Below are 41,220 nucleotides of genomic sequence, written 5' to 3' on the forward strand. Positions count from 1 at the left end.
AGCGTATCGAGCATGACGTCGGTGTCGGGCGCGGCCATTGCCTCGGCGCCGGCCTTGGACAGCACGGCGTTCTTGAATGCGCGGCCCAGGTGATGCGTGAACCAGACCTCATGCAGCGCGGCTTGCGGGGAATCCGCCAGCATGGTCGCGTTCCAGCCCTTGAACAGGTTGAGCGCGGCTTGCGTGTCGGCGTCGTTGGACGACAGCGGCGCCAGCAGGGCCATCAGCCTGCGCGCCGGGATCGACACCATGTCGTTCTGCAGGCGCATCGAATCTTCGATCGACACCTTGTCCAGCCTAGCCAGCACTTCGTCAATGCGTGCGTGGCGCGAACCGTTGGTCCACTCAAAGCCGAGTTTGCGCTCGCGGTACGGATAATCCGCCGGCAGGTTCATCTCGTTGGACGAGGTGAAATAGCCCGACTTCGGGTTGTAGCTGCTGGGCAGTTGATCGCCGCGCCAGAAGCCGGCCCATTCGAAGCGGCCGTCGCCGGGCACGGGCAGCAGGCCGTCCCAGTTGGGGCGGATTGGGGCGAGGCCGCCCGGCACCCAGCCGATGTTGCCCTTCGTGTCGGCATAGACCTGGTTTTCGGTGGGCGCGCCCCAGTTCATCATCGACTGCTTGAACTGCGCGAACGTGCGTGCGCGCATGTAGCCGACCGAGCCGAAATACGGCGACATGCCCGGCGACAGCCACGCGGAGCGCACCGCATAGGCGCGATGTTTCTCCGCGTCGACGTAGATGACCGGGCCGTGGCGCGTGAAGGTGAGGTCGACGGGGCGGGAGTCACCGCCGCGCACGTTTACGGTTTCCTGCAGCACGGTGAAGGGCTCCCAGCCGCCGTTGTAGCGGTATTCGCTGTTGTTGGCCGGATTCAGTTCGTAGACGTAGAGGTCTTCCTGGTCGATGTTGAAGATGGTGAGGCCGAACGCGACGTGGCCGTTGTGCCCGATCGACACGGCCGGCAGCGAGGGCTCTCCGGCGCCGATGATGTCGAGCGTGGGTGTGCTGATGTGGGCGATGTAGCGCAGGCTCGGTGCGGAATAGGCGCGGTGGGGGTCGTTCGCCATCACGGCGCGGCCGGTGGTGGATTTGCCCGGCGCGATCACCCAGTTGTTGCTGCCTTCCATCGTCTCTTCGAGGTTGGCCGCGGCAGCGACGCGCGTGCTGTCGACGTCTACACCCTTGAGCGATTCCGGCGTGAGTTTCACGCCTTGCGTGGCCAAGGTGAACACCTTCAGCAGGTCCTTCGGCAGGCATGGGTCCAGGCCTTCAGGCAACTGGGTTTGCCAGGCGGGCTGCAGGCCGAAGCGGACGGTGTCGTCGGCGAGGTTGGCCTTGCAGGCCACGTTGGCGCGCGCAACTTCCGATTGCAGATTGCGCGTCAGGCCGTGGCTGCGGATGCGCACCACGTCTTCCGGCGCCCAATGCGCGGGCGCGTAGTTCAGCTTGCGGAATTCGAACGGCATCTGCTCCGGATGCCTGGCCAGCCAGTCGACATACGCATTGATGCCGGCTACGAAGCGCGTGGCAATGCGCTGAGCGTCGGGGCTGTAGCGGTTCCATTCGACCTGCATGTCACCGCGATAGAGAAACAGCCGCGTGGCGCGATCCTGCTCCACATACGCCGGCCCGAACACTTCCGACAACTGGCCCAGCCCCCGGCGGCGCCACAGGTCGATCTGGAAAAGGCGGTCTCGCGCGGCGTTGAAGCCTTGCGCGAAGAAGCCGTCGTCTTCGCTCTTCGCGTAGATGTGCGGCACGCCCCAGCGGTCGATCAGGATGTCGGCGGGCTTGGATAGGCCCGGTACGACGATGGTCTGCGCGGTGGCTTGGGGCGCGTCTTTGGCGAGGGCCTGCGCGGACATGCCGAGCGCGACGGCCGACAACAGAACAGGAAGCGAACGGATGGGCATGGCGATGCAGTCTCCTCTCTGAGCCCGGCATGCCAGCGCAGTCCACACGGACAGGGAAGGATTCGGGCGTTCTTATGGATACGGCAGACAACCGCGAGCGCGGCTGATGGGAAGGGCAAGCTGGCCGATCGGTTGAGCGGGTGCTGGCAACTGCTAGGGGAGAGATGCCCACCGATCGGCACAGGCTGTCGAGTATGCGGATGCGCAACGAACTGCGCCAATGACTTTTGTTCGGTCAACCATTCCGTCAAGGCATGGTTGCCGATGTGTCATGCCAGCGTTTCGGGCCCCGTCTTGCGATGCACATTGGCGGCCAGCACGTGGCCCAGTTCGCCCGGGAAGATCGGCTTGGTGATGACGGATTGGTAACCGGCTTCCTTCGCTGCCTTGAGCCGGATCGGGTCGGCAAATGCCGTCACGGCGATGGCGGGCAGGTCGGTGAAACCGCGTTCGCGCACGGCCCGCACGAGCTGCATGCCGTCCATGCCGGGCATGGCCAGGTCACTGACCAGCGCGTCGAAGGGGTAGGTGGTGGCAGCCGCTTCCTCCAGCGCATCGAGCGCTGCTGCCCCGCTGGATACGGTGACAACGTCGGCGCCATAGCGCTCCAGCATCAGTGCGATCACGCCGAGCGATTCGGGGTTGTCGTCCACCGCCAGCACGCGGATGCCGTCCAGCGTCGGCATGCCCGTGCCCGAGACGAGACCCGGCGTGCGGTTGGCCTGTTCGCCCGGTTGCGCGGCATGCAGGGGCAGCGACACGGCCATGGTGGTGCCACGGTCTGCGCCACTGCTCGCGGCGGTGATGCGGCCGTGATGCAGCTCGACGAGTTGCTTGGCAATCGCCAGCCCCAGGCCGAGCCCACCGTGGAGGCGCGTGCTGGACAGATCCGCCTGCTGGAAGCGGTCAAAGATATGCGGCAGGAAGGCCGGCTCGATGCCGATGCCCGTGTCGCGCACGGTGGCCACCACGCCTTCGGGCGCCGGATGCACCGAAAGCCGGATGTGTCCGCCTTCGGGCGTGAACTTGACGGCGTTGGCCAGCAGGTTCCAGAACACCTGCTTCAGGCGCCCGGCATCGCCTTGCAGCATCGGCACGGGTAGGAATTCGGTGTCGATGGTGATGTTCTTCTGGCGCGCCATGGGCTCGATGGTCTCGCGCGCGCGCTCCAGCACGTCGGCCAGGTCCACGGGGCCGATCTCCAGCGGAACCTTGCCCGAGAGGATGGCCGACATGTCGAGCAGATCGTCGATCAGGTGAACCTGCGTGCGCGCGCTGCGCTCGATGGCTTCAATGCCGCGCTTGAACATCGCTTCATCGTAGGCCCGCATGTTCAGCAGTTGGGCCCAGCCCAGCACCGCATTGAGCGGCGTGCGCAGTTCGTGGCTGACGGTTGCCAGGAAGTCGTCTTTCAGGCGGCTGGCGCGCTCGGCTTCTTCGCGTGCGCGGGATTCGGCTTCGAGCAACTGCGTGCGGCGGGCCTCGGCCTGGCGGCGCTCGCTGATGTCGATCACGGCGTTGGTCAGGCCGATGATCTCGCCGGTGTCGTCGCGCAGCGGCATGACCACCACGTCGTAGACCACGCGCTGCGTGTGGCGCCGGCGGAAGGCGAACTCCACGCGCGTCGGCGTGCCCGTTGCGATGACGCGCTGGCCGGCTTCGGTCAGGCGCGATGCGGCGCGGCGGCCGAACACTTCACGCACCGTCCGCCCCAGCAGCTGTTCGGGCTGCAGGCCGAACACGGGGTTGTGCACCCACGTGAAGTGCATCGTGTTGTCGACGTCGTAGAGCGAAATGGGCGAAGCCTGCAGCGCGGCCAGCAGGCGTTGCTGCGACAGGCGTTGCTGGGTTTCCGCCCGCGCGCGTCGCTCCGCCCCCGCGCGGGCGCGGCGCAACTGCTCGCATAGAGCGCAGATGAGCAACGCGCCCACCCCAAACACCGCCAGCTGGGCCGATGTCAGCGGCACCGCGGCAGGCCAGTTCTGCAGGGTGGCCAGGCCCATGAACAGTCCCGCGTAGCAGACGATGGCGAGGATGCCTGGCCAGAAACCGCCGTACCACGCGGCAATCGTCACCACCGGAAAGGCGAGGTAGAACGGCAGATGGATGCCCATCGCCGATTCGAGCAGCACCCGCCCGATCGTGCCGACCGCGGCTGCACCGATCGCCACCAGCCATGCCGATGGGCGAATGGCCGGTGCCGCGTTGAACCCGCTGGCGCTGAAGGGACCGGGGTCCGCCAGCCGGGCGGGGCCGGCAGCACGTGTATCCGACGGGCGGGACGAGGGGGGCGGAAAGGACGTCACAGTCGGTTGCAGCACCGGGCAGAGAGCAGAGCAGCCAAAGGTGACTCAGGATACGAACTGGTCGCCATCGGTGCCATCGGGGTTTCGCTGACACGCTTGCAAGACAGCGCCCGATTCTTGCTCAGGCCAGCAGTGGCGCGGCCTGGCGGGTTTATCCTCCTGAAGAGGGGTGTCCGGCGGGTTCCGGGTGCGGATCCCGCATGCGGTCGCGCTGCGTCAGCGCGGGGAACAGCCGCATCCAGGCGGCCACCACCAACAGCGTGCCCAGGCCGCCAATCACCACCGAGGCCACGGGCCCCAGCAACCCGGCCAGCATGCCCGACTCGAATTCGCCCAACTGGTTGGACGCGCCCACGAACACGGAATTGACCGCGCTCACGCGGCCGCGCATGGCATCGGGCGTATCGAGCTGCACCAGCGAAGTGCGAATCACCACACTGATCATGTCCGACGCGCCCAGCAGCACCAGCGCGAACATCGACAGCGGCAGCCAGCGCGACACCCCGAATACCAGCGTCGCCAGCCCGAACACGGCCACGGCGGCAAACATCACCCGGCCAACATGCCGATCGAGCGGACGGTGCGCCAGGAAGAGCGCCATGCCCAGCGCCCCCACCGCCGGCGCCGAGCGCAGCAGCCCCAGCCCCCAGGCGCCCGTGCCCAGGATGTCGCGCGCGTAGATCGGCAGCAGCGCCGTCGCACCGCCGAGCAGCACGGCAAACAGGTCGAGCGAGATGGCGCCCAGCACCACCGGCCGCCCCTTGATGAACGCGATGCCGGCAAACAGCGATGCGAGGCTCACCGGCGTGCTGACCGGCACGGCGCGCTCCATCCGCACCAGCGCCAGCAAGACGTGCGCGAGCATAAACAGCCCGGCTGCCGTGGCATACACCACGGGCGCGCCCGCCACGTACAGAAAGCCGCCCAGCGCCGGCCCAAGGATGACGCCGGTCTGCCCGGCCGAGCTGGACAGCGCCACGGCACGCGGCAATGCCTGCGGCGGCACCAGCGTCGGCAACAACGCTTGCAGCGTCGGCGTCTCGAACGCGCGCATTGCGCCAATCACAACCACGCACAGGAAGATGGGCTGCACGCCGGCATGCCCATTCGCTGCGCTGACGGCCAGCGCAAGCGCCACCAACGCCTCGATGGCCTGACAGGCGCGCACGACGTACCGCCGGTCGTAGCGGTCCGCAATATGGCCGGAGGCCAGCACCAGCACCACCGACGGCAGAAACTGCGCCAGCCCGACCAATCCCAGCACATAGGCGCTGCGTGTCAGGTCGTAGATCTGCCAGCCGACGGCCACCCCGAACATCTGATTCGCGAACGTGGTGGACAGCCTGGCGAACCAGAACAGCCGGAAGGCGGGGTAGGAGAACGGCGCATGCGACAGCGTTTGCGCAGATGTGGAAGAGGAAGCGGGGGAAAGACCGGCGTCGCCAGACACGTTGGATGTGCGCCGGAACCCGGCGATCAATGAAGGAAGCGGAAAGGAGGCGTGAAGCGACCGTCATCGTAACGGAAGTCCGCCTTCTGTAGCCGCCCGCACGGGTACGCGGCTTGCGGAATTGCCGGTACATCGTTACAGGAGATTTCATCATGGCTACGCATCGCACCCGGTCGAAGCCGTCGGGGGCCAAATCGGGGGCCAAGTCGGAGGCGAAGTCAAAGCCCCACCGCTGGTCGCACCATGTGATGGAAACCAGCGACGCGCTGGATATCGAGCCCGACATCTTCAAGTCACGCAGCCCCGCGCGGATTGCGGCCTCGCTCAAGGCATCCGCCGAGCACAGCCGGCGGCGCAAGGGGACGGCATTCCAGTCGGCCATGTCAATGCTGACGTTCTATATCAATCGGGCGGGGCACAACCTCAGCGCCGGGCGGCGCCGGATTCTCGAACGTGCCAAGGATGCACTGCGTGCCGACTTTGGCCGCCCGGCGCAGCGCGCGGCCAAGGCCCGGCATTGAGGCAGTGCGGCGCTGGTCAGATGGTCAGCATGACGCTGAGCAGCTGCCGGGCGACGGCCTTGTAGTTGGCTTCGTCGCCTTGTGGCGAATAGGTAGAGAGCGTCTTGCCCCGGTATTTGACGGTCACGATGCCGTTGCGGGTCGAATAGGTGGCCTCGATGCTGCGGCCGCCGCGTTCGATATGAAACGGGATGGTGTCGGCGATCAGGCGCGCGGTGTCGTGCGAGGCCGGCGGTGCCGGCGGCACGGCCGACAGCGGCGAGTATGAAGCGGATGCTTGTTGTTCGGGGTGGCGCATGGCGCCTCCTCTTTGGGGGACACGGGTATCCACGGCAACGCAGGTTCCGTACCAGCTTGGTTTGACGGGGGCCGCACCGTACGGCCGCCCGAAAAGTGGCACATCGGCAGCGGTCACAGCCCCGGGATCGGCGAGGGTTTGACGTCATGCGTCGGTCCGTTGACGGGAATTGTCAGATTTGTAAACGCAATTAACCGCCAGGAATTTTTGGCCCCGTGCAAATCCGGGCTATCAAGGCGCGGGGACAGGTGCCATTCTGGTAAGTGCCATGGCGCGCGCATCGAACCAACCGCATGCACATCGCGCCTCGCAGGCGCCCTGCCGACGTTCCAACCATGCCAACAAGGAGGCGATATGGGTTCCCATACCTACAAGATGATCGAGCTGGTCGGTTCTTCACCCGACTCAAGCGATGCCGCCATTCGCAACGCCATCGCGCGCGCGGGCGAAACGCTCAAGCATCTGGACTGGTTTGAAGTGCTGGAAACACGCGGCCACCTGGTCGACGGCAGGATCGCGCACTGGCAGGTGACGATCAAAGTGGGGATGCGCCTGGAGACGCTGGAGAGCGAAAAGCCCGCCGGCAAGAAGAAGGGCAAATAGCAGGCAAGGAAAAAGGCGGCCAGGATTGCTCCGGCCGCCTTTTTCTTGGGACTGCGCAGCAGCGTTATTGCGTCTGCGTGAAGTCCAGCGCGTTGGTCAGGTCGCCCATCGGCTTGTTGCCGTTGGAGATGAGCGCGGCGTCACGTTGCTTGATACCCGGCAGCGTCGGCAGGTCAAAGCGGTGCGTGATCAGGCGCAGGACCGAAGCCGTGTCGTACTGGGTGTGGTCAACGAAACCCTTCTTGGCGAACGGCGAGACGATGATCGCCGGGATACGCGTGCCCGGGCCCCAGCGGTCGGCCTTCGGCACCGTGGCGTGGTCGTAGAAGCCACCGTTTTCGTCATACGTCACGACGATCACCATGTTCTTCCACTGCGGGCTCTTCTGCAGCTGGGCGATCACGTTGGCGATGTGCGCGTCGCCGTCGGTCACGTTGGCGTAGCCCGGGTGCTGGTTCAGGTTGCCTTGCGGCTTGTAGAACGTGACGGCGGGCAGCTTGCCTGCGGCGGCGTCTTGCAGGAACGCAGCGTCGTAGTCGCGCAGGTGGGCGGCACGCTCAGCGGCGCCGGTGCTCGTGGCCGGGTCGAAGCGGCTGAAGTAGTTGAACGGCTGGTGGTGCGGCTGGAACTGGATCGAACCGCTGTAGATCACGCTGCGCGTAGCGTTCGGGGCGTCGGCGATGGCCGCGTTCCAGGCGCCGGCGTACCAGGCCCAGTCCACACCGCGGGCGGTCAGCAGGTCGCCGATGTTGGTGGTCGACTGCGTCGGCATCGTCGATGCCTTGGTCGGGTCGGCATAGGCTGCGTTGCCGCTGGCGACGGCGTTGCCCGACGGCTGGTACGGCGGCTGCATCGTGTTGACGGCGTACGCGTTGCCGCTGCTGTCGACCGGCGTCAGGCTGCCGTCCTTCGTGGCGTTGCCATCGTCGGCAGCGCCTGCGTATGAGGTCGGCGCGCCGGCCATCACCGAGCTTGCCGCCGGGATGAGCGTCGGGCTGCCGTCTGCATTCGTCTTGACGTTGGCGATGCTGCCCTTGGCCGGCGAGGTGGCGGCGTTCGGGTAGATCGGTGCGCACGCGCAGATCAGGTATTGGTGGTTCAGGAACGAACCGCCGAACGCGCCCATGAAGAAGTTGTCTGCCAGCGTGTATTGCTTGGCGATGTTCCACATGGCCATCTTGCTGCCGTCGTAGTAGCCCATCGTCAGGCCACCGGCATCGGCAAAGGCGGCGAACTTGTCGTTCTTGCCGCCGTTGATCTGCATCTGGTTCTGATAGAAGCGGTGCCACAGGTCACGCGTGATGACGTTCTGGCCGACCACCGTGCCCGTGCTGCCGAAGCCCGAGGCGCTGTCGATCTGGAACATCTGATTGGGCATGTTGGCGGTGGACGCCTGCGTGATCTGCACGCTTTGGCCGCCTGCGGTCACGCCACCCCAGGTGGGCGGCAGCGTCGGCAGCACGGAGCCGTCGAAATCCTTCTGCGCAACGGCAGTGCCCGTCGAAGTCGGGTTCACACCGGGGATGCCGTTTGCACCCGGGAACAGGCCGTACAGGTTGTCGAAGCCGCGGTTTTCTGCGTAGATCACCACGATCGTCTTGACGTTGTTGGTCAGCGCCATGCGCTTGGCCACGCCGTCGCGAATCGTCTTGCCGAAGTCGCCGCCGTTGGCCACGGCATCGGCGATCAGCGCGATCGCCTGCTCGATTTCAGCCTGCAGCGCCGCCTTGGTGCCGGCGTCGGTTTCCTTGTTGTGGTCTTCCAGCAGCTTGTCGATCGTCACGCCCAGGCGCGCGGCGAGTGCTGTCTTGGCAGCGTTGATGTCGCCGCCGTTGCTGTCCATCAGGGCAGCCAATTCAGTCGAGATTGCGCTGACAACGGCGTTGGCACCGGCCGGTGCGCGGAACACCAGCGGCTGCGTGATGGCCGTGCGGGCACCGGTGTCCGGGTCATTGCGGAACGCGTCCGTGCCGATTTCCACCGTGATCGCGCCCGTGCCCGGCAGCGTGTACGCGCCGTTTTTGTCGGTGCGCGTGCTGGCCTCACCGGCATCGCACTTGCCATTGTTGTTGGCGTCGATGCACACCTTGGCATTCTCGAAGTAGCTGCCCGTCACCACGCCCGAGGTGGACGCGGAGGCACTGCTGTTCGAGTCACTGCCACCACAGGCAGACATGCTGGCCGCGACCAACGCGGTCAGCGGCAGAAGACGAAGCGCTCGGCTCATGATTTCCCTGGATTGTTGTGTGGGGGACGAAAGCGAGCCGGAGTCTGTGCTTCGTGTGTGACAAGTTGATGATGAAAACGCAGGCGTGGAGCGCATTTCGCTCCAGTTCAGCGCGAGCACCATCGTCAGGATGAGCAGGGGCACCACCGAACGTTTGAAGACATTTGCCACCATGGGGCTTCTCCAAGGGCTGACGTGACACGCGTTTGACGACATCAAAGTGTCATGGGCGCCATGCTAAGTTGCAAGGCTCCCGAAATGTCGTCCGTCGAAAATGCCTCGTCTCCTCCCCGCTGCAACGTTTCGCATGATCGCTGTTTCGGCGCTTGCCGGGGCGGTCGTCGGGTTGAGCGGCTGCGGGCGAGGGGAGCCGGCGGCAGCCCATGCTGCGACCATGGCGGCGTCTGCATCGGCCGCTGCGGCGCCGGCAGCGGCACCCGCAGCAGCAACGGCCGGCAAGCCAGCGGCGGCGCCGGCCTACGAAAAAGCCTTCTACACGATGATGGCAACGCGCCGCCCGTCGGTGCCCGGGATGACGGCGCTGGGCAAGGCGTTGTTCTTCGATCCGGCCCTGTCGGCCTCGGGCAAGCAGGCCTGCGCGAGCTGCCATAGCCCGACGCACGCCTATGGCCCGCCGAACGATCTGTCGGTGCAGCTTGGTGGCACGGGCATGAACAAAACGGGCGTGCGTGCCGCGCCGTCATTGCGCTATCTCCAGAACGTTCCTGCATTCACCGAGCATTTCTACGAGAACGACGGCAACGATTCGGAAGACCAGGGCCCGACTGGCGGCTACACCTGGGACGGCCGTGTGTCGTCCACGCACGACCAGGCGCGCATCCCGCTGCTGTCGGGGCACGAGATGGCCAATGGCACGCAGGCCGCCGTGGTGGCCAAGCTGCGCAATGGCCGCCACGCGCAGACGTTCCGCCAGGTATTCGGCAACGACATCCTCGACAACGAAGACACGGCCTTCCGCGCGGCGCTGATGGCGCTCGAAGTCTTCCAGCAAACGCCCGCCGAGTTTTATCCGTACGACAGCAAGTACGACGCGTTTTTGCGCAAGCAGGTGAAGCTGTCGCCGCAGGAGATGCGCGGCCTGCAGGTGTTTGCCGATCCCGCCAAGGGCAACTGCGCCTCGTGCCACGTGAGCGCCATCAAGCAGGACGGGGCGTTCCCGGCCTTTACCGATTTCGGCCATATTGCCGTGGGCGTTCCACGCAATCGCACGCTGGCCGCCAATGCGGATCCCACGTTCTTCGACCTCGGCCTGTGCGGCCCCGACCGGACCGATCTGAAAGACCGCGCCGACTATTGCGGCCGTTTCCGCACGCCTTCGCTGCGCAACGTGGCACTGCGCAAGACGTTCTTCCACAACGGTGCCATCCATTCGCTGGAAGATGCGGTGCGCTTCTACGCCCAGCGCGACACGCAGCCGCAGAAGTGGTACCCGCGCAAGGCCGACGGCACGGTCGACAAGTTCGACGATCTGCCCGCCCAATACCGCGCCAACGTCAACATGGAACCGCCGTTCGGGGGCAAGCCCGGCGACAGGCCCGTGCTGTCCGAGGCCGACGTGCGCGATATCGTCGCCTTCCTCAAGACGCTCACCGACGGCTACCGCCCCGTGCGGACCTCGCAATCCGGCGCCCAAGGCGGCAGCCGCGTTGCGCAGCGCTAAGCGTCCGCAGCGGCCTTGTGCGGCCCGTTTGTTGCAACACCTTGCGGGGGATTCGCGCAAGGCCGCGCGTGCGCTGCGGTTATCATCGGCGGATCGTCTTTCTGCTGTCTTCCACTTCCCGCTATGACCTGGCTTGCTGACCCGTCCATCTGGATCGGGCTGTTTACCCTGGTGGTGCTCGAGATCGTTCTCGGCATCGACAACCTTGTTTTCATCGCCATCCTGGTCAACAAGCTGCCGCCAGCGCTGCGCGACCGTGCCCGGATGATCGGTCTTGGCCTGGCGTTGCTGATGCGCATGGTGCTGCTGGCGGCCATGTCGTGGCTGATCGGGCTGACCAAGCCGTTGCTCACGCTGGGGCCAGTCGACCTGTCGGGCCGATCGATCATCCTGCTGCTGGGTGGATTCTTCCTGCTGTTCAAGGCCACGTCCGAGCTGCATGAGCGTCTGGACGGCCAGCCGCAGGACGAAAGCCACGGCAGCGGTCACGGCAAGTTCTGGAACGTGATCGCGCAGGTGGTGATTCTCGATGCGGTGTTTTCCATCGACTCTGTCATCACCGCCGTGGGCATGGTCAACGATCTGCCGGTGATGATGGCCGCCGTGGTGATCGCCATGGGCGCCATGCTGTTTGCCTCGCGCCCGCTGACGGAGTTCGTCAACGCGCATCGCACGGTGGTGGTGCTGTGCCTGAGCTTCCTGCTGATGATCGGCTTTTCGCTCGTTGCGGAGGGCCTGGGCTTTCATATTCCGAAGGGCTATCTGTACGCCGCCATCGGCTTCTCGATCCTGATCGAGTTCTTCAACCAGGTGGCCCAGCGCAATACCGTGCGTTACGAGCGTCGCCGCCCGCTGCGCGAGCGCACCGCCGATGCCGTGCTCAGCCTGCTGGGCGAGCGTCGCGGCGCGCCGGCGGAGTCCGAATCGCACGAGGCGGTTTCGCACGAGGCCGGCCAGCCCGTGCCCGAAGCTGTGTTCCGCCCGGAAGAGCGCAGCATGGTCAGCGGCGTGCTCGACCTGGCCGAGCGTTCGGTGCGTTCGATCATGACGCCGCGCCACGATATTTCGTGGGTGGATCTGGACGCCGACGCGGCCGTCACGCGCAAGCTGCTGCTGGCCGTGCCGCACAACCAGTTTCCGGTGTGCCGCGGCGGGCTGGACGACCTGGTGGGCGTGGCCCGCGCCAAAGACCTGATGGGCGATCTCGACACGCGCGGCGCCATCGACGTAGACCGCAGCGTCAAGCCCGCACTCAAGGTGTCGGACAACATCGGCATCCTGCGCCTGATGGATCAGCTCAAGCGTGCGCGCGGGCGCATGCTGGTGGTGACGGATCCGCTGGACGTGGTGCAGGGCGTGGTGACACCCATTGACGTGCTCGAAGCCATTGCGGGCGAATTCCCCGATGAAGACGAACGCCCCGGCGTGGTGGAAGTCAACGATGGCTGTTGGGAGGTCGCTGGCGAGGCCGACCTGCGCCAGCTCGAAGATGTGCTGCACGTCGACTGGCTGCTCGACGAAGGCGGCGGCGCCACGAGCCTGGGCGGTTATCTCTTCAACCAGTGGGACCGGCTGCCCGAAGTGGGCGACACGCTGGTGCGGCACGACCTCCGTTTCCAGATTCTCGAAGCCGCCAGCCGCCGCATCGTGCGCGTGCGCATCGAGCGCATGGAAGACGTGACGGCACCCGAGGCGGAAGCCTAAGCCTCGGACGTCGTCGATGTGGCCGGCCTGGGCGCGCGCGCCAGACCCAGGCTGAGCACACCCGTCAGCACGCACGCAATGCCGCCGATCTGGCGCGTGCTGACGGCCTCGCCGAGCAGCGCGGCGGCAAACACCACGGCTGCCACGGGCGCCAGCGCGGTGAACAACGATGCTTCCGCACCGCTCACGCGCGCGGCCCCGGCGTACCACAGCACGAAACCGCCCACTGTCGGCACGATGGCGTAGTACGCCACTGCCATCAGCGCGTGCGTTGTCTGCGCCGATGCATGCAACTGCCACGGCGCTTCCCACAGCGCGGGCGCCAGCGCCGTCAGCAAACCGAACGCACTCATCAATGCCGACAACGCCAGCGGCGGTACCGGCGTGCGCAGCCGCTTGTTGAGCAGGATGAAGAGCCCCTCGCACACCACGGCGCCCATCACAAGCAGGTTGCCAAGCAGCGGATGTGCCGCGTCGCCGCGCGGTTGCAGGGCGATGGTCAGCACGCCGGCGGTGGCCAGCCCAATCGCCCCCAGCACCGCGCGGCCGGGCCGTTCGCCCAGCAGCACGATCGCAATGAGCGCCGACATGACCGGCAGCGTCCCGATGATGACGCCCGCGTCTGCGGCAGACGTGTGCCGCAGGCCCGAAATGAGCAGCGTCGTATAGCCCACGCTGCCGGCTGCCGCCTGCAGGAAGAGCAGCACCCAGTCGCGGCGTGCAAGCACGGGCCAGCGCGAACGGGTCATGCGCATGATGACGAGGAACATCGGCAGTGCCATCGCAAAGCGCAGCGCCGTCGCCGTAAAGGGCGGCAAGCCCGCCGCGATGATCTTGCTGGCCGCTACGGTGCTGCCCACCAGCACCATCGTGAGGGCAAGGTAGAGACAACCTTCAAGTCGTCCGGACAGTTTTGGCATATCGCATCCTGCGTGTGTGTGGAGGTCGCAGGATGGGCGCACGCGATGCGCGCGTCTTGAACGAAATTGCAGCGGGGCGGGAAGATGCGCCTAGCGCGCCGCCGCCACCATGCCCGGCGATACGCCGTACTTGCGCACGAACTGCCGCGTCATATGGCTTTGATCGGCAAAGCCGCAAGCGGCCGCCACGTCCGCCAACGGCTCGCCTTGGGCGATCAGCCGACGCGCCAGGGCCACGCGACGCTGCACCTGATAGGCGTGGGGCGTGAGGCCCGTGACGCGGGCAAAGCCGCGCAATACCTGGAAGCGGCTCAGGCCGGTCTCGCGCGCGAGGTCTAGCAGGGAGATGGGCGCGGCCGGGTCATCGTCGATGCGCGTGCGGGCGAGCCGGATGGCATCGGGGGCTGCGTCGCCGTGTTTGCTGGTCGCCCGGTTTGCGGGATGCAGCGCGTCCGCCAGTACGGACAGCAGCAACTGCTCGCGCAGCAGGGCGTCGTCTCGGGCGGCGGGCATCGTCATCTGCGCAAACAGCAGGCGCACGCGCGGTGCGAGAGTGGCGTCGCGGATGACAGGGCGGTCAAACTCGGCGTCGCCGTAGTGGCCGGGGTGCAGATCCGTCGCCATGTCGGCGACCACGCCGGGGTCAAGGTAAAGCATGCGCCACGCGCGCCCGCCATCACCGATAGGTGTTCCATCGTGCACTTCGAATGGATTGACGGTGATGACGTCGCCCGCGCCGGCTTCCACGGTGCCGCGTCCGCTGAACGACTTCTGCGCCCCGCGATCGACGATGCCGATGCCGAACTGGCCGTGCGTGTGGCGCGGAAAAGCGTGGCCGGAATCGGCGGCGACGGCTTCCACGCCGCGCATGGCGCAGCGGTGCATCGAGAACGCGAGGTTGGCCGGCCGGTTGGACAAGGGCGGTTCCTTGTGAGGGAATGCGCGAATCTGTGCTCTGTGGAGGTGCAGCGTGGCAGCAGCATACGCTTTCTTCGCATTTCGCTCATTTTTTGCGCACGGGCGGTTGGTATGCTGCGGTTTTCTGCGGCAATGCGCCCGGTAAGATGGCGCCGTGCCTGCCGCTGGCCAGGCCGGGAGCCGCGCCCGCCGGCGGCGCCCCGCAGCCCTGACTGATCCATGCGCCCGTCTTTCGGTATCACCTCCAAGCTGTTCGTTGCGTTGTTCATGCTGAGCATCGTCGTTGCGCTCGCCATGGGCGCGGCGGTGCGCTGGCGGTTCGACGCCAACTTTCTCGACTACGTGAACGCACGCGAGGCTGAGCGCATGGCCTCGCTCGCGCAAGGCGTGGAGGCGGGCTACGCGCAGCACGGCAGCTGGGATTTCCTGCGCGACGATCGCATGGCGTGGTTCCGCCTGCTGCGCCGCGAAGGCGCGCGGGCACGCGCCAACGGCATGGGCGGTGACCGCTTCGACCTGCCGCCAGGCCACCGCTTCGATCCGCTCCCGCCCGGCATGGACAAAGACGCGCCGCCGCCCGGGCCGCCCACTGCAGGCCGCATGCCGCCGCACCCGCCCGGCGAGCCGCCGATCCCACACTCGCCGGTCTGGCTGCTTGATGCCCAGCGCAACGTCATCATTGGCGACGGGCCGCCGCTGGGCCCCAATGCGCGCTGGCAGGAATTGCGCCGCAACGGCCAGACCGTCGGCTGGCTGGCGATGCCGCCGCGCGTGCACGTGCCCGAAGGCGCCGACCAGGCCTTCCAGGCGCAGCAGCTGCGCGCTACGTGGATCATCGCCGGGCTGTCGGTCCTGCTGGCGGCGCTGGTGGCGGTGCTGCTCGCACGGGGTCTGCTGGCCCCGATGCGTCGCCTGACGGATGCCGCGCGCCGCATGGCCGACGGCGACTACGCCACCCGCGTCGACGTCCATTCGCGCGATGAACTCGGCGAGCTGGCGGCGGATTTCAATCACCTTGCCGCGTCGCTGGAGGCCAACCAGAAGATGCGTCGTCAGCTCACGGCCGATATCTCGCATGAACTGCGCACGCCGCTGGCCGTGCTGCGCGGCGAACTCGAAGCCCTGGAAGACGGCGTGCGCCCATTGACCGCTACGTCGCTCGCGTCATTGCAGGCCGAGGTGTCGACGCTCAGCAAGCTCATCGACGACTTGTATGAGCTTTCGCTGGCCGACGTGGGTGCGCTCGCCTTTCACATGGAGCCGCTCGACCTGGCCGACACCGTGTGCAGCGCCGTGCAAGGCTTCACGCCGCGCCTGATGGAAAAGGGCATCGCGCTGCAGCTGGACGTGCCAGCCGCGCCGTCGCATGCCACGATGGTCAACGGCGACCCGCAGCGCCTGCGGCAGGTCATGCAGAACCTGCTGGAAAACACGCTGCGCTATACCGACGCGGGCGGCACGCTGCGCGTGCACGTCCATCAGGAGGGCGGCTGGCAGCAGATCGACGTGCAGGACAGCGCGCCGGGCGTGCCCGAGGCAATGCTGCCGCGCATCTTCGACCGACTGTTCCGTGTGGATGCGTCTCGCAGCCGGGCGCAGGGCGGGGCCGGCCTGGGCCTGAGCCTGTGCCAGACCATCGTCGCCGCGCATGGCGGCACCATTGAAGCCAGACATTCGCCGTTGGGCGGGCTGTGGATCGCCATTCGCCTGCCTGTTCTTGATGTGCTTGATCCGCTAGCCGACCATGATTCTGATCATTGAAGACGAACCCAAGCTGGCTGCATTGATGACCGACTATCTGCGCGCCGCTCACTACGAGACCGAGTGGCTGGCAGATGGCGCGCACGCGACGCAGCGCGTTCGCGAGACGGCGCCCGAACTCGTGCTGCTCGACCTGATGCTGCCCGGCAAGGACGGCCTGGAAATCTGCCGGGAGGTGCGTGCCTTCAGCGAGGTGCCCATCGTCATGGTGACGGCGCGCGTAGAAGAAATCGATCGCCTGCTCGGACTCGAACTGGGTGCCGACGACTACGTCTGCAAGCCCTTCAGCCCGCGCGAACTCGTGGCGCGCATCAAGACCATCCTGCGCCGTGTGCAGCGCGGCGGCGGCGTGCCGGAAAGCGCGCTGCAGATCGACAGTGCCGCCTATGCCGCCACGCTGCGCGGGCAGCGCCTTGACCTCACCCCGGTGGAGTTCCGCCTGCTGGCGGCGCTGGCCGCTGCGCCGGGCCGGATCCTGTCGCGCTCGCACCTGCTCGAGCAGATCTACGACGATCACCGCATCGTGACCGACCGCACCGTCGATACCCACATCAAGAACCTGCGTCGCAAGATGGAGCAGGTGAGCCCGGGCACCGACCTGATCCATTCCGTCTATGGCGTGGGTTACCGGCTCGACGCCTGAGGTTCAAGAAAACTCCACGGTTCGCCCACTTTTCATGCAGGGTCGGTGGCTACAGTAAGCGTATGGCTGGCGTGTCCGGCCGACGTTCTTATCAGGAGCTTCTTCATGACCGCTGTGATTTCCCGCCGCCTGGCCGCTGTTGCTGCCGGGCTCGTTCTTTCATGTGCCGCGATGGCCCAGACTGCTGCACCGGGCGCGGCTCCGCTCTCACCGATGCCCCCGCATGGCGCCGGCATGATGGGGCCCGGCCCTGGGTTCGGACCGGGCGGCCCAGGCGGCCCAGGCCACCCCCGTGGCATGGGCCCGCATCATGGCGGCGCGCCTTTCCTGCGCGGGCTGGCCTTGAGCGAAGAGCAGCGCGACAAGATCTTTGCCATCGAATATGCCCAGATGCCGGAAGCGCGCGAGCAGCGCAAGGCGATCGAGCACGCCCGGCGCGAGCTGCATCAGATGGTGGCTGCCGGCCAGTATGACGAAGCGCGTGCCCGCAGCCTGACAGAATCGCTCGGCCGCGCCGTGGCCCGTGAAGCGCAACTGCGTGCGCAGGCCGGTGCCAAGGTCATGCAGGTGCTCACGCCTGAACAGCGCAAGCAGATCGCCGATCGCGAGGCCCAGCGTGTGGCCGGACTCCCACCGGAGCACGACGAAGGTGCGCCGATGCCGGGACTGGCGGCGATGTAACGTCAGGCGCGATCGGCGATCGGCGAGCTGCTCTGGAATCGGCTCACGGTCGGCAAGCGGCCCGTGACCGGATTCCTAGCGGTAAACCACCACCGGCACGTGCGCGTAGGTCAGAACCTTGCGCGTCTCGTTACCGATCAGCAGTCGGCCCATCAGGCTGCGGTGCCCGTGCGATGCCATGAAGATGACGTCGCACGCGTGCCGCTTGGCCGCGTCAAGAATGCCCAGGTAAGGCTCGGAAAACTGCGAGACATCGCTGTCGAACTGCACGCCTTCTTCGCGCGCCCGCTCGGCAATGCGCTCGATGCAGTCCTTGGCATGGCCCTGCACCGTTTCCATGTAGTGCGCATGCGGACACTCGCCCACACCGGCGGAATACGCCATGTTGGGGAACTCTTCAATGCACGTGTAGGCGGTCAGGCGGCAACCGGTGGCGCGCGCCAGCTTCAGCGCGCCGTCGATGGCCTTGCGGCACTGCTCGGAGCCGTCGGTCGGCAGGAGGATATGGGTAAACATGGCGGTCTCCATGGGGAACCCGCTTCAACGTTACTGCGCCGGCCCATGCGCCTCTATCGTGGAAAACGCTAGTGCAGCACAGCATTTCGGACGATATGACGACCGTGCGATCGCAACATCGCGATGCACGGTCGTTCGGATATTGACTTGGCAGATTGCGGCTTACCCGCGTTGCCACGCCTGCCGGTAGCGCGACGGCGACGCGCCAAGCTGCAGCGCAAAGCGCCGGCTGAAATGGCTTGGGCTGGCAAAGCCGCATTGCTCTGCAATCGCTGCCAGCGCAAGGCGGGTCGTGCGCAGCAGCGTTTGCGCGCGCGCCATGCGCTGCTGCAGCACCCATTCATGCGGCGCCACCCCGAACGACATGCGAAACATCCGCGCGAAATGAAATTCCGACAGGTTTGCCTCGGCCGCGAGTTGTCCGAGCGACAGGGGCAGATGCAGTTCGGCATCGATGCGCGCGGCAATGCGCCGGCACACGTGCGGCGCCAATCCGCCGCGCACCGCCAGCGCCCGCGTGCGCCCCTGCGTCTGCACCAGATACGACAGCGTGTCGTTGGCCAGCGCGTTGGCGCGCATGCGGTCGTCCAGGTCAGCCCAATCGAGCTGGGCGATGTTCGCGCAGGCTTGGGCGAGAAGCGCGTCTTCGATAAAGGTGCGGTCGTGCAGCGTGAACAGACGGGGCTCTGCGTCGAGCAGACGCACCGCGTGCCCGGCCAACGCGTCCGGCGTGAAATACAGATGAACGAAACGCATCGGCTGCTCGATCACCCAGCTCGACTGGTGTTCGGCCGGCAGCATGCAGACGCGCCCCGGCGCACCGAACAGGTGCGGCAGATCCTGGCGGTGCGTGGTGTACCCGCCCTGCAGATAGACCGAAAGCGTGTGGTGCTCGGGCTGGATGTAGCGCGCCTCGTCGTGCTCGTTACGCCAGATGGCGGCGGTTACGCCATCGCCCAGATGCGCGACGCGCTCCAGCGACGCGTGCGAGCCGCGTGCAAGCGTGCCGAAGACGCTCGCGTCTGCAGTGACGCGAGGATCGGCGGGTTGGGTCGATGGGGAAGAGGGGGCGCGGCGCACGCGTCGATGTTACCAACGATGGCACCGCGATGCGACGCAGCGCGTAGAAGCGCGTAGGAGCGCTATCCGCTGCAGAGCTGGCGCGCGACTTCGCCCGCCAGGCCGACGCCATCCACGCGTTGCCAGCCGGCGTCGTTGGCGATCTGTCTTTCGCTGACGGTCAGCGCGCCCTGATACAGCTTGGCCTGCGAAACCGAAAACTGTCGGCTGCGGCAATCGACGGTGTACAAGAAATCGGCCATGTCGCCACGAAACGCGCCGAACATGCGCTGCAGCGAACGCATGCCCGCGCGGTTCGACGCTTCCACGCGCACCCAGGCGCTGACCGGGCCGCTGGGCATGCGCTGGATGCTGCCGACGTCGAGCGACGCGTAGCTGTCCGGCTGTTCGGGCAGCGGGACCCAGCGTTCCGCACCGGCCACCGGCATGGACAGCGCTGCCAGCGCCGCCAGCATGCCGGCCATGACGCGGCGCGCGAACACGAACGGTCTCATCTGGCTTTGCCGCCCGGTACGGGGATGGCCACCGAGTCGGAATGGCTGCAAGCCATCGTCACGCCGGCCTTGTCGACGTCGATCATCACGGTGCCGGGCTTGTCGGCGGTGCTGGGTGTGGCGGCCAGGCTGCCCGACAGGCGCTGCATGATCGCGTGACAGGTCGGGGCGTTGGTAGCCACCGTGGTGGCCTTGGCCGGCTTGGCGGCCGGAATTGGGGTGGGTGCCGCCACGGCAACCGGTGGCCGGCTGGAGGCAGTCGCGGGCGCCGGCGTCGTGGAAGCGTGCGCGCGCGGCAGCGCGACGAGCGCGGCCAGCACGCTCACGGCAATCAGCAACCGTGTCGTACGCCGCGAAAGCGGGCGGGTGGGGGGAGACAGAGATGGCATGACAGTCCAGACGCGGGCATCCAAATTGCGCCTGCAATGCCAGGGGACAGGCGCGCTCTTTCGACCAATAACGGCACGCCGCGTCCGAACTTGACGTGGCAATCTGCCTCATGGGTCACGCAAGCGTGATTTGATGCGCACAGAATGCTTCATGTGACCGACATAATCGCGCCGCTCGGAACATTCTTATCAATGTACCGACCAACCAATATGCCGGGGAGATTTTTCCGGCGTCGCCGGTATCGTGAAACGGGCTGCACATCAGGCTCGCACATGCAGGCGATGTAAGCGGACGGGATAAGCAGCAGTGGGGTTCGTGCAGTGCCAAAAACAAATGGGTCGGCGGAATTGAAAATGGGATGGAATACCCGGTCTTTTCCGCCCTTTGTTTTTCCGAGGGGGCCACTATGATTTACAACATGGCGATGCAACGCGTTAGTGCGTCGATTGCCCCATGGGTCGGTTCTCCTCTCTGGAACAGATCGACACGGTCCAGAGATTTCAACCCGCGCCTCGTCAACTGAGCGCGGGTTTTTTCTTGGGCCGTGCAAACGTAGGGCGGCCACCACACGCGCGGCAGGGGTATCGCAGGCAACACCCTTCAGTTTTCCCTCAGCGCGCCGTTGTGGTTAGGGTCGAGACACGTGTAGTCTCGCGACTCGCTTTCCCATTGCCGTCGCTGTTGCCGTTATCGCTCACGCCATCGCATTGCCCATGACCCAGTTCCTTCCGGCCCAGGCCGGAGCCTCTCCTGCAGACGTTGCGCCCAGCCCCGAGGCCACGCAACGTCCGGTGGCGGTCATGGCCGGGGCGATGGCCGACGGGCGCAATACCGATTTCGATGCGCTGTCTCGGCTGTCTTCCGACCCGGTCCTGCTGACCGTGGATGGGCGCGTGGTGCGGGCCAACCCCGCCGCTGCGCGCTTGCTGGGCGCCCAGGACCCGACGCAGCTGGCCGGCCTGCAACTCGCCGGCCTGATTCATCCCGATGACGTGGCCCAGACGGTGCCGCGCCTGGCCGGTATGGTCAGCAGCGGCGTGTCTGCCCAGCCCGTCGAGCACCGTCTCGTGCGCGCCGACTACACGCATGTTCTGGTTGCCAGCGAAGCCGCCGCGTGCGAGCACGAGGGCCAGCCCGCCGTCATGCTCGTGCTGCGTGAAGCCGTGTCGCGCCATGCGTTGGAGCGACACGCCGTTCAGGCCCGCGCCGAGGCGCTGCATGCGCGCCGCCTGCTCGCTTCGGAGAATGCCGTGCTTGCGCAACTTGCCTCCAACGCGACGCTGTCGTCCGTGCTGCGCCACCTGTGCCTGTACGTCGAGCAGGTCTATCCGAATGCCATGTCGGCGGTGCTGTTGCTGGATGCCGCCTCCCAGACGCTGCGCGTGGCCGCCGCCCCCACGCTGCCTGCCGCCTACGCCGCCACACTGGAAAACAATCCTGTCGGCCCCGACGCCGGCGCCTGCGGTTGCGCCGTGTACCTGGGCGACACCGTCCTCATCGACAACATTGCGACCGACCCGCGCTGGCAGCATGAGCGCACGGCAGCGTTGTCGGCTGGCTTTGCTTCTGCCTGGGCGTTGCCGATCCGTTCATCGCGCGGGGACAAGCTTGGCGTGCTCGCGTTGTTCTATCGACAGCCGTGCATGCCCGTGGAAGAAGAACAGCATTTCCTTGACGACGTCACGCACCTGGCGGGCGTTGCCATCCAGAAAGACAACGTCGAACGCGGCCTGGCCGAAAGCGAAGAGCGCTACCGCCTGGCGATTTCGAACCTGCACGAAGGCGTCGTCATCATGTCGCCGGACGGCGTGGTGCAGGCGGCCAACGCCAGCGCCGAGCGCATCCTGCGTGTGCGCCCCGGGCAGCTTGTCGGCCGCAACCGGCTCGACCCGATTCAACGCGTGGTCGATGAAGACGGAAAGGAAGTCGGTTCGACCATGATGCCGTCCGGGCTCGTGCTGCGCACCGGCGAGCCCATCTTCGGCCGCGTGTATGGGCTGTTGCTCAAGACGGGCGAACTGATGTGGGTGCGGCAGAACATCATTCCCATCCGTCGTCACGCCGAGCCGACGCCCAGCAGCGTGATGCTGTCGTTTGCCGATATCACCGACATCAAGCGCGCCGAGCAGCGCCTGCGCCATCTGGCTGCGCACGACGCGCTCACGGGGCTGACCAACCGCAGCTTCTTCATCTCGCACCTCGAAAGCGCCATTGAAGGCGCGCGCGACGAGAGCCGCGAACTGGCGCTCTTCTTCCTCGACCTCGACCGCTTCAAGAGCGTGAACGACACCGCGGGCCATGCCTGCGGCGACACCCTGCTGCAAAGCGCCGCCGCGCGCCTGACCGACTGCATCGGCCCCGGCGACGTGATCGCGCGTCTGGGCGGCGACGAGTTCGTCATCCTCATCGACCAGCGGGTCGAGGGAAAGCGCATTGCGCTGCTGGCTGAACGTTTGCTCCAGGCCATGCGCGAGCCGTTCGATACCGTCAACGGGCGGTATTACCTGGGCGTGTCGATTGGCGTGGCGCTGTATCCGCACGACGGCATTTCGGGTTCCGATCTGCTGCGTTCGGCCGACGCCGCCATGTACCGCGCCAAGCAGAACGGCCGCAACCGCGCGCAGTTCTACACGGCTGAACTGAACGCCCGCCTGCAACGCCGCTACATGCTGGAAAACGCGCTGCGCGACGCGCGTGAGAACAACGAACTGCAGCTCGTCTATCAGCCCAAGTACGACCTGGCCAGCCATCGCATCGTCGGCGCCGAGGCGCTGCTGCGCTGGAACAGCGCCAAGCTCGGGGCGATCTCGCCGGTGGAGTTCATCCCGGTGGCGGAAGAGACGGGGCTGATCGTGCCGATTGGCGCATGGGTCCTGCGCCGTGCCTGCGAGCAGGCCGTGATCTGGTACGAGGCGCTTGGCTACGACTTCCGCATGGCGGTCAACCTGTCGGCGCGCCAGTTCCAGGCCGGCGACGTGGTGCCGATGATCGAGCAGACGCTGGCCGACACCGGCCTGCCGCCCACCGCGCTCGAAGTCGAAATTACCGAGAGCCTGCTGATGGGCGGTGCGGATGAAGTTCGCCCCATGTTCGATGCGCTCACCGCGCAGGGCATCCGGATCTCCATCGACGACTTCGGCACCGGCTATTCGTCGCTGTCGTATCTGCAGCGCTTCCCGATCAGCAACGTGAAGATCGACCGCTCGTTCATCACCGGCATTCCGGGCGATCCGGATTCCGTGGCGCTGACGGAGGCCATCGTCGCCATGGCCCGCGCCCTGGGCATGACGGTCACCGCCGAAGGCGTGGAAGACGCCGACCAGGTGGAGTTTCTTGCCAAGGCGGGCTGCCAGGAAATCCAGGGTTACTACATCGGCAAACCGGTCACGGCCGAAGGTTTCGACCGCTTGCTGCGGGCGCACCTGTCGGTCGTGGATGCCGGCGTGCGCGCCGCGCTGGGCTGACGGCCTGGCGGGAAACGCGCCTTTCCCACCGTTCACACCGGCGTTTCTGCCGTTCGTCGCAATCCGCTCCCGCGTGCGGGGGCCGGCACCTAAGCTGGCGTCATTCCAACAGGGAGACCGCCATGCTCGAATCGATTACCTCTATCGTCTCGCATACGCCCGCCTGGGTGTTCGTGGTGTTTGCCGTGCTGATCGGCATCGGGGTGCGTCAGATGCAGTCGCGCATCGTGTCGCGCCGCCGCCTGATCGTGCTGCCGCTCGTGGTGGCCGCGTACTCGCTCTATGGCGTGTCGATGGCAAGCCATGGCAGCGCGCTGGCACTGACGATGTGGCTGGTGGCTGTTCTGCTGGCATTCCTGCTGACGTACATGTCTCCGCCCGACGGTGCCGTGTCTGAAACCGCCGACACCGTGCGCGTGCCCGGAAGCTGGGTGCCGATGGTGGTGATCGTCGGCTTGTTCTCTGCCCGCTACGCCTACAACGTGATGCTGGCGATGCACCCGGAAGTCTCGCACTCCGGCAGCTTCATGGCGCTGTTCAGCGCGCTGTTCGGCTTCCTGGGCGGTCTGCTGCTCTCGCGCTCGGTGCTGCTGCATGTGCGTACGCCGCGCCTGGCGGCGGCTTGAGCCGGTGCATCGGCGTTAACACGTTAACATCCTGCATGTTGCAATCTCCATCCAAGACGGGACGACATGCTGGAACTCGACGGCACCATCTGGCTGCGCGCCGGTGAAGACAACTGGGGCGGGCGTGGCCGGATCGAACTGCTGGCTGCCATCGGGCAGACCGGCTCCATCACGGCAGGCGCCAAAGCCGTGGGTCTTTCCTACAAGGCCGCGTGGGACGCCATCGACACCATGAACAACCTAGCCGGCGAGCCGCTGGTGGTGCGCACCACGGGCGGCAAGGGCGGTGGCGGCAGCGTGCTGACGCCGCGCGCGCAACGGCTGATCGAGAGTTTCCGCGCCCTGGAAGCCGAGCACCGCCGCTTTGTCGGGCGCCTGGATGCCGCCGCGAAAGCCGCCAGTGAAGACGTCAACCTGCTGCGCCGCCTGATGCTGCGCACGAGCGCGCGCAATACGCTGTTCGGCACGGTCGAATCGGTCGCACCGGGCGCTGTCAACGATGTGGTGACGCTGCGCCTGCCTGGCGGTCAGCCTGTCGCCGCCACCATCACGCAGGAAAGCACGCGCGTGCTTGGGCTGGCACCGGGCGTGCAGGCCGTTGCACTCATCAAGGCGCCTGCCGTGATATTGATGCGCGGCGCCGGCGAGTGGCGCGTCTCGGCAGAGAACCAATTGCCGTGCGTGGTCACGGAAATCCGCGATGGTGCGGTGCAGGCCGAAGTGCGGCTGCGCCTGCTGGATGCGAACGCCGCATCGGCGGGGGAAACCGTGCTGGTGGCCATGCTCTCGCGCACGGCGGTGGAAACGCTGGCACTGGCCGAAGGCGTGGAAGCCATGGCCGTGTTTGAAGCGTCGAGCGTGATTCTGGGATTGGCCTGAAGCGCCCATGACGCCCAAGACACTGCTGATCGTCTACCACTCGATGACGGGCGGCACGCGCCAGATGGCCGAGGCCGCGCTGGCGGGCGCCGCAGAAGAGGGCGGTGTGACTGTGCGCTTGCTGCACGCCGCGCAGGCGGGTCCCGACGATGTGCTTGCCGCAGACGGCTATCTTTTCGCAACACCCGAAAACCTCGCTGCCATCAGCGGCCAGCTCAAGGATTTCTTCGATCGCTGCTACTACCCCGCGCTCGATCGCATCAACGGCCGTCCATACGCGTGCCTGATCTGCGCGGGCAGCGATGGCCAGAACGCGGTGCGTCAGATTGAACGCATTGCCACCGGCTGGCGGCTCAAGCCCGTGGCCGAGCCGATCATCGTCTGCACGCACGCGCAAACGCCAGAGGCCATCCTCGCGCCAAAACAACTTGGCGCAGACGACCTAGAGGGCTGCCGTGCCCTCGGGCAGGCCATGGCGACCGGGCTCGCGTTGGGCGTGTTCTGACGCTAGCGGTTGACCACCGCCGTCAGATGCGGATACGGCGAGAGCGGTGGCGCATCGGGCGCCCGCACGGCATCGGCCACGACACGGCCGTCGCGCAGCTCGAATACGTGGTCGCCGAACATCTCTACATCGGCCGGGTCGTGCGTAATCATCAGCATCGGCACCTGTAGCCGCGCTTGCAGGGCAGACAGCTCGGAGCGCATGCGCGTGCGCAACGCCGGGTCCAGCGCGGCAAACGGCTCGTCGAGGAGCAGCATGGACGGCTCGGCGATCAGCGCGCGGGCAAGTGCCACACGCTGGCGCTGGCCGCCGGAAATCTGCGTCGGAAAATTGGCGGCGACCGCGCCCAGCTCGAACGTGTCGATCCACTGCTGGACGCGCGGGTCGTGCGTGCGGCGCGGCGGGTTGAACCAACCGCGCTTGAGCCCGAACGCGATGTTCTGCGCCACCGTCAGGTGGTTGAAGAGCGCGTAATCCTGGAAGAGATAGCCGACGCGGCGTTCCTGCGCACTGAGGTTGATGCCGTCGGCATGGTCGAACAGCGTGCGGCTGTTCAGCACGATACGGCCGCGCTCGGGTGTCATCAGGCCGGCAATGGCGCGCAGCGTGAGGCTCTTGCCGGCGCCCGACGGGCCGTACAGCACCACCCGCCGGCTGTCGGAGCGCACGGCAATGTCGAGCGAGAACACCCGCGCCGCGCTGGCCAGCGTTTTCTGCACGACGAGATCGATCATGCCGCCGCTCATGCCAGCTGCTCCTGCAGGTTCGGCGCGCGCCCCTGCAGCAGGCGGCTGGCCACCACCAGCACCACGATGCAGGTGAGCGAGGTGATCAGCACCAGCGTGTTGGCCGTGGCGTCGTCGCCGGCCTGCACGGCTTCGTAGATGGCGACGGACAGCGTCTGCGTGCGGCCCGGCAGGTTGCCGGCAATCATCAGCGTGGCACCAAATTCGCCCAAGGCGCGCGCAAAGGCCAGCAGCACGCCGGCGGCAATGCCGCGCGCTGCCAGCGGAAGCGTGACGCGAAAGAACACGGCGGTCTCGGGCAGGCCCAGCACGCGCGCCGCGTTTTCCAGTTGATGATCGACGCCTTCAAAGGCGGCGCGTGCCGACTTCATGACCAGCGGGAACGCCACAACGGTGGAGGCAATCACCGCGCCCTGCCACGTAAAGACCAGCTGGATGCCCAGGCTGTCCAGCCATCCGCCGATCGGGCCGCGCCGGCCCAGCAGCACCAGCAGGTAATAGCCGAGCACCGTCGGCGGCAGCACCAGGGGCAGCGTCAGGACTGAATCGATGACGTCGCGCAGGCGGCTGCGCATGCGCGCGAGTGCGTACGCCGCGCCGACGCCCAGCACGAGATTGAGAACCGTCGCCCAGCCGGCCACCTTGAGTGAAAGCAGCAGAGGCGTCCAGATGGAAGCAGACATGCGGATACGTTGCGAAGGTGCCATCGGCCGGCCGGGTGATGCCCGCGAAGGGCCGGGTGGCGCGTTGGGTGCCGGCGACAGATTGGGTGAGTTATCCGCAATATAGGGTTGGATATAACGCCCGGTCAATCCTGACACAGTGATGTCCGGCATGCGGCAAGGGGCATGCATGGGGCGACTTGCAGGCGTTGTCAGAAGCGAGGTTCGCTGCATTGCGCCAAGCCGCAGCGAGAAAAAACCACCGAACAGGCGCGCAGGGGCGTGCGCCGCAGCACGAAAATCCGTAACCTGGGCGCGCTGCATGGGCCGATGGCGTTGCGGGTGCGACGCAGGCGAGCCGCATACAACAATACGAGGGGCAGGGCATGAACCTACGTTTCTTGGAAACCTTTGTCTGGGTGGCGCGGCTGCGCAGTTTTCGCCTCACCGCAGACAAGCTGTTCACCACGCAGGCCTCCATTTCGGCGCGGATTGCCGCGCTGGAAGAAGAGCTAGGCGTGCGCCTGTTCGACCGCGACACCCGCGGCGTGCAGCTCACGCCCGACGGCCACAAGGTGCTGGAATACGCAGACCGCATGGTGAGCACGCTGCACCAATTGCAGGCGGCGGTGGCACAGCGCCCGGGCTTTGAAGGGCGCGTGCGGGTGGGGGCGATGGACAGCGTCATCCACACATGGCTCTCGCCGCTCATCGCGCGCACCGCCGAGATGTTCCCTGCGCTGGAAATCGAACTCGTGGCCGACAGCGCGATGCACCTCGTCGAGCAACTGCAGAAGGGCGCGCTCGACATTGCCTTCCAGACCGATCTGCTGCGTGCCGAAAGCGTGCGCAACGTGCAGCTCGCGCAGTACCCGATTCACTGGGTGGTGGCCACCAATTCGCGGCTGGCCCATCCGTATGGCAGCTTGGGCGAACTGGCGCGCGAACGGCTCATCACCTTCGTGCGCAACTCGCGGCCGCATCAGGACATGCTCAACCTGCTGCACCTGAGCGGGGTGGAATCACCGCGCGTGAACTGCGTGAACTCGGTGGCCGCCATGACGCGCCTGGTGGGCGACGGCTTTGGCGTGGGCGCGTTGCCCACCGTTCTGGTGCGCGACCGCATCGAGAGCGGCGCCTTGACGGTGCTGGAAGTGGAGCCGGCGTTGCCCACCTTGCCGATCATCGCGTCGTGGCGCGCGGGGGCGGGGCTGGAGGTGCACGAGGCCATCGTCGGCCTGGCGCGCACGATGGCGCGGGAATTCTGCCTGTCGGTCGGCCCGCGCTACGCCATCGCCGAAGAAGTCGAGCGCAACTCGGAAGCCGCCTGAGCCGCCTGAACTACGCAAGCGTGCCGTGGCGGCAGCGTCAGAAGATCGAGCGCCCGGTCAGCGTCGTCAGCCATTCCAGCGCCTGCAGACCGGCCAGCGAGTTGCCGCTGACGTCCAGCCCCGGCGACCACACGCACACGCCAAATTCGCCGGGCAGCACGGCAACGATGCCGCCGCCCACGCCGCTCTTTGCGGGCAGGCCAACGCGATAGACAAAGTCGCCTGCTGCGTCGTAGGTGCCGCAGGTCAGCATCAGAGCGGAGAGGCGCTTGGCGGGGCTGGCGTCGACGATGCGCTCGCCGCTCCACGGCACGACGCCGCCGTTGGCGAGAAACAGCACCGCGCGTGCGAGGTCCGTGCAGTCCATCTCGATGGCGCACTGGCGGCAGTACGCATCGATGACGGTTTCCACCGGCATGTGCAGGTTGCCGAAGCTCTTCATGAAGTGCGCCATTGCGCGATTGCGGTCGGCGTGGGCCAGTTCGGATTCGGCCACCCGCCGCACGTAGTCGATGCGCGGGTTGTCGACCAGCCGCCGCATGAACTGCACCAGCGCGGTCTCGGCCTGCACGAAGCGCCGGCACAGCACGTCGGTCACGACCAGCGCACCGGCATTGATGAACGGGTTGCGCGGGATGCCGTTCTCGTATTCGAGCTGCACCAGCGAGTTGAATGCGTTGCCGGAAGGTTCGCGGCCAACGCGTTGCCAGAGCGCTTCGCCCTCGAGCTGAAAGGCCAGCGTGCAGGCAAACAGCTTGGACACGCTCTGGATCGAGAACGGCACATCCGCCTTGCCCACCGTGTAGATATCGCCGCCGAGCGTGACGAGGGCCATGCCGAAATCCGTCGCGCTGGCGCCGGCCAGTTCGGGGATGTAATCGGCAACCCGCCCCCGGCCGAGGTACGGCTGGATGTCGCGGTGGATGGTGTCCAGGATCGCTTGGTAGTCCATGTCAGGCCAGGAGGGCAAACGGTGGGGCGAGGATTCTACACGCGGGTGCTGCAGTCGCCTCGGCAATCATCTTTTCCTATCGCAGGCAATCCGAAACTTTCGTTGGACCGCGTTTCATCAGGCTTTCACAATTTGCCGCACGAACAACCGAACCACTCTTTTTGGAAGCACGTGCATGACAACGGCAGTGGAGACAGCCCAGGCAAAGAGAATGCCGGAACCACCGGCGCCCGCACCCGCACCGGCCCGCACAGGTGCCAGCGTGGCCTACGCAAATCCGTATTCCGCCCGGCTGGCGGCGCGCTCCGGCGTGCTGCGCGGCCATACCAGCGGCCTGTGCGATGGCTACGTGCAGGCCAACATCGTGATGCTGCGCGATACGTGGGCCAACGAGTTCCTGCGTTTCTGCCAGCTCAACCCGAAACCATGCCCGCTGCTGGACGTGACCGAGCCCGGCGTGCCGGTATTCCGCCATCTGGGTCAGGACGTTGACGTGCGCCGCGACGTGCCGCGCTATCGCGTCTATCGCAACGGCGAGCTGGCCGACGAGCCGGCCGACGTTGAAGCGCTGTGGACAGACGACATGGTGGCCTTCGCCATCGGCTGCTCGTTCTCGTTCGAGCATGCGTTGATGGAAGCCGGCGTGCCGCTGCGCCATATCGCCATGTCGCGCAACGTGGCGATGTATCGCACGTCGATCGAGACGGTCGGTACGTCGCGCCTGGCGGGCAAGCTGGTGGTGTCGATGCGGCCGATGACGGTGCCCGACGCCATCCGCGCGATTGAAATCACCTCGCGCATGCCGCGTGCGCACGGGGCGCCGGTGCACTTTGGCGATCCGGCGGCCATCGGCATTGCAGATATCTCCCAGCCCGATTGGGGCGATGCGGTGCCCGTGCAACCGGGCGAGGTGCCGGTGTTCTGGGCTTGCGGTGTGACACCCCAGGCCGTGGTGCAACAGGCGCGGCCTGAGCTGTGCATCACGCATGCGCCGGGGCACATGCTGATCACCGACCTGCGCACCGCAGCGCTCGCCTGAACGCGCGGTCGCAGGGCCGGAAGAAAAACAGACAAGACGGATAAGACGGACGGGTATCGGGGTTCCAACTGGCGAACGCAGAGGCGCCGGTTTATAGCAATAAGCGATTAACGCATCGAGACAGCATCAGTAACAAGGAGGAAACACCATGACAACCGAAGCCACGGTTGCGCGAGCGCCCGCCGAGCCGGACGCCTCAGCCGCAGCCCATTCCGGCGTCCTGTTCCGCTGGTACGGAGAGATCTCCGCGCAGGAGCGGCGCACGTTCTGGAGTTGCAAGGTCGGCTACGCGCTCGACGCGATGGATACGCAGATCCTCAGCTTCGTCATCCCCACGCTGATTGGCGTGTGGGGGCTGTCCAAGGCCGATGCGGGGTTGATCGGCACTTGCACGTTGCTGGCATCGGCGGCAGGCGGCTGGGTGGCCGGCATCCTGTCGGACCGAATCGGGCGCGTGCGCGCGCTGCAGATCACGATCCTCTGGTTTGCGGTGTTCACCTTCCTCTGCGGCCTCGCGCAGAACTACGAGCAACTGCTGATTGCACGCACGCTGATGGGCTTCGGCTTTGGCGGCGAGTGGACGGCCGGCGCCGTGCTGATCGGCGAAGCCATTCGCGCGCAGGACCGCGGCAAGGCCGTCGGCATGGTGCAGGCCGGGTGGGCGCTGGGCTGGGGCGCGTCGGCATTGCTGTATGCGTGGTTCTTCAGCGTGATGCCGCCTGAAACCGCATGGCGCGCGTTGTTCTTGGTGGGGATCGTGCCGGCGGTGTTCGTGTTCTTCCTGCGCCGGCTGGTGAAAGAGCCTGAGGTGTTTCAGGAAGCAAAGTCGCAGGCCGCTGAACGCACGAGCTTCTTCGCGATTTTCTCGCCACGGCTGTTGAGCACCACGCTGCGCGCCGCCGTGCTGACCACCGGCGCACAGGGCGGCTACTACGCCATCACCACGTGGCTGCCGACGTTCCTGAAGACCGAACGCCATCTCACCGTGCTCGGCACCGGCGGTTATCTGGCAGTGGTGATCATCGGGTCGTACATCGGCTACCTCACCAGCGCCGTGCTGACCGACCGCCTCGGCCGCAAACGCAATTTCATCCTCTTTGCGGTGGGCTCGATGGTGGTGGCGCTGGCCTACACGCACCTGGAAGTGACCGACAACATGATGCTGCTGCTCGGCCTGCCGCTTGGCTTCTTTGCGTCGGGCATCTTTGCCGGCATGGGCGCCTTCCTGACCGAGCTGTTCCCGACGTCGGTGCGCGGCTCGGGCCAGGGCTTTTGCTACAACGTCGGCCGGGCGATTGGCGCGTGCTTTCCGTTCCTGATCGGGCAGATGAGTGCGCATTCTTCGCTCGGGCATGCCATCGGCATCTTCGCGGCGGGCGCCTATGGACTGCTGATTGTGGCGGCACTCACGTTGCCGGAAACGCGCGGTCGCGAACTCGAATCGATTTAACTTCTGTGCTTCCCCCAACGATGCACAGCGCGCGGCGTTTGGAAGACGCCGCGCTTTTTTTTTGCTGACAAATCGACATACCCCTCGAATGGGTGGGAATGATTCAGGCGTTTTGTGTTTTCATTTGCGTTGCAATTGCGCATGCTTCGGTTTTCAAGACAAACCGGACATGAAACGCTGATTCACTGCCCGGTCATTCAATTTCAGGCAATCAATCGGCCGCAATGCAAGCGCCAGTGCGGCTCCGCCCCCCGCGGACAGTCTCAGGAACGCAGGCGCGTATCCGTCACTTTTTCTCCGCGGCTTCCCATTCATTACGGTCCCCCCTAAAGAAGGGGTAATCCTAGTCAGCCTTTCTGTTTAAAAAAACGAGGGGTGGCGGCAATGGCGCGTTCATTGAGAAAATTGCGGCCTGCACGACGCCCGATATCCCCGCCCCCCACGGTCGCACGACAACAAGAAGGAGGCACGGACGAGGCGTCATTCGATTCCCTTCGTCAGTCCTGTGAGCTGTATGCGCGTCTGCGACGCGTAGGCGGCGCTTCTTCTATCCGGTTATGAAAATTCTCTCCGTCTTCGGCACGCGGCCCGAAGCGATCAAGATGGCGCCGCTCGTCAAGGCGCTGGCCGAGCAGTCGGCCATGGAGTCCGTTGTGTGCGTGACGGGGCAGCACAAGCAGATGCTGCAGCAGGTGCTGGACCTGTTCGACATCACGCCGCAGTACGACCTGGAACTGATGACGCAGAACCAGACGCTGAACGGACTGAGCGCGCGCCTGCTCACGGCTTTTGACGACGTGCTGGAAACCGTGCGGCCCGATCGCATCCTCGTCCACGGCGATACGACCACCGCAATGATGTCGGCCATGGCGGCGTTCCATCGCCGCATTCCCATCGGCCATGTGGAAGCCGGCCTGCGCACGGGCGACCTCTACCAGCCCTGGCCGGAAGAGATGAACCGCCGCACCATCGACGTGTGTGCCGATCTGCTGTTCGCGCCGACCGATTCGTCGCGCCGCAACCTGCAGGCGGAAAACCTGGGCGGCCGCATCCTGGTGACGGGCAACACCGTGATCGACGCGCTGCTGCAGACCACGCAGCGCATCCTGCAGGACGACGCCTTCCGCGCCGAGCTGGATGCGCATTTCCCGTTTCTGAACGACGAACGCAAGGTCCTGCTCGTGACGGGCCACCGCCGTGAGAACTTCGGTTCGGGCTTCGCCAACATTTGCGATGCGCTGGCCACGCTGGCCCGCCGCGACGACATCCAGATCGTCTACCCCATCCACCTGAACCCGAACGTGCGCGGGCCTGTGCAGGCTGCGCTGGCAGGCCTGCCGAACGTGCACCTGATCGAGCCGCTGGACTACGCCCGCTTCGTGCGCCTGATGCAGCGCGCCCACGTGATCCTGACGGACTCGGGCGGCGTGCAGGAAGAAGCGCCGTCGCTGGGCAAGCCGGTGCTTGTCATGCGCAACGTGACGGAGCGGCCGGAGGCCGTGCAGGCCGGCACCGTGCGCCTGGTCGGCACGGAGGTGGACAGCATCGTCGGAGCCGTGAGCCACCTGTACGACAACGACGACGCCTGGCGTGCGTTCTCGCAGCGGCTGAACCCATACGGCGACGGGCTCGCCTCGCAGCGCATCGTGGCCGCCTTGGGCGGTGCGCATGTCCAGGAGTTTCTGGGCGAAGAACTTCAAGCGGCCTGACGGCCGAAGGCAACGAAGACCATGTCCACGCTCGCGATCGATATCCTGCTGGTGCTTGCGTTCTGCATCATCACGCTGCTCGTCGTCTACACCGCGCGGCACTACCTGTTCACGCTGAACCGGCTGTTCGGCCGTCAGCGCCAGCCGTATCTCGACATCGAACAGGGCGCGTGGCCGAGCGTGGTGGTCTGCGTGGCGGCACACAACGAAGAGCGCGTGATTGCCGACTGCCTGAACGCGCTGCTGCTGGTGGACTACCCGCGCGACAAGCTGACCATCATGCCGGTCAACGATCGCTCCAAGGACCGCACGCGCGAGATCATCGACGAGATTGCGGCGCGCAACCCCGGGCGCTTCCAGCTGTTTCACCGTACCGAAGGCCGGCCCGGCAAGGCGGCCGCGCTGCGCGATGCCACGCAGTTGATCGACGCCGAAATCATGATCGTGTTCGACGCCGACTACCTGCCGGCGCGCGGCCTCATCAAGCAACTCGTGGCGCCGTTCTTCGACCCGGAAGTGGGCGCCATCATGGGCCGCGTGGTGCCGGTGAATGCCGGCGCAAACCTGCTCACGCGCCTGCTCGACCTGGAGCGCTCCGGCGGTTACCAGGTCGACCAGACCGCGCGCATGAACCTCGGCCTGGTGCCGCAGTACGGCGGCACCGTGGGCGGCATCCGCCGCCGCGCGCTGGACGACATCGGCGGCTGGAACATCGACACGCTGGCCGAAGACACCGACGTGACGTTCCGTCTGCTGCAGCACGGCTGGAAGACGGTCTACCAGAACCGCTCCGAGTGCTACGAAGAGGTGCCTGAAGTCTGGCCGGTGCGGCTCAAACAGATCAGCCGCTGGTCGCGCGGGCACAACCAGGTGATGGTGCACAACATCCGCAAGCTCCTCGCCAACGATCGCATCAGCCGGCTGGAACGGCTGGACGGCGCATTGCTGCTGCTGATCTTCGTCATGCCGATGGTGCAGCTGGCCGGCTGGGTGGTGGCGGTCATCCTGTTCTATGCCGCGGCGCAGTCGATCGTCTCGGGCTGGGTGCTGCTCGCGGCGCTGCTGTGCTACGGCGGGCTCGGCACGAATGCGGCGTTCTTCGAGATCGCGGCGGCCACCTACCTGGACGGCCATCGTAACCGCATCCGCCTGCTGCCGCTGAACCTGTTCGGTTTCCTGGTCAGCATGATGACGATCTCGCGCGCCGGCGTGACGCAGGTGATCGACGCCGTGAAGAAGCGCGAGTTGGTGTGGGACAAGACCGAGCGCTTCCGCACGGAAGCCGCAGGCGTGGTCAACATCATGGCCGGCGAGGTGCCGGTGCCCACGGGCACGGAGGGCACATGATCGGAAGCATGCTGTTGCTGAGCGGCTCCGTTGCGGGGCTGCTGGTGCTGCCGTTCCTGCCGGCGTTGTCGGAGTGGCTGCGCCCGACCGATTCCGCGCCGCTGCCGATGCGGCGTGACCAGCCGAACAATCTGACCTTCTTTGCCAACAGCTTCCGCCGCCGGCTGCAAGAACAGTACGGCGTGGATGTCGAAGCCATGCGTGCCGAAGGTGCCGCCTACCAGGTGCCCGTGAGCGCAGAACTGAGCGTGGCGCGCGACCCGCGCGGCCGCCCCGCAGTCGAGCAGTCGGGGCTCGCGCGCATGCTGGACAAGGTCAACCACATCGTCGTGTTTCGCGGCAACGCGTGGCTGGGCCCGCGCAGCCGCGTGCGCGCCGATTTGTATGTCGAGCAGGATGTCGAAGTCGAGCGCGATACCCGCCTGCGTGCCTGCCTCGCCGAAGGCGATATCGAGCTGGGCGAGAACGTGGTGGTGCAGCGCTGGGTGCATGGCCGCAATGTGCGGCTGCTGCCGAATGTGCGCGTCGAAGGCCGCGTCACGGCGGAGGAACGCATCGAGATGGCCGCCCCGGCGCGCTTCGAGCGCGCGGGCGCCGGTGAGGTGATGTTTGGCGACGTGCGCAGCGCAGCGCAGCCGGTCGGTTTGCCGAAGCCGGCCACGGAGCGGCGCGTGCTCGACGGCGATGCCACGCTCGCGGCCAACGAGGCAACCGATTGCGACTACGTGGTGCGCGGCGATTGCCGCGTCGCGGGTGGCATGGCGCTCCAGGGCAGCATCAAGACGCATGGGCACCTGCGCACGGGCGACGGCGTGCGCATTGCGGGCACGCTATCGGCGCGCAAGAACCTGGAAATCGGTGCGGGCAGCGCGGTGCTGGGCCCGCTCATCGGCTTTGAAGACATCGTGCTCGGGCCGAACTGCCGCATCGGCCGCCCCGATGCACCGACCACGCTCGTCTGCAACCGCCTGTTCGTCGCGCCGGGCTGCGTCGTGCATGGCGTGATTACCGCGCACGAGTTCGCGCGTGTGGAAGGGTAAGGAGGCACGCATGGTCACGTTCTGGCGCGCTTGCGTTCGCCGCTGTGGCGCGGTGCTGGCCGCGCTTGCCCTGTCGACTGCCGCTGTGCACGGTGCCACGATGTTTGAAGACTTCACCACGCCCGACGGCGCCATGACCGTCTTCGCCCAAGGCGATTACGTGGAGCCCTACGTTGCGATCGAAGCCCTGCTGGTCGCCCACCGCCTCGGTGTCGACGTGCAGGCGCCGGCCGTGGCACTGGCCAATTGGCTGCTGCCCTATCAACAGGCCAATGGCACGTTCCCGCGCATTTGCCGCAGCGGCACGGAAGGGTGGCGAGCATGCGGCCACGCCGATGCGGATGACTCGCAAGCCGTGTTCTGGTGCCTGCTCGTCAACGAGATCCTGCATGGCCCGCCGCAACTGCTGCCCAGCTGCAGCCTGTCGCTTATGCACCTCGCCACGCTGTGGGACCCGAAACGCACCACGTTCCAGGCATTTGCGGATCGGCCCGAAGCCTACTTTGCCGACAATGTGGAAGTGGCCGGCGCGCTCAAGCGCCTGCGTGCCGACCCCAAGGCCGCGTTGCACTACACGCAGGAACTGGCCGCGCTGCCGTCGCACAGGCAGATGATGGATGGCCTCGCCCAGGCCTACGGTTACCAACTGAACGGCGCGCTCGATCCTGCACGCGTGAGCCTGCCGCCCACGCCGTACGGCTTCTACCCGACGGCGGTTGCGCCGGTGTATCCGTGGGTGCATGACCTGGAGACCGGCTCCGCTGCCCGGCGCAAGTGGGCGGTGTGGATGTTCCGCCATGGGCAGACGTGGCTGTCGGGCAAGGCGGACCCGTTCCCCTGGGGCCTGATCGCCTGGGCGGCCTACACGCTGGGCGATGCGCCGACCGCGCAGAAGTGGCTGCAGGCCGTGCCGCAATGGCGCGCAGCCGGCCGCTGGAACTTGATGGAAGAGGGCGCGCTGATCGGGCTCTCGCATGCACTGGCTGTTTCCCAATGAGCACACCTTCCAAGCGCATCGACTGGCGCAAGCACCTGACCAGTCTGCTGATCCTGATCGCCTTTGCAGCCTGTGCGCTGCTGCTGGCGCGCAACCTCAGTGCCGGCCCGGGCCGCCCGCAGACCGACGACATCGTGCTGGTGGTGCCCGACAACCTCGGGCAAGACAACCGCATCTACGTGCAGGCCTGGGAAGACGCGGCGCTGGAAGAGGGCGTGCGCCTGCGCACCATGTCGGCGTCGGATTTCGTGCGCCATGGGCTGAAGGGGGAGCGCGTGTTTGCCGGCGTGATCCTGCCGGATACCGTGCACCGTTCGATGACGACCGCGCTCGTCAACCAGATCAGCCAGTTCGTGCAGGACGGCGGCGCGCTGATGCAGGTGTACGACGCCGGCATCCTCAACGAGAAGGGCTTCTACGAGGACGGCGCCTCGCGCCTGTCGACGCTGGCCGGCGTGCAATACGGTTTCTATTCCACGCTGCGCGAAAAGATGGCCAGCCAGGCGACCGTCTACGGCCAGCCCGATGCGATGGTCGATCTGCACATTCCGCCGGGGCGCTGGATCGTGTCGAATGGGCGTGCGGTGCTGTCGGGCTACGGGCAGGACATGCTGCAGTACCCGACCCTGCGCACCCACGGCGACTACGCCGGCAAGGTACTGCTGCGCTCCGAAGACAGCTCGATCATTGCCGGCGAGCGCACCGTGGGCAAAGGCCACGTGCTGTTCGTCAACCTGCCGCTGACGTATCTGAAGCTGCGCACCGACGGCGTGCTGATGCACGGCTTCCTGAGCTACTTTGCCGGCCACGTACTGGAGCAGCCGCGCCTGTCGCCGGCGCCGCAGGGCGTGGGTGGCCTGGTGCTGAACTGGCACTGCGATGCGCGCATCTGTATTGACGCCACCGACAAGCTGATCGAAGACGGCGTCTTCAAGCGCGGGCCGTTCAGCTTCCATATCACCGCCGGCCCCGACCAGCGCCAGTTTGGCGACGGGCTGGGCGTGAACCTGGCCCACAACCCCGCGTTTGCGGAGGTCGTGCACGGCCTGATGAAGCAAGGGCACGAGGTGGGCAGCCACGGCGGCTGGATTCACGACTGGTTCGGCCTGAACGTGACGGAAGACAACCAGGCCACCATGGAGACCTATCTGCAGAAGAACGCAGACGCCATCGAGGCGCTGACCGGCAAGCCGCAGACCGAGTATTCGGCCCCGACCGGCAACCAGCCCGAGTGGGCGACGCGCTGGCTGGACGAGCACAACGTCAAGGGCTACTACTTCACCGGCAACATCGGCCAGGGCCCGACGCGCACGTATCGCAACGGCCGGCGCGACGAGCACATCTGGTCGTTCCCGGTGCAGACGTACGGGCAATACGCGACCATTGAAGAAGCCGACATGGCGCACATTCCGGAAGCGGAGATTGCGGCGTGGCTGACCTCGCTGGTCAAGTTCACCACCGACTCCGGCGAGATCCGCCTGATCTACTTCCACCCGCCGGGTGCGGTGCGCTACCTGCACGCCATTGACGCCCTGATGGAAGCCGCCGATGCGCAAGAGGCGCGCAAGCGCTTCCGCTGGCACACCATCACGCAGATGGCCGATTTTGCCGAGCGCCGCGAGAAGACCGTGTGGCAGACCACATCGGAACGCGGGGACGTGCGTGTGACGGCAGAAAACCCGGACACCCTGAACGAGCTGACGTGGCTGTTTGCGGCCGACCGTTATGCCGAGCCGCGCGTCGATGCGGGCCAGGCCAGCGTGGTCCGGGAAGGCAACAACTGGCGCGTGGTGGCGGGCGCCGGCAGCAAGCTGACGATTGCGGCCAAGCTGAAGACCGGCACCTGAGCACCTGAGCACCTGAGCACAAGACACAAGACACAAGACGACAAGCAGAGAGGGCCGCCGCTACACAACAAAAAAAGGCCGGCGCCCGCATCGACAACAGACGGGGAAATACAGCGTGGATCGAACTCCAATTGCGTGGATGGTGGCGGCTGCCATCTGCGGCATGACGGCGCCGGCGGCATGGGCACAGCCCGCCGCGGCCCAGCCCGCCGAAGACGCGCAACCGACACAGGCGGCCGAAGCCATGCAGCCGGCCGCGCCCGCAACACCGCAAGAAGCCGCAACGGACCCAGAGCAACCGGCGGCACCGGAAGGCGCCGCGCCACCAGCAGACGCAACGGCATTGGCCGCAACGCCCGTGCCGACGCCCGGTGCCACCGCGCCCACCGTGCCGGAGCCGCTGCCTGAACCCTACGCCCCGGAGCGCGCCGCCATCGAAGCCGTGCTCGACACCGGCCAGATGAGCGATGGCTTTGGCGGCGCTACCGCCGTGGCCCTGCGCGGCATGATGGTCACCTCGTACGGCATCTGGCAGGCCGAGCTGGACCGGCAGAGCCGCTTTGGCTTTGCGGGCCAGTACGGCGCGCTCTCGCTCACGCGCGATCTCTCGGAGGATTACTACGTCCTCGTCGGGGCGGGCACGGGCAACAGCGAGCTGTTCTCGAAGTGGCGTGTGGATGTGGCGGGCTATCGCAAGTTCGGCCCAGACCGCCGTTTCGTGGCCGGCATCGGCGCCTACTACGCGCAGGGCCAGGACAGCGTGCGCAATGACCAGGGGCTGGTGCTGAGCACGCTGGCGTATTTCCCGTCGGTGGTGCTGGAGGGCGGCCTGCGTTTCAACCGGGCCAATCCGGGCATGGTGTTCGGCCCGAGCCAGTACATTGCGGCCACGATCGGCAACGACGAAAAGCGCGCGCTCGTCCTGCGCGTGGAACACGCCCGCGAGGCCTACCAGGTGCTGACCACCGGCACCGAGCGCGCGGACTACAACAGCATGAGCTACGCCATCCAGTGGCGCGAGCGTGTCGCGCGTGACCTGCTGCTCATCATCGGGGCGCAGTACTACCACAACCCTTTCTACAACCGCACCTACGGTGAAATCGGCTTCCGCTGGAGCTTCCGATGAACGCCAAGCCCGTCGATGAAGGGCCTACCGACGACCTGCCCACCAAGCGCCGGCTGCGCGGGCATGAGCCCAAGCGGGTGATCGGTTATCGCGGCGATCGCATCGTCATGCACCGCGCGATGCGGCGTTTGTCGTTTCCGCTCTGGCGCTGGATCGACGTGCTGGGCATTCCGCTGGCGCTCACCGCAGGCTACTGCGCGCTGTGGCCGACCATTGCCAGGCTGTGGGAACGCATCATCAGTTTCTGGAGCGTCGCCCTTGAGGGGCAGGTGCGGCTGGCGACCGTCAAGGCGCTGGTGCCGGGCTTTGGCGCGATTCCGTATCCGCACAGCGACGCTGCGTTGCCCACCGCTGTGCAATGGCTGGTGGGGATGATCGTCACGCTGGCGTTGCTGTTCGGCACGCGTTTCATCGGCGGCCGCGCGTTGCCGCTGGCGTACTGGCTGCGCTTTATTGGCGTGGTGCAGGCGAGCGCCCAGTTCTACTTCTTCATGTGGCCCGCCAGCTTTCCGTATGACGGCGGCGGGTCGATCGGCTCGCTCACGCAGGCGTCGGTCGTGGTGGTGCTGATCACGCCGTGGCTTTATGCGCTGATCTACAACGTCATGGACTTCGGCCTGATCCGCAAGCTGGTGTTGTCCGTCATGGGCATGGCGTATCTCACGGTGTTCATTCCGTTTCAGTACACGCTCGCATCGGTGGTGCTGCTCAAAGGGTCGATGCTGTGGTACCCGCAGATCTTTCTGCTGTGGGCGGTGTTCCTGCAGTTCGGCACGCTGGTCGGCTTCTATGCATGGGCGATGAGCTGGAACGCGCGTGGGGCGGGTGGGCGGCGTCTCTCGTAGGCGCACCGCTGGCCTGCGAGGTGCCGTCGCGCGCAGCAGGCAGGGGGCTTCGTCGGCCAGCGTGGCCTGCGTAGCCGCAAGCACATGAGGCCCATACGGTGGAGCGCGACCCTGGAACCGTCAATCACGAGCGTCGACGGCTCGAACGTGACCCTCCAACCGTCGAAGTCGAACCTCCGAGGGACGAACGCGAGCCCCAAACACTCACCTTCCACAGTCGGAGGTCGAAATTTTCGAGCTCGGACAGCCACCTTCCAGCCTCCGACCGTCGCGCATGAGCCTCAGAGGGCCAACGTTGACGGTTTGAGGGTGGTGCTCGGGCCTCGGAGGTCCGATGTATCGGATGTTTTTGGGCCGCATTCGGGCCTGTCAGTAATTTCGTGTTCAAGGCATAACATGCCCTCAAGGAGGGTTTATGCCTCGCAAACCAAAGACCAAGCCGGGCGATCTGCCGGCGATTCCCGCCGAGCTGCTTGAGCAGTTTGGCAGCGGCCCGATGACAGCCGAAGCCATCAATGCCGCGACGCTTGCGCTCAAGAAGGCCCT

At 66.3% G+C, this 41,220-nt stretch carries 35 protein-coding genes and 1 pseudogene (1 of these 36 running past the window's edge); 22 read left to right on the top strand and 14 right to left on the bottom strand.

The window, feature by feature from the left end; all coding sequences use genetic code 11:
- The 3 genes from R2676_RS06755 to R2676_RS06765 all read right to left on the bottom strand — a co-directional run.
- Positions 1–1,916, bottom strand: partial view of a penicillin acylase family protein gene (locus R2676_RS06755; RefSeq protein WP_206273520.1) — the 5' portion only. 514 nt of this gene lie to the left of the window's left edge; only the first 1,916 of its 2,430 coding nucleotides appear in the window; the start codon lies at positions 1,914–1,916; its stop codon lies off the left edge, out of view.
- Positions 1,917–2,185: 269 nt separating this feature from the next.
- Positions 2,186–4,081 (bottom strand): ATP-binding protein, encoded by a 1,896-nt coding sequence (locus R2676_RS06760; protein ID WP_316856927.1) that lies wholly within the window; start codon positions 4,079–4,081, stop codon positions 2,186–2,188.
- A gap of 292 nt (positions 4,082–4,373) precedes the next feature.
- A complete protein-coding gene (locus R2676_RS06765; protein WP_206273518.1) occupies positions 4,374–5,672 on the bottom strand; it encodes an MFS transporter in 1,299 nt (432 codons plus the stop codon).
- Between the two features lie 152 nt (positions 5,673–5,824).
- On the opposite strand from R2676_RS06765, the gene R2676_RS06770 reads away from it, so the two are divergent.
- A complete protein-coding gene (locus R2676_RS06770; protein WP_206273517.1) occupies positions 5,825–6,193 on the top strand; it encodes a DUF3175 domain-containing protein in 369 nt (122 codons plus the stop codon).
- Between the two features lie 16 nt (positions 6,194–6,209).
- On the opposite strand, the gene R2676_RS06775 is transcribed toward R2676_RS06770, so the two are convergent.
- Positions 6,210–6,491: a hypothetical protein gene (locus R2676_RS06775; protein ID WP_206273659.1), complete on the bottom strand. Its 282-nt coding sequence runs from the start codon at positions 6,489–6,491 to the stop codon at positions 6,210–6,212.
- A gap of 354 nt (positions 6,492–6,845) precedes the next feature.
- Here R2676_RS06775 and R2676_RS06780 point away from each other — a divergent pair, with 354 nt between their 5' ends.
- Entirely contained in the window at positions 6,846–7,094 is a 249-nt protein-coding gene (locus R2676_RS06780) for a dodecin (RefSeq protein WP_027679112.1), read from the top strand.
- A 64-nt stretch (positions 7,095–7,158) separates the two neighbouring features.
- On the opposite strand, the gene acpA is transcribed toward R2676_RS06780, so the two are convergent.
- On the bottom strand, positions 7,159–9,321 hold the full coding sequence (gene acpA, locus R2676_RS06785) for an acid phosphatase (RefSeq protein ID WP_206273658.1): 2,163 nt from the start codon (positions 9,319–9,321) through the stop codon (positions 7,159–7,161).
- Between the two features lie 274 nt (positions 9,322–9,595).
- On the opposite strand from acpA, the gene R2676_RS06790 reads away from it, so the two are divergent.
- On the top strand, positions 9,596–11,002 hold the full coding sequence (locus tag R2676_RS06790; RefSeq protein ID WP_206273516.1) for a cytochrome-c peroxidase: 1,407 nt from the start codon (positions 9,596–9,598) through the stop codon (positions 11,000–11,002).
- Positions 11,003–11,125: 123 nt separating this feature from the next.
- Positions 11,126–12,706 (top strand): TerC family protein, encoded by a 1,581-nt coding sequence (locus R2676_RS06795; RefSeq protein ID WP_206273515.1) that lies wholly within the window; start codon positions 11,126–11,128, stop codon positions 12,704–12,706.
- Here the strand turns inward: R2676_RS06795 and R2676_RS06800 are convergent.
- Together R2676_RS06800 and R2676_RS06805 are read right to left on the bottom strand one after the other, a co-directional pair.
- Positions 12,703–13,626 carry a DMT family transporter gene (locus R2676_RS06800; RefSeq protein ID WP_206273514.1) on the bottom strand — a complete coding sequence of 308 codons (924 nt, stop codon included), beginning with the start codon at positions 13,624–13,626 and terminating at the stop codon, positions 12,703–12,705. The two genes, R2676_RS06795 and R2676_RS06800, sit on opposite strands and share 4 nt — an antisense overlap.
- Before the next feature lie 90 nt (positions 13,627–13,716).
- Positions 13,717–14,496, bottom strand: coding sequence for an AraC family transcriptional regulator (locus tag R2676_RS06805; protein WP_206273657.1), 780 nt, complete (start codon positions 14,494–14,496; stop codon positions 13,717–13,719).
- A 267-nt stretch (positions 14,497–14,763) separates the two neighbouring features.
- Here R2676_RS06805 and R2676_RS06810 point away from each other — a divergent pair, with 267 nt between their 5' ends.
- The 3 genes from R2676_RS06810 (at position 14,764) to R2676_RS06820 (ending at position 17,629) form a co-directional block, all read left to right on the top strand.
- Complete coding sequence (locus R2676_RS06810) at positions 14,764–16,305, top strand: ATP-binding protein (protein ID WP_206273513.1); 1,542 nt, start codon at positions 14,764–14,766, stop codon at positions 16,303–16,305.
- Positions 16,289–16,948, top strand: coding sequence for a response regulator (locus R2676_RS06815; protein WP_206273512.1), 660 nt, complete (start codon positions 16,289–16,291; stop codon positions 16,946–16,948). The genes R2676_RS06810 and R2676_RS06815 overlap by 17 nt, the downstream gene beginning before the upstream one ends.
- A 105-nt stretch (positions 16,949–17,053) precedes the next feature.
- Positions 17,054–17,629 carry a Spy/CpxP family protein refolding chaperone gene (locus R2676_RS06820; RefSeq protein WP_206273511.1) on the top strand — a complete coding sequence of 192 codons (576 nt, stop codon included), beginning with the start codon at positions 17,054–17,056 and terminating at the stop codon, positions 17,627–17,629.
- 75 nt (positions 17,630–17,704) lie between these two features.
- Here R2676_RS06820 and R2676_RS06825 read toward each other — a convergent pair whose 3' ends face one another.
- The 4 genes from R2676_RS06825 to R2676_RS06840 all read right to left on the bottom strand — a co-directional run bounded on the left by R2676_RS06825 (position 17,705) and on the right by R2676_RS06840 (position 20,108).
- Positions 17,705–18,145, bottom strand: coding sequence for a universal stress protein (locus R2676_RS06825; protein WP_027679103.1), 441 nt, complete (start codon positions 18,143–18,145; stop codon positions 17,705–17,707).
- Positions 18,146–18,307: 162 nt separating this feature from the next.
- On the bottom strand, positions 18,308–19,225 hold the full coding sequence (locus R2676_RS06830) for an AraC family transcriptional regulator (protein ID WP_206273510.1): 918 nt from the start codon (positions 19,223–19,225) through the stop codon (positions 18,308–18,310).
- 62 nt (positions 19,226–19,287) lie between these two features.
- Positions 19,288–19,719, bottom strand: coding sequence for a hypothetical protein (locus tag R2676_RS06835; RefSeq protein ID WP_206273509.1), 432 nt, complete (start codon positions 19,717–19,719; stop codon positions 19,288–19,290).
- Positions 19,716–20,108 carry a glycoprotein gene (locus tag R2676_RS06840; RefSeq protein WP_206273508.1) on the bottom strand — a complete coding sequence of 131 codons (393 nt, stop codon included), beginning with the start codon at positions 20,106–20,108 and terminating at the stop codon, positions 19,716–19,718. Before R2676_RS06840 ends, R2676_RS06835 begins: the two co-directional genes overlap by 4 nt.
- A gap of 714 nt (positions 20,109–20,822) precedes the next feature.
- On the opposite strand from R2676_RS06840, the gene R2676_RS06845 reads away from it, so the two are divergent.
- From R2676_RS06845 to R2676_RS06860, 4 genes are all read left to right on the top strand, one after another.
- Positions 20,823–23,573 carry a sensor domain-containing protein gene (locus R2676_RS06845; protein WP_206273507.1) on the top strand — a complete coding sequence of 917 codons (2,751 nt, stop codon included), beginning with the start codon at positions 20,823–20,825 and terminating at the stop codon, positions 23,571–23,573.
- 122 nt (positions 23,574–23,695) lie between these two features.
- On the top strand, positions 23,696–24,199 hold the full coding sequence (locus R2676_RS06850; RefSeq protein ID WP_206273506.1) for a DUF6622 family protein: 504 nt from the start codon (positions 23,696–23,698) through the stop codon (positions 24,197–24,199).
- 66 nt (positions 24,200–24,265) lie between these two features.
- Positions 24,266–25,078, top strand: a complete 813-nt coding sequence (locus R2676_RS06855; protein WP_206273505.1) for a TOBE domain-containing protein — start codon at positions 24,266–24,268, stop codon at positions 25,076–25,078.
- 7 nt (positions 25,079–25,085) lie between these two features.
- Entirely contained in the window at positions 25,086–25,583 is a 498-nt protein-coding gene (locus R2676_RS06860) for a flavodoxin family protein (protein ID WP_206273504.1), read from the top strand.
- Positions 25,584–25,585: 2 nt separating this feature from the next.
- Here the strand turns inward: R2676_RS06860 and R2676_RS06865 are convergent, their stop codons facing one another.
- Both R2676_RS06865 and modB read right to left on the bottom strand, forming a co-directional pair.
- Positions 25,586–26,329, bottom strand: coding sequence for an ATP-binding cassette domain-containing protein (locus R2676_RS06865; protein ID WP_206273503.1), 744 nt, complete (start codon positions 26,327–26,329; stop codon positions 25,586–25,588).
- Positions 26,326–27,012 carry a molybdate ABC transporter permease subunit gene (modB, locus tag R2676_RS06870; protein WP_206273502.1) on the bottom strand — a complete coding sequence of 229 codons (687 nt, stop codon included), beginning with the start codon at positions 27,010–27,012 and terminating at the stop codon, positions 26,326–26,328. The genes R2676_RS06865 and modB overlap by 4 nt, the downstream gene beginning before the upstream one ends.
- Positions 27,013–27,377: 365 nt before the next feature.
- Here modB and R2676_RS06875 point away from each other — a divergent pair, with 365 nt between their 5' ends.
- Complete coding sequence (locus R2676_RS06875) at positions 27,378–28,322, top strand: LysR family transcriptional regulator (RefSeq protein WP_027679083.1); 945 nt, start codon at positions 27,378–27,380, stop codon at positions 28,320–28,322.
- A gap of 37 nt (positions 28,323–28,359) precedes the next feature.
- On the opposite strand, the gene R2676_RS06880 is transcribed toward R2676_RS06875, so the two are convergent.
- Positions 28,360–29,274 (bottom strand): glutaminase, encoded by a 915-nt coding sequence (locus tag R2676_RS06880; RefSeq protein WP_206273501.1) that lies wholly within the window; start codon positions 29,272–29,274, stop codon positions 28,360–28,362.
- Between the two features lie 211 nt (positions 29,275–29,485).
- Between R2676_RS06880 and R2676_RS06885 the strand changes: the two genes are divergently transcribed.
- The 10 genes and pseudogenes from R2676_RS06885 to R2676_RS06930 all read left to right on the top strand — a co-directional run.
- Positions 29,486–30,313, top strand: a complete 828-nt coding sequence (locus tag R2676_RS06885; RefSeq protein WP_206273500.1) for a putative hydro-lyase — start codon at positions 29,486–29,488, stop codon at positions 30,311–30,313.
- Between the two features lie 148 nt (positions 30,314–30,461).
- Positions 30,462–31,763 carry an MFS transporter gene (locus R2676_RS06890; RefSeq protein ID WP_316856756.1) on the top strand — a complete coding sequence of 434 codons (1,302 nt, stop codon included), beginning with the start codon at positions 30,462–30,464 and terminating at the stop codon, positions 31,761–31,763.
- A gap of 557 nt (positions 31,764–32,320) precedes the next feature.
- Positions 32,321–33,472 carry a non-hydrolyzing UDP-N-acetylglucosamine 2-epimerase gene (gene wecB / locus R2676_RS06895; RefSeq protein ID WP_206273499.1) on the top strand — a complete coding sequence of 384 codons (1,152 nt, stop codon included), beginning with the start codon at positions 32,321–32,323 and terminating at the stop codon, positions 33,470–33,472.
- 21 nt (positions 33,473–33,493) lie between these two features.
- On the top strand, positions 33,494–34,819 hold the full coding sequence (locus R2676_RS06900; RefSeq protein ID WP_206273498.1) for a glycosyltransferase family 2 protein: 1,326 nt from the start codon (positions 33,494–33,496) through the stop codon (positions 34,817–34,819).
- Complete coding sequence (locus R2676_RS06905) at positions 34,816–35,859, top strand: bactofilin family protein (protein WP_206273497.1); 1,044 nt, start codon at positions 34,816–34,818, stop codon at positions 35,857–35,859. The genes R2676_RS06900 and R2676_RS06905 overlap by 4 nt, the downstream gene beginning before the upstream one ends.
- 10 nt (positions 35,860–35,869) lie before the next feature.
- Positions 35,870–36,856, top strand: a complete 987-nt coding sequence (locus tag R2676_RS06910) for a hypothetical protein (protein ID WP_316856753.1) — start codon at positions 35,870–35,872, stop codon at positions 36,854–36,856.
- Positions 36,853–38,703, top strand: coding sequence for a polysaccharide deacetylase family protein (locus tag R2676_RS06915; RefSeq protein WP_206273495.1), 1,851 nt, complete (start codon positions 36,853–36,855; stop codon positions 38,701–38,703). The genes R2676_RS06910 and R2676_RS06915 overlap by 4 nt, the downstream gene beginning before the upstream one ends.
- 115 nt (positions 38,704–38,818) lie before the next feature.
- Positions 38,819–39,829, top strand: coding sequence for a YaiO family outer membrane beta-barrel protein (locus R2676_RS06920; protein WP_316856750.1), 1,011 nt, complete (start codon positions 38,819–38,821; stop codon positions 39,827–39,829).
- On the top strand, positions 39,826–40,674 hold the full coding sequence (locus R2676_RS06925) for a hypothetical protein (protein ID WP_206273494.1): 849 nt from the start codon (positions 39,826–39,828) through the stop codon (positions 40,672–40,674). The genes R2676_RS06920 and R2676_RS06925 overlap by 4 nt, the downstream gene beginning before the upstream one ends.
- A gap of 415 nt (positions 40,675–41,089) precedes the next feature.
- A pseudogene (locus R2676_RS06930) lies at positions 41,090–41,220 on the top strand (IS256 family transposase); the annotation flags it as partial.

Origin of the sequence: Ralstonia flatus, assembly GCF_958439105.1 — a bacterium.
In the GTDB taxonomy this organism is placed as follows: domain Bacteria; phylum Pseudomonadota; class Gammaproteobacteria; order Burkholderiales; family Burkholderiaceae; genus Ralstonia; species Ralstonia flatus.

Coding starts and splice junctions, on each gene's coding strand:
- R2676_RS06770 (WP_206273517.1), top strand. CDS start 5,825: ATGGCTACGCATCGCACCCGGTCGAAGCCGTCGGGGGCCAAATCGGGG.
- R2676_RS06775 (WP_206273659.1), bottom strand. CDS start 6,491: ATGCGCCACCCCGAACAACAAGCATCCGCTTCATACTCGCCGCTGTCG.
- R2676_RS06780 (WP_027679112.1), top strand. CDS start 6,846: ATGGGTTCCCATACCTACAAGATGATCGAGCTGGTCGGTTCTTCACCC.
- acpA (WP_206273658.1), bottom strand. CDS start 9,321: ATGAGCCGAGCGCTTCGTCTTCTGCCGCTGACCGCGTTGGTCGCGGCC.
- R2676_RS06790 (WP_206273516.1), top strand. CDS start 9,596: ATGCCTCGTCTCCTCCCCGCTGCAACGTTTCGCATGATCGCTGTTTCG.
- R2676_RS06795 (WP_206273515.1), top strand. CDS start 11,126: ATGACCTGGCTTGCTGACCCGTCCATCTGGATCGGGCTGTTTACCCTG.
- R2676_RS06800 (WP_206273514.1), bottom strand. CDS start 13,626: ATGCCAAAACTGTCCGGACGACTTGAAGGTTGTCTCTACCTTGCCCTC.
- R2676_RS06805 (WP_206273657.1), bottom strand. CDS start 14,496: ATGCGCGGCGTGGAAGCCGTCGCCGCCGATTCCGGCCACGCTTTTCCG.
- R2676_RS06810 (WP_206273513.1), top strand. CDS start 14,764: ATGCGCCCGTCTTTCGGTATCACCTCCAAGCTGTTCGTTGCGTTGTTC.
- R2676_RS06815 (WP_206273512.1), top strand. CDS start 16,289: ATGATTCTGATCATTGAAGACGAACCCAAGCTGGCTGCATTGATGACC.
- R2676_RS06820 (WP_206273511.1), top strand. CDS start 17,054: ATGACCGCTGTGATTTCCCGCCGCCTGGCCGCTGTTGCTGCCGGGCTC.
- R2676_RS06825 (WP_027679103.1), bottom strand. CDS start 18,145: ATGTTTACCCATATCCTCCTGCCGACCGACGGCTCCGAGCAGTGCCGC.
- R2676_RS06835 (WP_206273509.1), bottom strand. CDS start 19,719: ATGAGACCGTTCGTGTTCGCGCGCCGCGTCATGGCCGGCATGCTGGCG.
- R2676_RS06840 (WP_206273508.1), bottom strand. CDS start 20,108: ATGCCATCTCTGTCTCCCCCCACCCGCCCGCTTTCGCGGCGTACGACA.
- R2676_RS06845 (WP_206273507.1), top strand. CDS start 20,823: ATGACCCAGTTCCTTCCGGCCCAGGCCGGAGCCTCTCCTGCAGACGTT.
- R2676_RS06850 (WP_206273506.1), top strand. CDS start 23,696: ATGCTCGAATCGATTACCTCTATCGTCTCGCATACGCCCGCCTGGGTG.
- R2676_RS06855 (WP_206273505.1), top strand. CDS start 24,266: ATGCTGGAACTCGACGGCACCATCTGGCTGCGCGCCGGTGAAGACAAC.
- R2676_RS06860 (WP_206273504.1), top strand. CDS start 25,086: ATGACGCCCAAGACACTGCTGATCGTCTACCACTCGATGACGGGCGGC.
- R2676_RS06865 (WP_206273503.1), bottom strand. CDS start 26,329: ATGAGCGGCGGCATGATCGATCTCGTCGTGCAGAAAACGCTGGCCAGC.
- modB (WP_206273502.1), bottom strand. CDS start 27,012: ATGTCTGCTTCCATCTGGACGCCTCTGCTGCTTTCACTCAAGGTGGCC.
- R2676_RS06875 (WP_027679083.1), top strand. CDS start 27,378: ATGAACCTACGTTTCTTGGAAACCTTTGTCTGGGTGGCGCGGCTGCGC.
- R2676_RS06880 (WP_206273501.1), bottom strand. CDS start 29,274: ATGGACTACCAAGCGATCCTGGACACCATCCACCGCGACATCCAGCCG.
- R2676_RS06885 (WP_206273500.1), top strand. CDS start 29,486: ATGCCGGAACCACCGGCGCCCGCACCCGCACCGGCCCGCACAGGTGCC.
- R2676_RS06890 (WP_316856756.1), top strand. CDS start 30,462: ATGACAACCGAAGCCACGGTTGCGCGAGCGCCCGCCGAGCCGGACGCC.
- wecB (WP_206273499.1), top strand. CDS start 32,321: ATGAAAATTCTCTCCGTCTTCGGCACGCGGCCCGAAGCGATCAAGATG.
- R2676_RS06900 (WP_206273498.1), top strand. CDS start 33,494: ATGTCCACGCTCGCGATCGATATCCTGCTGGTGCTTGCGTTCTGCATC.
- R2676_RS06905 (WP_206273497.1), top strand. CDS start 34,816: ATGATCGGAAGCATGCTGTTGCTGAGCGGCTCCGTTGCGGGGCTGCTG.
- R2676_RS06910 (WP_316856753.1), top strand. CDS start 35,870: ATGGTCACGTTCTGGCGCGCTTGCGTTCGCCGCTGTGGCGCGGTGCTG.
- R2676_RS06915 (WP_206273495.1), top strand. CDS start 36,853: ATGAGCACACCTTCCAAGCGCATCGACTGGCGCAAGCACCTGACCAGT.
- R2676_RS06925 (WP_206273494.1), top strand. CDS start 39,826: ATGAACGCCAAGCCCGTCGATGAAGGGCCTACCGACGACCTGCCCACC.